Raw genomic sequence first — 57671 nt, forward strand, 5'->3', positions numbered from 1 at the left:
GTCATGAACATTCCCGACGCCGGCGCCAGCAAGAAGAAGCCGGGCGCGGAGAACGCGCCGAAGCAGGCTGTCATCACACCGGCGCTGATCGTGTTGACCGCGCTGTTCATGCTGCTCAGCCTGTCGGTCGCCGGTATCAACAATTTCGGCGTTGTCGCGCTGATGAGCGGCTATGGCACGTCCTACTCGGCCGCCAACGTCATGCTGACGGCATTCCTTGGTGCCAGCGCCGCCGGCGTGCTGGCCGGCGGTTTCCTCGCCGATCACACCGAACGCCATGGCTATGTCGCAGCGGCCTGCTTTGCCGTGAACGCGGCGATCGTGCTGCTGATCGCGCTCGTGACGCTGCCCGGCTGGGCTCTGACCGCGGCGATGACGCTCGCGGGCTTCCTCTCCGGCGTGATCGCCCCCTCGCGCGACATGCTGGTGCGCAATGCGGCTCCTCCCGGCGCGGCGGGGCGCGCCTTCGGCATCGTCTCGACCGGCTTCAATCTCGGCGGCATCATCAGCCCGCTGTTGTTCGGCTGGATCATGGATCAGAGCGCGCCGCACTGGGTGTTCGGCGCGTCGGTGGTGTTCATGGTGGCGACGGTGGTGCTATCGCCGTTCACGGAGCGGAAGCGGGAAGCGAAGGCGTAGCTACAAATTCGGTCGTCGTCCCCGCGAAGGCGGGGACCCATAACCACAGGGAGGAGACGTGGCGCGAGACTGGTCACTCCGAATCTTCGCCAAATGCCCCCCTGTGGTTATGGGTCCCGGATCTGCGCGCGCTTAGGGCGCGCTTGTCCGGGACGACGGCAGAACGAGATACGCACAACAACAAGAAACAAACCGGGAAGAAATACCATGAGCACCCCTGATCTCGTAATCCGCGGCGGTACCGTCGCGGACGGTCGCGGCGGCGAACTGTTTGAGGCCGATGTCGCCATCACCGGCGGCAGGATCAGCGAGGTCGGCAAGGTCGCTGGCAAAGGCGCCCAGGAAATCGACGCACGCGGAAAGCTGGTGACGCCGGGTTTCGTCGATGTGCACACCCATTACGACGGCCAGGTCACCTGGAGCCAGGACATCACGCCGTCGTCGCAGAACGGCGTCACCACCGCGATCATGGGCAATTGCGGCGTCGGCCTTGCGCCGTGCAAGCCTGTCGATCACACCCGCCTGATCCAGCTGATGGAAGGCGTCGAGGATATTCCCGAGCCTGTCCTGAGCGCCGGCATTCCGTGGGCGTGGGAGAGCTTTCCGGACTACATGAACTGGCTCTCCAAGCGCGATTTCGACATCGATGTCGGCGCGCAACTGCCGCATGCGGCGCTGCGGGTCTACGTCATGGGCGAGCGCGGCGCACGCCGCGATCCCTCGACCGCCGAAGACAATGCCGCGATGGCCAAGCTCGCGGGCGAAGCGGTGCGCTCCGGCGCGCTCGGCTTCTCGACCTCGCGCACGCTCAACCACCGCACCTCCACCGGCGACTTCACGCCGACGCTGAAGGCCGGAGAGGACGAGCTCACCGCGATTGCAGGTGCGATGCACAGCCAGGGCCGCAGCGTGCTGCAATTCGTACTCGATCTCTCCACCATCCACGAAGATCTGCCGATGATGTTGCGGGTTGCGGACACGACGAAGTGTCCGATCTCGTTCTCGATCACACAGAACGACAGATCGCCAAACCGCTGGCGCCAGACGCTGGACGAGATCAATGCGGCGGCACGGCGCGGTCTCTCCATCACCGCGCAGATCGCGGCGCGCCCGGTCGGCCTGCTGCTCGGGCTCGAGCTGTCACGCAATCCGTTCCAGACTCATCCGAGCTACAAGGCGATCGCGCATCTTCCCTTGAAGGAGCGGCTGGCGCGGCTGCACCAGGCCGACGTGCGCAAGGCAATCCTGAGCGAGACGGCGACCGCCACCGACGATCCGCTGTTCTTCCGGCCCAACTACGACAAGATGTTTCTGCTCGGCGATCCCCCCGATTACGAGCAGCCGCCGGAGAACGCGCTGGGGCCCCAGGCGCGCGAGCAGGGCCGTCAGCCGGAGGAGCTCGCCTATGACGCGATGCTGTCGGACCAGGGCCGCGGCATGCTCTACGTGCCGTTCCTCAACTATGCCGACGGCAATCTCGACGCGACGCGCGAGATGCTGATCGATCCGCAATCGGTGCCGGGCCTGTCCGACGGCGGCGCGCATTGCGGCATCATCTGCGATGCCAGCTTCCCCACCTATCTGCTGACGCACTGGACGCGTGACCGCAAGCGCGGCGAGAAGCTGTCGATCCCGTTCGTGGTCGCGGCACAGTCGCGCAAGACCGCACTCTCGGTCGGCCTCACCGATCGCGGCCTGATTGCGCCCGGCTACAAGGCCGACGTCAACGTGATCGACTATGACCGGCTGCACCTGCATCCGCCGAAGGTGCATTACGATCTGCCGGTCGGCGGGCGGCGGCTGTTGCAGGACGTCGACGGCTATGACGCGACGATCGTCTCAGGCGTGGTGACGCGGCGGCATGGCGAGGCCACGGGCAGGCGGCCGGGGAAGCTGATTCGCGGGGCGCAGGGGCTCGCGAGCTAGCGGCGTCTGAGGCGCGAAAGCCGCGTTTCATCCTCGCTGTCGTCCCCGCCAAAGCGGGGACCCATAACCACAGGGAGGCGTGTGGCGCGAAGTTGCTCACTCCGAGCCGTCGCCAAACCACGTCCTGTGGTTATGGGTCCCGGATCTTCGCTTCGCTTGTCCGGGACGACACTGTCGGGTGGGACGAACAGCCCCCTTACGTCGGCGACACCGCGCCCTTTAGCGCAGCGGCCTGCGGGGCCGCACCGCGCGTCAGCCTGGCCTTTTCCGAGTTCGGCCACAGCAGCAGCAGGCCGAGCAGGCCGGAGCCGACCATGATCACGGCGTTGATGGTGAAGCCGGCCATGTAGCCATCGACCGTGCTGCCGGCACGCTGGATCATCGCCCCCATCACGGCGGGCGCGATGATGCCGGCCAGCGTGTAGAGCGCACCGTAGATCGCGAGGATCGCGCCGCGCTGCGACGTCGGCGTGAACTCGCCGAGCATCGGCGGGCAGACCACATAGATCGCCCCGCACAAGCCCGAGCCGACCACGAGCAGCGCGATCTGCAAGCCCGCGCCCTGAGCATGCGGCATCATCGCCAGAATCAGCCCGCCGATCACCAGCGGCACCGAGCCGAGCACGCCGCGAGCCACGCGGGTGTTGTAGCCGCGCGCCATCATCACCTGCGAGATCCACCCGGTGAGAATGACGATAGTGGCACCGAACACCCAGGGCAGGATCGAGATGAAGCCGGCCTGGCTCTGCGAGAAGCCGAGCCCCTTGACGATGAACGGCGTGAACCAGGTCAGGCCGAGCGAGAGTGCCCAATAGGCGCCGAAGGTCGCCGCGACGCAACCGATGAAGGTGCGAGAGGTGAGAAGCTGCAAGTAAGGGATCTTCTGCTCGGTCGCGGCCAGGACCTGCGTGTCCTCCAGCGGGCCTTCCTTGCCGAGCGCGAGCCAGGCGCAAACCCAGATCAGGCCGACGACGCCGAGCGCGCCGAAGGCATAGTGCCAGGAATGATTGACGATGACCCAGTTCAGCGCCGGCACCGCCAGGATCACGCCGAAGGCCGAGCCCTGCGACAGGATCGCGGTCGGCAGCGTGCGCTTCTCGTCGGGGAACCATTTGTAGATCGCGTGCGCGGCGACGGAGAAGGCCGGGCCTTCGCCGGCACCCAGCACGATGCGGCAGATCAACAGCGTGGTGAAGGAGACGGTGCCGACCATCGGAAACTGCGCCAGCGCCCAGATCACTGCGAGCACGAGCAGCACCCAGCGCGTCGGCACCTTGTTGACGATGAAGCCGACCACGATGGCGGCGATCGAGAACAGGAAGAAGAACGAGGAGCCGAGCAGGCCGAACTGCTCCGGGGTGAGCTTCAGATCGGTCATGATCGGCACGCCGGCGAGACCGACGACGATCTTGTCGGCGAAGTTCACGACCATGAAGAGGAAGAGGAGAAACGTGACGGTCCAGGCGCCCTTTGGCGTTCCCGTGGTCCCGATCGTCTTGCCGGCTACCTCCGTCGTTCCCTCAACGCTCATGATTCTCCCCCGTCGATGTCTTTTGGCACTTTTTTGATTTGGCTGTCTTGGGAGCTAACAACGGCTTCGAGACCAACGCAACCCGGCATTTCCGCAGCAAGTGTGCTACGCAGCAATTCCGTTAATTCCGCCCGGCGCCATTCATCGTGTTGAGCATCAAGAATCTCTCCAAGACCTTCTCCTCGGCCGGCGAGCCGGTCCATGTGCTGCGTGGCGTCGATCTCGACCTCAGGGCCGGCGAACGCGTCGCGCTGACGGGTGAGTCCGGCAGCGGCAAGAGCACATTGTTGCACCTGATCGCGGGACTCGATGCCGCCGATGGCGGCGCGATCCGGCTAGAGGACGTAGAGGTCACCGCGCTGTCCGACGCAGGGCGTGCCAGCTTGCGGCGCGACCGGATCGGCCTGGTTTTTCAGCAATTCAACCTGATCCCGAGCCTGTCGGTCGCGGACAATCTGGTTTTCCAGGCGCGGATCGCCGACCGTCACGATGCGGCCTGGACCAAAGAGCTGGTCGAACGGCTTGGTCTCGGCGCTCTCCTGAAGCGCTATCCCGAGCAATTGTCCGGCGGGCAGCAGCAACGGGTCGCGATCGGCCGGGCGCTGGCGACAAAGCCATCGCTGCTGCTGGCGGACGAGCCGACCGGCAATCTCGATGAGACCACCGCCGAGAACGTGCTGGCGCTGACGCGCGACCTCGTCGCGCGCACCGGCTGCGGCTTCCTGATGGTGACCCATAGCCTGCATCTGGCCGGCACGCTTGACCGCCATCTCACCCTGCATGCGGGGCGGATCGCATGAGACGCGCGCTCTGGGTGCTCGCTGTGCTGCTCAGCCATTGGCGCCGTCACAAGATGCAGTTCGCGACGCTGCTGGTCGGGCTGATCGCGGCGACCGCCTTGTGGAGCGGCGTGCAGGCCATCAACCAGCAGGCCCGCAATGCCTATGACCGCGCTGCGGCGACGTTCGGCGGCGTCCGCACCGCCATGCTGGTCGCGCCTGCTGGCGCGACATTTCCCCAGGAGCTGTTCATCAAACTCCGCCGCGCCGGCTGGCCGGTGTCGCCGGCGCTGGAGGGCCGGGTTCAGATCAACGGACGCTCGGTGCGGTTGCTCGGGATCGAGCCGGTGACGCTGCCGGTCGAAATCGGCAACGCACCGCGCCTCGGTGCTGCGGATTTGGGCAGTTTTGTTGCACCGCCGGGCCAGACATTGGTGGCACGGGAGACGCTAAGCGACCTGCAGGAAGCAGAAGGGGCGGCGCCACCGATCAGCAACGGCGCGAAATTGCCGCCGCTGCGCGTGTTGCCGCAGCTCGCGCCCGGCGTGCTGGTGGTCGATATCGGCGTGGCGCAGCGTCTGCTGAACAAGCCGGATCAGCTGTCGCGGCTTCTGATCGGCAAGCCCAAGAGCAAGCCTGCGCCGCTGGCAAGCGTGGTCGGCGACCAGTTGCAGCTGGTCGAGCCGACTGCGGAGACCGAGCTGGAACGCCTCACCGACAGCTTTCACCTCAACCTCACGGCGTTCGGCCTGTTGTCGTTCTTCGTCGGCCTGTTCATCGTCAACTCTGCCGTCGGCCTCGCCTTCGAGCAGCGGCTGCCGATGCTGCGAACGCTGCGCGCCTGCGGCGCCTCCGCGCGGCTGGTCAACACCGTGCTGGTGGTCGAGCTCGTAGCACTGGCGCTGATCGCCGGCCTGATCGGACTCGTCTGCGGCTATTTCATCGCGGCCGTGCTGCTGCCCGACGTCGCGGCGTCACTGCGCGGGCTCTATGGCGCTCAGATCCCGGGGCAGCTGACCTTACAGCCTGAATGGTGGCTCGCCGGCATCGGCATCAGCATTGCGGGGGCGCTTGTTGCGGCGGCGACCAGCCTGATCAAGGCGATCAGGATGCCGGTGCTGGCGACGGCGCAGCCGCACGCCTGGCAGCAGCGGCAGCGCCGCTGGTTGATCTTGCAAAGTCTCGCCGCCTGCGCCGTGTTCGCAGTCGCGCTGTTGCTGCTTCAGTACGGGCAATCACTGATCGCGGGCTTTGGCGTGCTGGCGGCGCTGATGTTCGGTGCGGCCTTGATCCTGCCGGCGCTGCTCGAGATCATCCTGCTCGCGGGTCAGCGCGCCGCGAGGAAGCCGCTTGCGCTGTGGTTCTGGGCGGACAGCCGGCAGCAGCTTTCCGGATTGTCGCTGGCGCTGATGGCGCTGCTGCTCGCGCTCGCCGTCAATGTCGGCGTTTCCACCATGGTGGAAACCTTCAGCCGCACCTTCCTCGGCTGGCTCAACGGTCGGCTCGCCGCCGACGTCTACATCAGCGCCTCGGACAATGCGCAAGGCGTCGCCATCCGCAACTGGCTGCGCGAGCGCAGCGACGTGCAGGCGATCCTGTCGGGCGGCCGCGCCGAGGCGCAGGTTCAGGGCCAGCCGGTGGAGCTGCTCGGCCTGCCCGATCACGCGCTCTACCGCGAGCGCTGGCCGCTGCTGGAAGCCGCGCCGCGCGCCTGGAGCCGGCTCATGCCGGGCAATGCCGCCTTCATCAGCGAGCAGCTCAGCCGCCGCCTCAACGTCCGCATCGGCGACGTCGTCGAGGTGCCGGCACCTAGCGGCACCTGGGAGCTCGACATCGTCGGCATCTATGCCGATTACGGCAATCCCAAGGGGCAGCTGACCGTCAACGTCGCGGCGCTGATCCGGCAGTTTCCGCAGACGCCGCAAACGCGGATCGGCCTGATCGTCGCGAAGGAGAACATTCCCGGCCTGATCGCGGCCTTGCAGAAGCAATTTGCGCTCGACGACCGCAGTGTGGCCGACCAGGCGACGGTGAAGGCGGAATCGATCCGCATCTTCAACCGCACCTTCGCGGTGACCTCGGCGCTGAACGCGTTCACACTCGGTGTCGCCGGGATCGCGCTGTTCACGAGCCTGCTGACGCTGGCGAACTCCCGCCTGCCGCACCTCGCGCCGCTATGGGCGATCGGCATCACGCGGCCGCGCCTTGCCGCGATCGAACTGACCAAGACGCTATCGGTGGCGCTGTTCACGGCGCTGCTCGCCGTGCCGCTTGGGCTCGTGGTGGCGTGGTGCCTGGTCGCGATCGTGAACGTGAAGGCGTTCGGCTGGCGGCTGCCGTTCCACGTGTTTCCGCTGCAACTGGTCGAGCTGGTCGCGGTGGCGCTGTTGGCGTCGCTGCTTGCGGCGCTGTTGCCGGTGGCACGGCTGGCGCGGATGCAGCCAGCAAATCTCGTCAAGGTGTTTGCGAATGAGCGCTGATCGCATGTCGCGCCGCGCCTTCGCCGGCGGCATCGCCGCGCTGGTTCTCGCACACCGCGCCAGCGCGCAAGGCTATGCGGGGCTCGGTGAGAAAGCGGACGGCTTTGGGAAGGTGACGCCGGGAAAGCTGTTTGCTTTTCCTGGCGATCACGGGCCGCATCCGGAGTTTCGCATCGAGTGGTGGTATCTCACGGCAAACCTCGTCGATTCCAACGGTGCGGCTTGCGGCTTGCAATGGACACTTTTCCGCCAAGCAACGCAGCCGGGTTCGCAAGGCGAAGGCTGGGCCAATCAGCAAATCTGGATGGCGCATGCCGCAGTGACGCGCGCCGACACCCACCGCTTCAACGAGGTCTTTTCACGCGGCGGGGTCGGGCAGGCTGGCGTCACGGCCAAGCCGTTCGATGCCTGGATCGACGATTGGGAGATGAAGGCTCTCGAGCGAACCGATGACCGCACTTTGGCGCCGCTGGCGCTGAAGGCGTCCAGCACGGAGTTCAGCTACGCGCTGACGCTGGAGGCCGATCGCGCTGTGGTGCTGCAAGGCGATCGCGGCTTCAGCCGCAAGTCGGAGCGTGGCCAGGCATCCTATTATTACAGCCAGCCGTTCTACCGCGCCCGCGGCACGCTCACCATCGACGACAAACCGGTGGACGTGACGGGCCAGGCCTGGATGGACCGCGAATGGAGCAGCCAGCCGCTCGACGCCGACCAGACAGGCTGGGACTGGCTGTCGCTGCATCTGTCGTCCGGCGACAAGCTGATGCTGTACCGGCTGCGGCAGAAGGACGGCAAAGACTATCCGTTCGGCAACTGGATCAGCGCCGCCGGCGAAACGCAGATGATCGCGGGCAGCGACATCCAGATGATGCCGAAAGCGACGGCGGAGGTTGCGGGACGCAAGCTGCCGGTGGAATGGCAGATCGCGATCCCGTCGCGATCGTTCTCGATCCACTGCAAGCCGCTCAATCCCAGGGCCTGGATGGGGACCGGCTTCTCCTATTGGGAGGGGCCGATCGGCTTTGCCGGGACGCATGACGGCGTTGGCTATCTCGAGCTGACCGGGTATTGAAGCGGCGACCTCTTCAAAGGGATTCCGCGATGTATCACCTCACCGCCCTCGTCACGCTGCTGGCGATCGCATTTTATTTCTTCACCGCCATCAACGTGTCGCGCTCGCGCACCAAGACCGGCGTCAAGGTGCCGGCGATGTCGGGCCATCCGGATTTCGAACGCGCCTTCCGCATCCAGATGAACACGCTGGAATGGATGCCGATTGTCCTGCCAGCGCTCTGGCTGTTCGCGGTCTATATCGGCGACGGCATCGCCGCAGGGATCGGCGCGGTCTGGATCATCGGCCGCGTCGTCTATTTCATCGGTTATTCGAAAGCGGCAGCCAAGCGCGGCCCGGGCTTCATGATCCAGGGCATCGCCGCCATCGCACTGTGGGCCGGCGCGCTGGGAGCGGTGGTGTTGCGGCTAGTGTAGTGAATCACATCACGCGTGCACGTGTCCCGGGCGCGGTGCAGCGTGTAACGCTGCGCCGCTGAACCGGGACTCAGTCAGCCCTCCACGCCCGGAGAAGCGTGGGTCCCGGCTCTGCGCAGCAGCGTTTCACGCTGCAGCGCGTCCGGGACACGAGAGCCTCACTTCGTCAGCGGGCAGCCGCTGTCCTTGGCGGTGAAGAAGGCCTTGTCGCCGGGGACGGTGGCGAGCAGCTTGTAATAGTCCCAGGGCTTCTTCGATTCCGAGGGCTTCTTGACCTCGAACAGATACATGTCGTGGATCATGCGGCCGTTCTCGAGCACCTTGCCGCCTTGCGCGAAATCGTCGTCGACCGGCAGCTCCTTCAGCTTCTTGGCAACCGCATCCGGATCCTTGGTGCCGGCGGCCTTGACCGCCTTCAGGTAGCTCAGCGTCGCCGAATAGGTGCCGGCCTGGATCATGTTCGGCATCCGGCCGGTGCGCTTGAGGAAGCGTTCGCCGAGATTGCGGGACTTGTCGTTGACGTCCCAGTAATAACCTTCGGTCAGCACCAGGCCCTGTGCGGCCTGGAGGCCGAGGCCGTTCACTTCGGCAAGCGTCATCAATAGGCCCGCGAGCTTCTGGCCGCTGGCGACGATGCCGAACTCGGACGCCTGCTTGATCGAGTTGGTGGTGTCGAGGCCGGCATTGGCAAGGCCGACGATCTTCGCCTTCGAGCTCTGCGCCTGCAGCAGGAACGAGGAGAAGTCCGAGGAGTTGAGCGGCACGCGCACCGAGCCGACCACCTTGCCGCCATTGGCGGTGACGATCTCGCTGGTGTCCTTCTCCAGCGCGTAGCCGAAGGCGTAGTCCGCGGTGAGGAAGAACCAGGTGTCGCCGCCGGCCTTGGTCAGCGCACCACCGGTGCCGACACCGAGCGCGCGGGTGTCGTAGGCCCAGTGGAAGCCGTAGGGTTGGCAGGCATCGCCGGTCAGCCGCGAGGTGGCGGCGCCGACGACGATGTCGATCTTCTTCTTTTCCTTGGACAGCTCGTGGATCGCAAGCGCGACCGAGGAGGTCGTCAGCTCCGTGATCATGTCGACGTTCTCGACATCGTACCAGCGCCGCGCGATCGAGGTCGCGAGGTCAGGCTTGTTCTGGTGATCGGCGGTGACGAGCTCGACCTTCTGACCCAGCACCTCGCCGCCAAAATCCTCGATCGCCATCTTGGCCGCCTCGACCGACCATTTGCCGCCGTAATCGGCATAGACGCCCGACTGGTCATTGAGGATGCCGATCTTGACGCCTTGCGCGGAGGCCGGCGCCGCCAGCACCAGAGCAGAGGTTGCGACGGCGGCCAAAAGTGCTGATTTCATCTGTTAGCTCCCAGCAGTTTTCTGTTTTGAAATCGCGCGGATACTAGTGAAGAACCCCGCGCCTGCCCATCCATTTCAAGTTGGTCGTTAGTATGGGCGTGTGCCAATTGGCATCGCGGGTGGCACGACAACAATGAGCTGTCGTCCCGGACGAGCGAAGCGAAGATCCGGGATCCATAACCACCGGGAGGAGTTTGGGCCGAAGCTGGTAACTCCTAGTCTTCGCCAAACTCCTCCCTGTGGCTATGGGTCCCCGCTTTCGCGGGGACGACACCGTGAATGAGGGGACGCAAGTGGCCATCACCGACAACTAGGGGCCCGCCACCTGCGGCTTCTTCCCCTCATTCCGCCCCTCGGCCAGGTTCCGCACCACCACGTAGAAGATCGGCGTGAACAACAGGCCGAACAGGGTGACGCCGATCATGCCGAAGAACACGGCGACGCCGACGGCCTGCCGCATCTCCGAGCCGGAGCCGCTCGATATCACCAATGGCAAGACACCGAGGATGAAGGCGAACGACGTCATCAGGATCGGCCGCAGGCGCAAGCGGCAGGCGTCGATCACCGCCTCCAGCCGCGGCTTGCCCTCGTTCTCGATGTCGCGCGCGAACTCGACGATCAGGATCGCGTTCTTGGCCGCCAGCCCCACCAGCACGACGAAGCCGATCTGGGTGAGGATGTTGACGTCTTGGCCCATGATGCGCACGCCGATCGTGGCCGCGAGCAGGCACATCGGCACGATCAGGATCACGGCGAACGGCAAGGTCCAGCTGCCATATTGCGCAGCGAGCACGAGGTAGACGAACAGCACGCAGATCGGGAACACGTAGAGGCCGGCATTGCCGCCGGTGACCTGCTGATAGGACAGATCGGTCCATTCGAAGGTGAAGCCGCTCGGCAAGGTGTCGTCCGCGAGCTTCTTGATGGTGTCGAGCGCCGTGGTCGAGCTGGTGCCCGGCGCCGGTTCGCCCTGGAGCTCGGAGGCCGCGTAGAGATTGTAGCGCGCGACGCGATCAGGTCCGGAGACGTCCTTGAACTCGACCACGCTGCCGAGCATCACCATGTCACCGGACGCGTTGCGCGTACGCAAGCGCGCGAGATCGCTGGGCTCTTTCCGGAACGGGAAGTCGGCCTGCGCGGTGACGTGATAGGTGCGGCCGAACAGGTTGAAGTCGTTGACATAGGTCGATCCGAAATAGCTCTGGATCGTGTCGTTGATATTGGAGATGGGAACGCCGAGCTTCTGCGCCTTGGTGCGGTCGATGTCGACGAAGAGCTGCGGCGTGTTGGCCGAGAACGGCGAGAATACCGTGGGGCCGAGCAGCGAGGGCGATTTGCGCGCCGCGGCGACAAGCTCGTCGGTGGCCGCGGCGAGCAACTCAGGCCCGCGGCCTTGACGGTCCTGAATGCGGATGGTGAAGCCGCCGCCGGTGCCGATGCCAGGCACGGCCGGCGGCGGGATCACGATGATGAAGGCGCCCTGGATCGCGGACAGGCGCTTGCGCAGCTCGACCGTGATGGCGTTCGCAGACAATCCCTTCTTCATCCGCGCCTCGGGCTCGTCGAACACCGGGAACAGCGCCGCCGCGTTACCCGCCTGTGTGCGCGTGGCGCCGGAAAAGCCGGCAAAGGCCGCGACGCGGACGATGCCCGGCGTATCCAGCGCGATCCGCTCGATCTCGCGCACGACCTCGGTGGTGCGCGCCAGCGAAGCCGCGCCCGGCAATTGCACGGAGACGATGACGTAGCCGCGGTCCTGCGCCGGGATGAAGCCTTGCGGCGTGGTCGCGATCAGCCAGCCGGCGCTTCCGATCAGCGCGACGTAGATCAGGATCATCACCACCGCATGACGGATGACGAAATTGGCGAGGCCGGCATAGCCATGCGCCAGCCGGTCGAACACACGGTTGAAGACCCCGGTGAAGGCACCCCACGCCCGCGCGATGACATTCCAGCTTGCCGGCGGCCGCTTCTCCTCGTGCGGCACCAGGATCTGCGAGGACAGCGCCGGCGACAGCGTCAGCGAGCAGAAGCAGGAGATCGCGGTCGCGACCGCAATGGTGACGGCGAATTGCTGGAAGAACTGCCCGGAAATACCGCCCAGGAAGGCAGTCGGAACGAACACCGCGCAGAGCACCAGCGCGATCGAGACCAGCGCGCCGCCGACCTCCTCCATGGTCTTGAGAGCAGCATCGCGCCGGCTCATGCCGTGCTCGAGATGGCGCTCGACATTCTCGACCACCACGATGGCATCGTCGACCACGATGCCGACCGCGAGGACGAGGCCGAACAGTGTGAGGTTGTTGATGGAGAAGCCCAGCGCCGCCATCACCGCGAAGGTGCCGACCAGCGACACCGGGATCGCGATGATCGGAATGATCGCCGGACGCCAGCCCTGCAGGAACACCAGCACGACGATGACCACGAGCAGCATGGCCTCATAGATGGTCTTGATCAGCTCGTGGACGGACTGCGCGATGAATTCGGTGGGATTGTAGCCGATATTGTAGTCGAGGCCTTTCGGGAAGCTCTCCTTGAGCCTCGTCATCGTGTCGGTAATGTTCTTCGCGGTAGCGAGAGCGTTGGACCCGGGCCGCTGCGTCACCAGCATGGCGACCGCGGATTTGCGCAGCAGGAAGCTGTTGGTGCTGTAGGCGAGCGCCCCGAGCTCGATGCGGGCGACGTCGCGCAGCCGAACGACGCGGCCATCGGAGCCGGCCTTAATCAGGATGTCCTCGAACTGCTTCTGGTCCTTCAGGCGCCCGGTAAAGGTGAGATTCGGCTGGAAGGCGCGATCGGCGATCGGCGGCTCGGCGATCTGGCCGCCGGCGATCTGCACATTCTGGGCGCGGATCGCGGCCAGCACCTCCGCCGAGGTCAGGCCGAGATTGGCGATCCGGTCAGGATCGAGCCACAGCCGCATCGAGTAGTCGCGCGCGCCGAAGATCTGGATGTCGCCGACGCCGTCGAGACGCAGCAGCTGGTCGCGAACCTGGAGCAGCGCGTAGTTGGAGATGTAGAGCTGGTCGAACGTGTCGTCGGGCGACAGCATGAACACGACCATCAGGATGTCGGGCGAGTTCTTGCGGGTGGTGACGCCGTTGCGCTGCACCTCCTCGGGCAGCCGCGGCTGCGCGATCGCGACGCGGTTCTGCACCAGCACCTGGGCCTTGTCGAGATCGGTGCCGAGCTTGAAGGTGACGGTGATGGTGAGCTGGCCGTTCGAGGTCGCCTGGCTGTAGAGATACAGCATGTCCTCGACGCCGTTGATCTCCTGCTCGATGGGAGCTGCGACCGTGTCGGAGACGGTCTGCGCGGAGGCGCCGGGATATTGCGTGGTGACGACGACGGTGGGCGGCACCACTTGCGGATATTCGGACACCGGCAGCGTGGTGTAGGCGAGCGCACCGATGATCAGGAGCACGATCGACAGCACCATCGCCAGGATGGGCTGGTTGATGGAGAGACGACCGAGATTCATGACTTGCCACCGGCTGGGGCTTGCGCGGTCTGCGGGGCAACCTTGGCGCCGACACGGGCACGCTGGATGCCGTTGACGATGACGCGGTCCTCGGCCTTCAATCCTTCGCGGATCACGCGCAGGCCGTCATCCAGCGGCCCGAGCACCACGGGACGCGCCTCGACGGTGTCGTCGGGCTTCACCACGAACACGATCTTGCGGGACTGGTCGGTCGCAACCGCGACATCCGGGATCAGCAATGCTTCATAAGGTGCGCTGCCGATCAGCCGTACGCGCCCGAACTGGCCGGGCAGGATCGACAGATCGGTATTCTTGACCACCGCGCGGCTGCGCAGCGTGCCGGTCGAAACGTCGAGCCGGTTGTCGAGGAAATTGATGGTGCCTTCATGGGACGGCTTGGTTTCGCCGGCCAGCGTCACCTGCACCGGATTGGCCGTGTCGCGCGAGCTCGGGCGCCGCCCTTCGAACCACAGCTTGCTGTATTTGATGAAGGTCGCCTCATCCATGTCGAAATAGACGTAGATCGGATCGAGCGCGACGATCGAGGTGAGCAGCGTCGAGGTGCCGGTGTCGCTGCCCTGCACGAGATTGCCGGGGCTGACGAGATGGCGGCTGACGCGGCCGGTCAACGGTGCCGTCACGTGCGTGAACTCGATGTTCAGTCTGGCGGCCTTGAGCGCACCTTCAGCCTGCACCTCCGCGGCATGCGCAGCTTGCAGGGCCTGACGGCGCTGATCGACGACCTGCTCGGAGACCGCGCTGGTCTGCACCAGGCTGAGGCCGCGGTCGAGCTCGCGCTTGGCAAGTTCCACCTTGGCCCGGGCGTCCGACAGCTGCCCCTCCGCCTGCGTGGCCACCGCCTCGAACGGACGCGGGTCGATCACGTAAAGCAAATCGCCCTGACGCACGATGGCGCCGTCCTGGAATTCGACCGAGTTGACGAAGCCGCCGACGCGCGGGCGCACCTGCACCTCCTCCACCGCCTCGAAGCGGCCGGTGAACTCGTCCCAATCGGTAACGGTGCGCTTGACCGGCTGGGCGACCGTCACGGGCGCCGGCGGCGGCGCAGACGCTTGCGAGGTGGGCTGCCCGCAACCGGTGAGCGCGAACGAAGCGACGAGGAGACCCGCGAGTGCGTAATGCCGCGGCTGGACGAATTCGTGCTTTTTGACAAGTCGCTCGCTTCCATCCGGTCCAGCCATCCCAGGTCCTCGCATCGTCCTCATGCCAAAAGCCGCGGAAAAGGCAGGGTAGGCATTTACCCGCGGGCGTCCCAAGATGGGTGGAGTTGATGACCACTTCAAGACCAAAGCGCGTGCAGGGCTCCAAGCGCGCCCTGACCGGATGGCGGGTTGACGGGGGTGGCAACCCACCCCGCACGCGCTGAATAGCCGGCAGGTTTGCGATTGGACTTTATTCGCCGGGCTCATGAATGGAAACGTCCTTCCCCTTTCCCCGCACGCGGGGAAAGGGGAAGAGCAGCCAGCGCCTTCGCACATGACGAACGCCATCCGCTCGGCTAGATTGCCCTCACAAAAACAAGACGAATTGTCCGGGAGGACAGGCGTGCACCAGGGACGTGTCGTTTTCGGCGCGATCGAGGAGGTCGTGTTCGGCCATCCTGCAACTGAGGCCATCGTCGCGCAGATGGACCGGCTGGGAACGCGCCGCGCCTTCCTGATGGTTTCGGGCACGCTGAACCGGCAGACCGACGAAATCAGCAAGATCAAGGAAGCTCTGGGCCCCCGCTGCGCCGGCCTGTTCGATGCCATGCCGGCGCACACGCCGCGCGAGGCGGTGATCGCGGCAACCAACGCGGCGCGCGAGGCCGGCGCCGACCTGATCGTCACCGTGGGCGGCGGCTCGATCACCGACGGCGCCAAGGCGGTGCAGCTTTGCCTCGCCAACGGCATCGACGATGTCGACGGCATCGAGCGGATCCGCGTGCACAAGGGCGTCGCACCGGAGATGACGGCGCCGACCGTGCGCCAGGTTAGCGTGCCCACCACGATCGCGGGCGGTGAGTTCTCATCCATCGCGGGCGTCACCGACCGAGCTGCGCATGTGAAGCAGATGCTGCGGCATCCGCTCGCCGTGCCGCGCGCGACCATCCTCGATCCCGCGATCACCGTACACACGCCGGAATGGCTGTTCCTGTCGACCGGCATCCGCGCCATCGACCATTGCGTCGAGGCGATCTGCTCGCGCGAGACGCATCCCTATGCCGACGCGCAAGCGGTGAAGGGCCTCGCCATGCTCGCGGACGCGCTGCCGCGGGTGAAAGCCGACCCCGCCGATCTCGACGCGCGGATGGACGCGCAGATCGGCACCTGGCTGTCGATGGGCGCGCTCGCGGCCGGCGTTCCGATGGGCGCGAGCCACGGCATCGGCTACGTGCTGGGCGCGGCCTTCGACGTGCCGCACGGCTACACCTCCTGCATCATGCTGCCGGCGGTGATGCGCTGGAATGCGAGCGCCAATGCCGAGCGGCAGATGATCGTCGCGGCCGCCATGGGCTTTCCCGGCCACAACGCCGCCGATGTGCTCGATGCCTTCATCCGCTCGCTCGGCATGCCGCGCAGCCTCGCAGAGGTGCGTGTATCGCCCGAGCATTTCGAGACAATCGCCGAGCAGGCGATGCGCACCAACTGGATCCCGCGCAACCCGCGCAAGATCGAAGGCCCGGCGCAGGTGCGCGAAATCCTGCTTCTCGCCGCATAATCCAAAGCCGGAGGATAGATGTACCCAGGTCAGCATGCCCGCCTACGCCCGCTGCAGCCCGCCTTCATCATGGCGGCCACAGGCGAGGCCGTCACCTATCGCGCGCTCGATGCGCGCAGCAACCGGCTGGCCCATCTGTTCCGCAAGCACGGCTTGAAGCGGCTCGACCACTATTCGATCTTCATGGAGAACAATTCGCGCTATCTGGAGGCCTGCGGCGCCGGCGAACGCTCCGGGCTGTATTACACCTGCATCAACTCGTTCCTGACGCCGGGCGAACTCGCCTATCTGCTGGTCAACAGCCGGTCGAAAATCCTGATCACCTCGGTGGCGAAGCTCGACATCGCCCGCGAGGCGATCAAGGCCTGCCCCGACATCAAGCTCTGCATCGTCGCCGACGGCCCCGGCGAGAGCGAGCGCATCGTCGGACTTGCGGACGTCACCGCGGATATGCCGGCAACACCGATCGCGGATGAGTGGCTCGGCACGGCCATGCTCTATTCGTCCGGCACGACGGGACGACCGAAAGGCATTCTGCGGCCGCTGCCGGAGGAGCCGCCGAAGCATAATCTGCCGCTGTTCGATTTTCTGACCAAGCTCTGGCACTACCGGGAGGGCATGGTCTACCTCTCGCCGGCCCCGCTCTATCACTCGGCGCCGCAGGCGGCCGTGAACCTCACGATCCGCATGGGCGGCACCGTGATCATCATGGAGAGTTTCGATCCCGAGCGTTACCTCGAGCTGGTCGAGCGGTGGGGTATCACCCACACCCAGCTGGTGCCGACGATGTTCTCGCGCATGCTGAAGTTGCCGGAGGAGGTGCGCGGCCGTTACGACCTGTCGTCGCTGGAGATCGCCATCCACGCCGCTGCGCCCTGCCCGGCTCTGGTCAAGGACGACATCATCAAATGGTGGGGCCCGATCATCCACGAATATTACGGCGCGACGGAGGGCCTCGGCTTTACCGCCTGCAACAGCGAGGAATGGCTTAGCCACCGCGGCACCGTCGGCAAGGTGCTGCTCGGCGACCTCCACATCCTCGACGAGAACATGCGGGAATGCCCGACCGGCACGCCCGGCCAGGTGTGGTTCAAGACCGCCTCGCCGTTCGAATATTTCAACGATCCGGAGAAGACCAAGGAGGCGCGCTCGGCCGACGGCAGCATGAGCACGGTCGGCGACGTCGGCTATGTCGATGCCGACCGGTTTCTCTACCTCACCGATCGCGCCACCTTCATGATCATCTCCGGTGGCGTGAACATCTACCCGCAGGAATGCGAGAATCTGCTGATCACCCATCCCAAGGTCGCCGATGCCGCTGTGTTCGGCGTGCCCAATCCCGATCTCGGCGAAGAGGTGAAGGCGGTGGTACAGCCGATGCCTGATGTCGTGCCGGGCGCGGCGTTCGCCGAAGAGCTGATCGCATTCTGCGCAAAATCGCTGTCGCGGCAGAAGGTGCCGCGCTCGGTCGATTTCGAGAAGGAATTGCCGCGGCTGCCGACGGGGAAGTTGTACAAGCGCCTGCTGCGGGACCGGTATTGGGGGAACAAGGCGTCGAGGATCGTGTGAGGGCGTATCTACGAATTCCGCTGTCGTCCTGACAAGCGAAGCGCTGATCCGGGACCCATAGCCACAGGAAGGTGTTTGGCGAAGACTCGGAGTTGCGAGCGCGCGCCGCAGCGTCTCCCTGTGGTTATGGGTCCCGGGTTCGCGACTTCGTCGCGCCCCGGGACGACAGCGGAGTTTGTTGGTGCGATTACGCGCAACATCCGCAACACCAGCACCGGAACCATCTCTTCGCACCTGCACTCTCATCGTGAGAGCATGAAGACCTGCGGCCTTCGGTCATCCGAATTGTCGAGGCGGCATGCGGCCTTACCGGTTGCCTCCCTCAACTCGCGTGCTATCGTCGCGACAAACAGGCCGCAAAGGCCAAAAAGACTGATGTCCAGGGAGGATGAGCATGCGGAGCGTGTGGGCGCTCGCCGCAATGGCGGCGCTATCTGTGCTGACGGCCTCAACCACCACGCTCGCCGGCGAGCCCAAGCAGGGCGGCGTCCTGCGAATGTATCACCGCGACAGCCCGGCCAACGCATCGATCCTCGAAGGCGCGACCTATTCGGTCAACGTGCCGTTCATGGGCGTTTTCAATAATCTCGTCATTTACGACCAGCACATCGCGCAGAATAGTCCTGAGACCCTGAGGCCCGAACTGGCCGAAAGCTGGTCCTGGGGCAACGACAACAAGAAGCTGACGTTCAAGCTGCGCCAGGGCGTCAAATGGCATGACGGCAAGCCGTTCACATCGGCCGACGTCAAATGCACCTTCGATCTCCTGATGGGCAAATCGCAGCAGAAGCTTCGGCAGAATCCGCGCAAGGCCTGGTACAACGAAGTCAACGAGATCACGACGAGTGGCGATTTCGAGGTCTCGTTTGACCTGAAGCGGCCACAGCCGTCACTGCTGGCGATGCTCGCCTCCGGCTATACGCCGATCTATCCCTGCCACGTCTCGCCCGCGGACATGCGCACCCATCCGATCGGAACCGGGCCTTTCAAGTTCGTCGAGTTCAAGGCCAATGAATCGATCAAGCTGACGCGAAATCCGGACTATTGGAAGAAGGGCCTGCCCTATCTCGACGGCATCGAGTACACGATCATCACGAACCGCTCGACCGCGATCCTGGCGTTTGTCGCCGGCAAGTTCGACATGACCTTCCCAACTCACATCACGATCCCCCTCCTGAAGGACATCAAGTCGCAAGCGCCGAACGCGACTTGCGTCGTCGAGCCGACCAACGTTTCGACCAACATCATCGTCAATTCGACCTCGGCGCCGTTCGACAACATCGATATTCGTCGGGCGGTGGCGCTTGCACTCGACCGCAAGGCGTTCGTCGATATCCTGTTCGAAGGCCAGGCCGATATCGGCGGCACCATGCTGCCACAGCCCCAAGGCGTCTGGGGCATGCCCAAGGACAAGCTCGAGACCATTCCGGGCTATGGAAGGGACGTGAACGCGAACCGCGAGGACGCGAAGAAGCTGATGCAGAAGGCGGGCTACGGCCCCGACAAGCACCTCGCGGTGAAGGTCTCGACGCGCAATCTCGCGGAATATCGCGACCCCGCCGTGATCCTGATCGACCAGCTCAAGAGCATCTATATCGACGGCGAGCTCGACGTCGTCGAAACCGCGAACTGGTTCCCGAAAGTCGCGCGCAAGGACTACATGCTCGGCCTCAATCTGACCGGCAATTCCGTCGACGATCCCGACCAGTCCTTCTACGAAAACTATTCCTGCGGCTCGGAGCGGAACTACACCAATTACTGCAACAAGGAGATCGAGAAGCTGTTCGACGTGCAATCGCAGGAGACCGACACCAGCAAGCGCAAGCCGCTGGTCTGGGATATCGACAAGAAGCTGCAGGAGGATGTCGCCCGTCCGATCATCTTCCATGCACGGGCCGGCACGTGCTGGCAGCCCTACGTCAAGGGCATCACGATCATGTCGAACAGCTCCTATAACGGCTTTCGCTACGAGGACGCGTGGCTCGACAAGTAGCGCGGCAGGCTGAAGACTAGCGGCTCGCGGAGGGCGAAGGATGTTTGCCTATCTGGTGCGACGCCTGTTCCTGATGCTCGTGACCCTGTTCGGGATCTCGATCGTCATCTTCCTCCTGCTGCGCATCGTGCCCGGCAACATCGTCGACATCCTGTTCGCCGCGGCCGGCTATGTCGATCCCGCCGACAAGGCCAACCTGGAGAAGGAGCTCGGCATCGACCAGCCGCTGATCGTGCAATATTGGCACTGGATCAGCGGTTTTCTGCGCGGCGATTTTGGTTACTCCTACGTCTCCGAGAAGCCGGCGCTGCAGGAGATCCTGCCGCGGATCCCTATCACGGCGCGGCTCGCCGGCCTCGCGCTGTTGTTCTCGGTCTCGATTGGCATTCCGCTCGGCGTCATCAGCGCCGTGAAGCAGGGCACACGGCTGGATTACGCCTTGCGTGTCGTCAGCCTCAGCGGCTTGTCGCTGCCGTCGTTCTGGCTCGGCCTGCTCATCCTCACGGCGTCGGTGGCGATGTTCGGCCAGATGCCGATCTTCAACCCGAATCCGCAGACCTGGCTCGAGGCGTTCGCAACCTACGCCGTGCCGGCCGCCGCGGTCGGCTTCCGCAGCGCGGCGCTGACCATGCGCATCACGCGATCCTCGATGCTGGAGGTGCTGCGTCAGGACTACATCCGCACCGCGCGCGCCAAGGGCGCCTCCGATGCCGCCGTGAACTATCAGCACGCGCTGAAGAACGCGATCCTGCCCGTCATCACCGTGATCGGCATCGAGGCGGCGTTCCTGATCGGCGGCCTGATCGTCACCGAGACGGTGTTCAACATCCCCGGCGTCGCCCGCTTCCTGGTTGAGGCGATCCGCTGGCGCGACTATCCGATCGTGCAGAACCTCGTGATGCTGATCGCCGTCGTGGTGGTGAGCGCGAATTTCATCGTCGACATGCTCTACGCCGTGTTCGATCCGCGCATCAGGTACACGGATTAGGAGATCAATTTGGCCGCGATCGACTTCGACGTTGAACTGAGGCGGGCCGGCGCGCATGCGACCGGAGGCTGGCGCCGCGTGCTGTTTCTGGCACAGCGGCATGTGCTGGGCGCCGCCGGCCTCGTCATCATGACCGTGTTCGTGTTCACGGCCATCTTCGCCGATTTCATCGCGCGCTATGATCCCTTGTCGATCGATTCGGCCCGCGCTCTGGCCCGCCCGAGCCTGGCGCACTGGATGGGAACAGACTCCTTCGGCCGCGACGTGTTCAGCCGCATCATCCACGGCGCGCGGATCTCGCTTGCGGTCGGGATCGGCTCGACCGCGCTCGGTGGCACGATCGGCGTCATCGTCGGCCTCACCTCCGGCTATCTCTCGGGCTGGGTCGATCTCGTATTCCAGCGCGTCTCCGACGTCCTCCAGGCGCTGCCGTTGCTGGTGCTGGCGCTGGTGATGACGGCGGCACTCGGCCCGTCGCTGCCGAACGTGATCATTGCGATTGCCATTCCGCTGATCCCGACGGTCGCGCGTGTCATCCGCGCCAACACGCTGGCGCTGCGCGAACTCCCCTTCATCGAAGCCGCCAAGTCGATCGGCATGAGCGAAGTGCGCATTGCGCTCCGCCACGTGCTGCCGAACACGCTGGCGCCGCTGATCGTGCTCGCGACCGCGCAGCTCGGCTCGACCATCCTGACGGAAGCTTCCCTCTCCTTCCTCGGCCTCGGCATTCCCGAGCCGTATCCGTCTTGGGGCCGCATGCTCTCCGAGTCCGCCGCCGAATATGTCCGAACCGCGCCGTGGCTGGTTATCTTCCCGGGCATTGCGATCAGCCTCGCCGTGTTCGGCGCCAATCTGTTCGGCGACGCCCTGCGCGACATCCTGGATCCGAGGCAGCGCGGCTGATGACGGACAAATCCCACCTTGTGCTCGAAGTGAAGAACCTGAAAACGGTGTTCTTCACCAATTCCGGTTTGTTCAAGGCGGTCGACGACCTCTCCTTTACCGTCAAGCGCGGCGAGACACTGGCGATCGTCGGCGAATCCGGCTGCGGCAAGAGCGTCACCGCGCTGTCGCTGATGCGGCTGGTGCCCGATCCGCCCGGCCGCATCGTCGGCGGCTCCATCTCGCTCGAGGGCACCGATCTGCTGGCACTGGATGAAGCGGAGATGCGTGCCGTCAGGGGCAACCGCATCTCAATGATCTTCCAGGAGCCGATGACCTCGCTCAATCCGGTGATGCGGATCGGCGACCAGATCGTCGAGGCGGTGCGGCTGCACCGGAACATCCCGGCCAAAGAGGCCCGGAATATCGCCGTCGAGATGCTGCGCCTGGTCCGCATTCCCGAGCCGGCGCGGCGCGCGAAGGAATATCCGCATCAACTCTCCGGCGGCATGCGTCAGCGCGCGATGATCGCGATGGCGCTGGCCTGCCGGCCGGCGCTGCTGATCGCGGACGAGCCGACCACCGCGCTCGACGTCACCATCCAGGCGCAGATTTTGGCGCTGATCCTCGACCTGCAGAAGGAGCTCGGCACCGGGCTCGTGCTGATCACGCACGATCTCGGCGTGGTCGCGCAGACGGCGCAGCGCGTGATCGTGATGTATGCGGGCCGCAAGGTCGAGGAAGCCAGCGTCGAAGCGCTGTTCGCCGCCCCAAAGCATCCCTATACGCGCGGGCTGATGGCCTCGATCCCGGCGGTGCCGGCATCCGGCGTCCCGGCGCAGGCGCGGCTCAACGAAATTCCCGGCACCGTGCCGTCGCTTGTGCGGCTGCCGAAGGGCTGCGCCTTCGCACCGCGCTGCAAGCTCGCAATCAAGCGCTGCGAGGCCGAATATCCGCCGCTTGCGGATTGGGGCGGCGGACATCTTGCAGCCTGCTGGCGTGCGGCTGAAGTCGCGGAGGTGGCATGAGCGAAGTTCTGCTCGAAGTCACCAACCTCAAGAAGCACTACCCGGTGCGGGCCGGCGTATTGCGCAGGCAAGTTGGCACCGTGCACTCGGTCGACGGCGTCTCGTTCTCGGTTCATGCCGGCGAGACGCTCGGGCTCGTCGGCGAATCCGGTTGCGGCAAGTCGACGGTGGCGCGCAGCGTGTTGCGGCTGGTCGAGCCGACCTCGGGCCAGATTCGGCTCGACGGCGAGGACATCACCCATCTGTCCAAGGCGGACCTGCGGCCGCACCGGCGCTCGATGCAGATCGTGTTCCAGGACCCGTTTGCCTCGCTCAATCCGCGCATGACGGCCGGCGACATCGTCGGCGAGCCGCTTGCGGTGCACGGGCTGGCCAGCGGCAAGGAACTGGAGGCGCGGGTCGCGACGCTGTTCGAGCAGGTGGGCTTGCGAGCCGACCAGATGCACAACTTCCCGCATCAATTCTCCGGCGGCCAGCGCCAGCGCATCTGCATCGCGCGCGCGCTCGCACTCGAGCCGCGCCTGATCGTCTGCGACGAGCCGGTCTCCGCGCTCGACGTCTCGATCCAGGCGCAGGTGATCAACCTGCTGATCGACCTGCAGCGCCGGCACGGCTTCTCCTATCTCTTCATCGCGCACGACCTCGCCGTGGTCGCTCATATCAGCCATCGCGTCGCCGTGATGTATCTCGGCCGCATTGTCGAGATCGCAGGCAAGGACGAGCTGTTTCGCAATCCCAGGCACCCCTACACGCAGGCGCTGCTCGCCTCGGTGCCCGTGGCGAATCCGCTCGCGAAGAAGCTCGCGCCGCTGGTCGACGGCGATGTGCCGAGCCCGGTCAATCCGCCCTCAGGCTGCGCATTTCACACCCGCTGCCGGTTTGCGATGGAGCGTTGCAAGACAGAGCGGCCGGCGCTGCTGGACGCGGGCGATGGGCATCAGGTGGCGTGTCTGCTCAATGAGGGCACGGGGCGGAGCCAGTTGGCGCCAACGACCTGATCACCGGCCACGCCGCCAGCGCTGCGGCCAGGTGCTTGAGCGTGTGGCCCGAGACGATGTGTCCTGTCGCTTCGAAAATGAGCGCGTCACCGAGTTCGAAAAGCTTCGCCAGCACATAAAAGAAGATCACGCCGCCCAGCGGCACGCCGAGCGCACCAGGCCGCGGCCGCGTCAACGCCAGTGCCACGGCAAGCGCCATGCCGCCGAACTGCACGATCACCCATGGCGTGAGATTCTCGCGCGCCACCCAGGCAGCTAACAGGCCGGCCATCATCATCAGGACCAGCACCGCCTCGCCGGCGCGCACGCTGATGCGCTCACTGGCTGCAATGCCGAGAAATCCCGCGAACGCCACCGCCATGCCAAGACGATCGGCCACGAGCCGCTCCGGCATGTCGGGGTCCAGGTGATAGAAGCCAGATCCCAGGCAAGTGAGGATCAGGCCGACGAAAAGCCAACTTGCACCCACGGGCGCATCATGGCGGGCGCGCAGCCGCTCCGAACCCCAGACGCCCATCGCGAGAAAGGCGAGATTGCTCAGCACATCGCCGGCGTTGGGCACACCGAGCCAAGTGCGACTGTCGACGAAGTGCGGGACGTGCCAAGCGGCGGCGGGCAGTGCGGGAGCGAGGAGTGCCGACAGCGTCAGAACGCAGAGGGCCCCAATCAGGTATCTCTCGTGGAGTTGCGGGGCGGCCAACGAGAAGCGGCGGGCTACCGACGGGAGCGTCGGATTGGTCGCTTGGGCGGGATCATTGACGCGCAACATGCCGGCTCCAAATTGAACAATGTTCAATATTTGTAACTTGAAAATGAACGACGTTCAAGTTGAATTTCACCCCTCGCGCCGATATGCAATTAAACAACTGAGTTAACAGGGATTTTTGACCACCTACCAGGGTGCCGTAGGGTGGGCAAAGCGGAGCGTGCCCACGACTTTTCTGCGATTAGCGCGAGATGGTGGGCACGGCGCTTTGCGCCTTTGCCCACCCTACGAGACTGCCTTCGCCGCGCTAACCTGCCCCGATCTCGGCGACGATCCTGCCCGTCGTCACCTGCTCGCCTTCGGCGACGTCGATAGCCGCCACCACGCCGTCGACGCCGGCCTTGTGGACGTGCTCCATCTTCATCGCTTCCAGCGTCAGCACCGGTTGGCCGGCTTTGACACGGTCGCCCGGCTTGACCAGCACGGCGACGACGCGCCCGTTCATGGCGGCGCGCACCTTGCCGTCACCGCCATTGCTTGTGGCGGCCTTCGGCGCGGCGAGCGTGAGATCGGTGACCGCGAGCGGGATGCCGCGATGCTGGAGGTAGAGCCGGTCGCCGTCGCGCAGGAACTTTGCGCTGTCCATCACGCCATTGTGGCTGAAGCGGACGGCGTCGGAATCGAGTTGGTCGATCTCGAACTTGTCTTGCCGGCCGTGGGCGGCGACGGTGTAACTACCATCGCGCTCGCGCGTGACTTCGAGTTCGTATGTCTGACCGGCGATCTCGATCTTCGCTGGCAACGGAAAGGTGGCGGCGAGGCTCCGCCCGCCCTGCCATAACGGCGCGCGCGGGTTGGTGACATAGAGCAGCAGCCCCGCCAAAGCCGTATCGAAGGCCGCGTCCGCACGCGGCGCCAATAGCTCATCGCGATGCGCGCCGATGAAGGCCGTCGTCGCCTCGCCCTTGGCGAAGCCGGAGTGGCGCAGGCACGACATCAGGAACGCCTGGTTGGTGGTCACGCCAAAGGCCGTGAGCTGCTCCAGGCCGACGATCAGCTGCGCTCGCGCCTCCTCGCGGCTCGCGCCGTGACTGATGACCTTGGCGGTCATGGAATCGTAGAACGGCGGAATCTCCGAGCCCGATTGCATCGCGTGCTCGACGCGGACGCCATCTGGCACCTGCCAGCGCGCCATGCGGCCGGACTGCGGCATGAAGTCGTGCGCGGCATCTTCCGAGCAAAGCCGCACCTCGATGGCATGGCCGGCGAACTTGATATCCTGCTGCTTTATCGGCAGCGGCTCACCGCGCGCGACTCGCAGTTGCAGCTCGACGAGATCGAGCCCGGTGATGGCCTCGGTCACGGGATGCTCGACCTGGAGACGCGTATTCATCTCCATGAAGTAGAATTCGCCGTTTTCGTCGAGCAGGAATTCCAGCGTGCCGGCGCCCTCGTAACGCAGCGCCTTCACCGCGGCGACCGCGACGTCACCCATTTTCGCGCGCAGCTCCGGCGTCACGGCGGGCGACGGCGCCTCCTCGATCAGCTTCTGATGCCGCCGCTGCACCGAGCAGTCGCGCTCGCCGAGATGGATGGCGTTGCCGTGGCCGTCGCCGAACACCTGGATCTCGATGTGGCGGGGATTCTGGATGGCGCGTTCGAGGATCACCGTGGGATCGCCGAACGCGGCCTTGGCTTCGGAACGCGCGCTGCGCAGCGAATCGGGGAACGAAGCGGCGTCCGTCACGAGCCGCATGCCACGTCCACCGCCGCCGGCGACGGCCTTGATCATCACGGGGAAGCCGATCTCTTTGGCCTCCGCGAGCATGACCTCGTCACCCTGATCGGCGCCCTGATAGCCGGGCACGCAGGGGACGCCGGCCTTCTTCATGATCTCCTTGGCGCCGGCCTTGTTGCCCATCGCCTCGATCGCCTGTGGCGACGGGCCGATGAAGATCAGGCCGGCATCCTTGCAGGCTTGCGCAAAATCCTCGTTCTCGGCGAGGAAGCCGTAGCCGGGATGAACCGCATCCGCGCCGCTCGCTTTCGCCGCGGCGATGATCGCGGGGATGTTGAGATAGGATTGAGCCGGCAAGGCTTCGCCGATGCGCACGGCCTGGTCGGCCTGTTGCACGTGGAGTGCGTCACGGTCAGCATCCGAATAGACCGCGACGACGCCAAGGCCCAGCTGCCGCGCGCTGCGCATCACGCGAAGCGCGATCTCGCCACGATTGGCGACCAGGACCTTGACGAACGGCCGGTGCTGCACTGATCCGTTCCTCATGGGCGGGCCACCGAGAACTGCATGCGCTGCGGCGTCCGTGCGTCGCCTTCGCGGCAGATCGCGAGCACTTCGGACAGCACCGCGCGGGTGTCGCGCGGGTCGATCACGCCGTCGTCGAGCACGCGGGCACTGGTCGAGAACACGTCCATTTGGCCGTCGAACACGCCGATGATTTGCGCCTTCATCGCGTCGAGTTTTTCCTTTTCGACCGGCTTTCCGCGCCTCGCGGCAGCGGCTTCCGTCACGATAGCCATGGTTTCAGCCGCCTGCTCGCCGCCCATCACGGCGGTCTTGGCGTTGGGCCAGGAGAAGCAGAAGCGCGGATGGAAGCCGCGGCCGCACATGCCGTAATTGCCGGCGCCGAACGAGGCGCCGCAATAGATGGTGATCTGCGGCACCGTCGCCGAGGTCACCGCCTGGATCATCTTCGAGCCGTGCTTGATCATGCCGGCTTCTTCATAGGCTTTGCCGACCATGTAGCCGGTGGTGTTGTTGAGATAGAGGATCGGCGTGCGCGTCTGGCAGCACGCCTGAATGAAATGCGTCGCCTTGTTGGCGCCGGCGGGATCGAGCGGCCCGTTGTTGGTGATGATGCCGATCGCCTGTCCTTCGATGCGGGCGTGGCCGCAGACGGTGGCGGGGCCGTAATTCGGCGCCATCTCGGTGAAATCGGAATCGTCGACGATGCGTGCGATCACCTGCTTCATGTCGACGGAGCGTTTGTGGTCCATCGGCATGATGCCTAGCAGCTCGTCCTGGTCGTAGCGTGGCGGCTTGAATTCCGACGCCGTCCTGCCCGGCCGTTCCCATTCCAGCGCCGCCATGATCTCGCGCCCGATGCGCAGCGCATCGCGGTCGTCCTCGGCAAGATAATCGCCGAGACCAGAGACCTGGGTGTGCATCTCGGCGCCGCCGAGCTCCTCCTCGGTCGCGATCTCGCCGGTCGCGGCCTTCAGCAGCGGCGGCCCGGCGAGGAAGGCGCGGGTACGACCGCGGACCATGACGATATAGTCGGAGAGACCCGTCTGATAGGCGCCGCCGGCAGTCGAGGAGCCGTGCGTGACGGTGACGACGGGCAGGCCTGCCGCAGAGAGCCGCGCCAGATTGCGAAAGATGTTGCCGCCGCGGACAAAATCCTCGACGCGGTAGCGCAGCAGGTTGGCGCCGGCGCTTTCGACCAGTTGCACGTAAGGCAACTTGTTCTCCAGCGCGAGCTCCTGCACGCGCAGCGTCTTGTCGAGGCCGTAAGGCTGCAGCGCGCCGGCATCGATGCCGGAATCGCTGGCGCTGACCATGCAGCGGATGCCCGAGACGAAGCCGATGCCGGCGATGACGCCGCCGCCCGGCACGCTCTTGGCGGGATCCGATACGTCGAACATGTAGCCGGCGAGCGTGGACAGCTCGATGAAGGGCGCACCGGGATCAAGCACCAGCGCGACGCGCTCGCGCGGCAGCAGCTGCCCGCGCTTGTGGAAGCGATCCTTCGCTGCCGCCGACGCCGCGCGCGTGCGCTCTTCCAGCGCACGCATGCGGTCGATCAGGCCGAGCATACCGTCGCGGTTGGCGTGGTAGGCGGTGCTGCCGGGGGAGATAGTGTTTTCGAGAATGGACACAGTTTACTCCGTCATTCCGGGGCGATGCGCAGCATCGAACCCGGAATCTCGAGGTTCCGGGTTCGCGCTTCGCGCGCCCCGGAACGACCATGTTTGGCTAGCGATTCGTCCCAAAGATCTTCCGCGCCTCGGCCGGGCTTGCGATCTCGCGGCCAGCACGGCGGGCGCAGGCGGCGACGGCCTCGATCAGCTGGCCGTTCGACGTCACCTTCTTGCCGTCGGCGAGATAGAAAGTGTCCTCGAGACCGGTGCGCAGGTGGCCGCCGAGCTCGGCGCAACGCTGGTGCAGCGGCCAGATTTCCTCGCGGCCGATCGCGGTGACCTGAAAATGCGCCTCGGGACGTTTCAGCCTGATCAGGATCGGCAGCAGCTCCGGGTCCGAGGGCATTCCCGAAGCGACGCCCATCACAAAATTATATTCGAGCGGTCCCTTGTACATGCCGACCTGGGTGTACATGCCGACACAGCGGACGATGCCGACGTCGAAACATTCGAACTCGGGGATGGTGCCGACCGCGTTCATGACGTCGAGATAGTCCTTCACCTTCTCGACCGCGTTGTCGAACATCATCGGTGGCCAGGCCCAATTATTGTCGGCCTTCACCTTCAGATAATTCAGCGAGCCGGCGTTGCAGGCGGCGATCTCCGGCTTGGTCTCACGGATGCAGTCGAGCGCGCCGGAGTAGTTCGGTCCTGACACGCCCGAGGTGTGATTGATGATCACGCCGGGACAGGCTTCGCGGATCGCCTGCTGGATCTCCTTGCTGACGGCGACCTCCCAGGACGGCAGATGTCCCTTGCCCGGCGCCTGCTGACGCAGGTGGATGTGCATGACGGACGCACCGGCATCGAACGCAGCCTTGGCCTCGCGTGCCATCTGCTCGGGCGTAACCGGCACGTTGTGCTGCTTGGGGTCGGTGAGCACGCCGTTCAGCGCGCAGGTGATGACGGCCTTGTCGCTCATGCCTTGGATGTCTCGCACGTTGAGAATTCAACGCTTGCGATCATGGGATGGGCGGCATGCGGCTTCTTGCGCGGAGAAGCTGGAAAACACGACGAATTCGTAGGGTGGGCAAAGCGAAGCGTGCCCACCATCTTTGCCAGTTGCCGAGAAGTGGTGGGCACGGCGCAAGAGCGCCTTTGCCCACCCTACGAGAGCGAGCCTAACTCGCCTCTGCGAGCCGCACCGTCTCCGTGCTGCGATAGATCGCAAGGTCGCGCGAGCCGACGAAGATCGCGCGCGGCTTCAATCCGTAGAAGCGGCGGATCGAATGGCTGAAATGCGTGGAGTCGGGATAGCCGATGTCCTGCGCGAGATGGGCGAGGTTGAGGTCCTGGTTGGCGAAGTGCAGCAGATGCCGTGCGCGCTTCCAGGCGCGGAAGGAGCGGAACGAGATGCCGGTCTCTTCCTTGAACAGATGCAGGAAGCGCGAGGCCGAGAGCCCTGCTTCCGCCGCACAGGTGTCGGCCGTCACCGGCTCGCCGGTGAACCGCTCGATGCGGGCGACCGCCCGGGTCACGCGTGGATCGAGCGCGCGGCGGGCAAGCGCCTCGCCAAAGCACATCTCGTCGAACTCGGCGGTGGTGATGTCGCCATAGCGGCGCTGGCGCAGCAGCGCGTAGGCAGCGAGGATCTTGCGGGCATAGGTGGCCTTGTCCGGCCCCCGCAGCCGCTCGGCCAAGGCCTCGATCACGCCATCCGGCATGCTTTCCGGCTCGAGGGTCACGCTGATTGCAGTGCGGTAGTCGCTGGCGATGGAATGCCGCTGGTTCGGCAGGGTGACGATCAATTCGTCCGACGTGTGGACGTCGTCGATCGTCAGGTGCAGGCTGCCTTTCACCGCGACGTAGATATGGCAGCAGCCGGGGGTCCGCTTGCGAGGGCGGCCGAGCAGGCCGGCATAGAATACCCGCTCCGGCGTGATCAGCATCAGATGGTCGGATTCGCGACCTTTATCTTCCATTGGGATCCTCCTCGCGCGGCTCTCTGGCCGCTGCGGACGGAGGTCACCTTAGCGGAAATTTGGGCGCTGTCACGACGCGATAGCGCTGTCAAAAGACACAGCGAGCCGTTCCGGGGCGGTCCCATAGGACCGAACCTCAGGTGCGCAATTGCGCACCGGGGAACCTCGAGATTCTCAGGTGCGCAACGGCGCACCGGAGTTCGATGCTGCGCATCGCCCCGGAATGACGACCTAAAACTTATGCCCGCACTCTTGGTGCAACATTCTGCTCGGCGCCAGCCTTCTGTTCCGCAGCAACCGCACGCTTGAAACCGTCCCGCTGCTGCAGGCGCGCCCAATACGCTGCGACATTTGGCCCAAAATCCTTGGCGAGCCCGATATTGTCGGCCAGCCGAAGCGCATAACCGATGACAATGTCAGCGGCGGTGAAGCGGCCGGCGCACAATGCTTCGGCATTGGCCGTCGCTGCCTCGACGGCGCGCAACCGGCCCAGGAACCATTTTGCATAGTCGCCGGCGACCTGCGGATTGCGCCGCTCCTCCGGCTCGAGCTGGGTGTATCGGAGCACCAGCGTCTGCGGGAAGGTTAACGTGGCGTCGCTGAAATACATCCAGTTCAAGAACGCGCCATAGGCGGGATCTTCCGGCCCGACCATCAGCGGCGTCGGGCCATGCTTGATGCCGAGATAGTGGCAGATGCCGGAGGATTCGGTCATCTTCGTCTCGCCGTCCACCATGAAGGGAATCGTGCCGAGCGGATTGAGCGCCAGATATTCCTTGGCGAAGACCCGCGGCGGGAACGGCAGCATCTTCAGCTCATACGGCAGCCCCATCTCTTCCAGCATCCAGAGCGGGCGAAACGAGCGCGCAGCGTCGCAGTGATAGAGCGAGATCATCAAGAGCTTCCTTTGCTGCCGGGCAACGTGCCCATCATCTTGCACAAGACCATCAGCATGACCTCGTCGGCACCGCCGCCGATCGAGGTCAGGCGGCTGTCGCGATAGGCGCGGCTGACCGGCGTCTCGTTGGTAAAGCCCATTCCGCCCCAATATTGCAAGCAGGCGTCGGTGAGCTCGCGGCCGAGCCGGCCGGCGCTGAGCTTGGCCATGGTCGCAAGCTTGGTCACGTCCTCGCCGGCCACCAGCTGCTCGGCGGCACGATAGATCAGCGCGCGCAGCAGCTCGACCTCGGTCTGCATCTCCGCAAGCTTGAAGTGCACCACCTGGTTGTCGAGGATCGACTTCCCGAAGGCCTTGCGGTTGCGGGTATATTCGATGGTCTGATCGATGATGTATTCATGCGCCTTAAGACAAGCCGCCGCGCCCCAGAGCCGCTCCTCCTGGAACTGGATCATCTGGTAGGTAAAGCCCTTTCCCTCCTCGCCGATCCGGTTGCGCTTGGGGACACGGACATTGTCGAAGAAAATCTGCGCGGTGTCGGAGGAGCGCATTCCCATCTTGTCGAGCTTGCGGGCGATGGTGACGCCCTTGCTCTTCATGGGCACGCAGATCAGCGACTTGTTGCGGTGAACGGGCCCGTCGCCGGTGTTGGCGAGCAGGCAGATCCAGTCGGCCTGGGTGCCGTTGGTGATCCACATCTTGCCGCCGGTGATGACGTAGTCATCGCCGTCGGAACGTGCCTGGGTCTTGATCGAGGCGACGTCGGAGCCCGCGCCGGGCTCGGAGACGCCGATGCAGGCGACGAAATCGCCTGAGATCGAGGGCGTCAGAAATTCGCGCCGCACCTCGTCGGAGCCGAACCGCGCCAGCGCCGGCGTTGCCATGTCGGTTTGCACCCCGATCGCCATCGGCACGCCGCCGCAGGTGATGGCGCCAAGCTCCTCCGCCATCATCAGCGCATAGGAGTAGTCGAGGCCGGAGCCGCCGAACTCCACGGGCTTGTTCAGGCCGAGGAAGCCGAGGCTGCCCATCTTCCTGAACAGCTCGTGCGCCGGGAAGATGTCGGCCTTCTCCCATTCATCGACATGAGGGTTGATCTCATTCGCGATGAACTTTTGCAGGGAGCGGCGGATGTCGTCGTGGTCGGCGGTGAATAGCATTTTCTCTCTCAACCTCGTCATTCCGGGGCGACGCGAAGCGTCGAACTACGATGCGCAATTGCGCATCTGAGAATCTCGATATTGTTGGACTCATCTCCAGGTCCCGGGTTCGCGCTCCGCGCGCCCCGGGACGACTCTCATCACAACCCCATCTGCCGGCTGGCCAGATCCTTCATGATCTCCTCGGTGCCGCCGCCGATGGCGTTGACCTTGACCTCGCGGTAGATGCGCTCGGCCTTGATGCCGCGCATGAAGCCGGCGCCGCCGAAGATCTGTACGGCTTCCGAGGCGCAGAAGGCCATGGTCTGCGTCGCCTGGTTCTTCATCATGCAGATTTCGGCGACCGGGCTCTCGCCCTGCTCGAGCCGCCAGGCCAGCATCTCCAGCATCGCCTGACTTGCGGCGACCTTCTGCGCCATGTCGACGATCTTGTGCCTGATGACCTGGTGCTGGGCGAGCGGCTTTCCGAAAGTCTTGCGTTCTTTGGCGTAGCCGATCGCCTCGTCGAGGCAAACCCGGGCGAAGGCGGTGCAGCCGGCCGCCATGCCCATGCGCTCGCTGTTGAAATTCTGCATGATGATCTTGAAGCCCTGGCCTTCCTCGCCGATCAAATTTTCGGCCGGCACGCGGCATTGGTCGAAATGCAGCGTCGCGGTGTCGGAGGCCCACCAGCCCATCTTCTTCAGCTTGGTTCGCGACAGGCCGGGCGTATCGCCCTCGATCAGGAGCAGGCTGACGCCACCGGCACCTTCGCCGCCCGTGCGCACCGCAACGGTCAGATAATCGGCGCGCACGCCTGAGGTGATGAAGGTCTTCTCACCGCTCACGACGTAGTGATCGCCGTCGCGCCGCGCCCTTGTGGCGAGGTTCGCGACATCGGAGCCGCCGCCCGGCTCGGTGATCGCGAGCGCGGAGATCTTGTCGCCTGACAGCACCTGCGGCAGCACGCGCGCCCTCACCTCCGGCCGTGCCGCCCGCGCAATCGGAGGCGAGCCGATGGTGTGACTCATCAGGCTGGCGCTGACGCCGCCGGCGCCCGCCCGCGCCAATTCCTGGCTCGCCACGATCTTCATGAACTGGTCGGCGGCGATCCCGCCATATTCCTCAGAGAATCCCAGCCCCAACAGACCGATCCCGGCCGCCTTGCGATAGAGCGCGCGGGGGAATTCGCCGGCCTCGTCCCACTCATGGGCGAACGGGGAGATCTCCTTCTCGACGAAGCGGCGCATCATTTCGCGGAAGGCATCGTGCTCGGCGGTATAGAACGGGCTCTTCATCGCAGTCTCGCCTCGCGGACGGATTCGTCTCGTTCACCATGGCCGGAACATCGGCGGCTCACTTGCGCAGAGTGGCTGACCGAAGAACCACTGCGGCGCGGGCCATGGCCTAGCAACTCAACGCAAGACGATTTTGACCCCTCGCGCGCCAACTCCAAATCAAAAAAGACGTCGATGCACCAACTCCGGCTGGCCCCAGGGCCACGCCGGGCATGGTGCACGGCAATAAGGATGCAGGCGGCAAAGACCGCCGAGGGAGGAATTCTTGGCCGTTCGTTACTACGACTGGATCGTTCATCATGGTCGCCGCACGCCCGACAAGGTTGCGGTGATCGACCTCGCGAGCGAGCGCCGCGTCACCTATTCGCAGCTGGACGCCCGCGTCTCGCGCCTCGCCTCATTCCTGCGCCATACGCTGAACGTCTCACGCGGCGACCGCGTCGCGGTGCTGGCCCTGAACACGACCGATACGCTGGAGGTGCAGTTCGCCTGCGGCCGCCTCGGTGCCATCTTCGTGCCGCTGAACACCCGCCTCACCGTTCCCGAGCTTCAGTTCATCACCGGCGATTGCGCGCCGAAGGTGATGATCCACGACACCGACCTCGCCGAGACCGCGCTTGCCGTCGCAAAGCTGTGCGGCATCGCAACCAGCCTGCTGCTCGGCCCCGGCGGGTCCTATGAGGCCGGCATTGCCGGCGCAAAGCCGCTCGAGGCGATCGAGCAGGTCACGCTCGATGACGTCTCGACCATCATGTACACGTCGGGCACGACGGGACATCCGAAGGGCGCGACCATTACCCATGGCATGACCTTCTGGAATTGCGTCAATCTCGGTGGCCCCGCCTGCATAGGGCCGTCCTCGGTGCTACTCACCGTGCTGCCGCTGTTCCACACCGGCGGGCTGAACTGCTATACCAATCCGGTGCTGCATGCCGGCGGCACCGTGATGATCATGCGCGCCTTCGATCCCGGCATCGCGCTCGGCCTGATCAACGATTCCGCACAGGGCATCAACGTGTTCTTCGGCGTGCCCGCGATCTACCAGTTCATGGCGCAACACCCCGCCTTCGCGACGACCGATCTCGGCCGGCTGATCGTGGGCGGCGTCGGCGGCGCACCGATGCCGGTGCCGCTGCTGAAGGTCTGGGAGGCGCGCGGTGTCGCACTTCAGCAAGGCTATGGCATGACCGAGACCTCGCCGGCCGTGCTGGTGCTCGACCGCGAGGATGCGGCGCGCAAAGCCGGCTCCGCCGGCAAGCCCGTGCTGCACACCGAAGTGCGCATCGTGCGGCCCGACGGCAGCAACGCCGATGTCGGCGAGCTCGGTGAGCTCTGGGTCAAGGGGCCGAACATCACGCCGGGCTACTGGAACAGGCCGGAGGCGAACAAGACCTCCTTCACCGACGGCTGGCTGCACACCGGTGACGCGACGCGCGTCGACGAAGAGGGCTTCTACTACATCGTCGACCGCTGGAAGGACATGTACATTTCCGGCGGCGAGAACGTCTATCCGGCCGAGGTCGAGAACGTGCTACACCAGCTCGCGGCCGTTGCCGAAGCTGCCGTGATCGGCATTTCCGATCCGCAATGGGGCGAAGTGGGCCTTGCCATCGTCGCGGTCAAGGCGGGCCAAAAGCTGACCGAGGCCGATGTCTTCGCGCATTGCGCGGCCAATCTGGCGCGCTTCAAATGCCCACGCCAGATCCGCTTCGTTGACGCGCTGCCCCGCAACGCCACGGGCAAGATCCACAAGCCGACCTTGCGCAAGGAGTTCTCGGTGGCCTCCGAAGTCGACAAGAAAGCCGCCAGGGCCTGACCCAAGCGCCCCTCGCGGGCGCTTTTCTTTTTTTTAAGTGCCTGCTCCGCCCAACAAGAAACCCCAAGGAATTTCCATGAAGAACAAGAAACTCGTCCTGCTCGCCGCGGCAACTGCCCTGACATTGCTCTCCACCCAGGGCGCCTTCGCGCAGAAGAAATACGACACCGGCGCCAGCGACACCGAGATCAAGATCGGCAATGTCGAGGCCTATTCCGGTCCCGCTTCCGCCTACGGCATCATCGGCAAGACCGAGGAAGCCTATTTCAAGATGGTCAACGATCAGGGCGGCATCAACGGCCGCAAGATCAACTGGATCTCTTACGATGACGGCTATTCGCCGCCCAAGACCGTGGAGCAGGTCCGCAAGCTGATCGAGAGCGACGAAGTGTTCCTGATCTTCAACGCGCTGGGCACCCCGACCCAGACCGCCGTGCAGAAATATCACAACGCCAAGAAGGTGCCGCAGCTGTTCCTCGCCACCGGCGCCAGCAAGTGGAACGACCCGAAGAATTTTCCCTGGACCATGGGCTTCCAGCCCAGCTATCGGGTCGAGGCCCGGATCTTCGCCAAATACATCCTGAAAGAGAAGCCTGACGCGAAGGTCGCGATCTTCTATGCCAACGACGATTTCGGCAAGGACTACCTCGCCGGCATCAAGGACGTGTTCGGTGAAAAGGCATCCAAGCTGATCGTGGCCGAAGAAAGCTACGAGACGTCGGAGCCGTCGATCGACGCCCATATCGTCAAGCTCAAGGGCACCGGCGCCGATGTTTTCGTGAACATCGCCACACCGAAATTCGCGGCCCAAGCCATCAAGAAGATCGCCGAGCTGGAGTGGAAGCCGATGCACCTGATGACGGACGTTTCGGTGTCGATCGGCGCGGTGATGAAACCGGCCGGTCTCGAGGCATCCGAGGGCGTGCTGTCGGCACACTACCTGAAGGATGCGTCGGATCCGCAATGGAAGGACGACGAGGGCATGAAGAAGTTCATGGCCTTCATCGACAAGTACATGCCCGGCGCGAATATTTCGGACGCGAATCTCGTTTACGGCTATGCGGCGGCCCAGACGATGGTTCAGGTGCTGAAGCAGTCGGGCGACAACCTGACCCGTGAGAACGTGATGAAGCAGGCCGCCAGTCTCAAGGACTTCGTCCCCGACACGCTGATCCCGGGAATCAAGATCAACACCTCCGCCACGGACTTTGCGCCGATCGAGCAGCTCAAAATGTGGCGCTTCAAGAAGGGCCAGTGGGAGCTGTTCGGCGACATCATCAGCGCGGAGACCGGAGGCTAAAGCGCGATGCGATTGCCGAAACACCGAATAGCGGCCGAAGGGCCGCTATTCTTGTTCAGCGAGCAGCGCTGCCCTGCCGGCGATTTCGGCCTCGCCGCCCACGTCGATCGCCACGATGGACAGGCCGAGAGGACGCGAATCGCCGACGCCCCTGAGCACCGGGCATGACCACGCAAGGGTGGCGATACCTGATGGCGGCAGATCGAGGCTAAGCGTATAGCTGTCGCAGCCGATCACGATCGCGGCGGGATCGACAGGCGCACCGTCGAGATAGAAATGCACGCCGATCGCGTCGAGCGGCGCGCGAAGTGCCGGGCTTCGAATGCGGACGATGTTGCGGCCGGGCGGCCCCTCGATCCGCAGGGCAGCCTGCGGCTCGCTCCACCGGAAAGTGTGACCGGCGGAAGACTCTTCGGCATGGAAGCCGATCTGCGCAAGAACGTGCTTGCCCATGAGCCCGGCAGCGGGTCTGCCCTGCCGGTACAGGTGGGAAATGCAATCGAGTCTCTGAAGCCTTATCAGTGCGGCGATGTAGCGCTTCATCCATCGGCCGATCGCCTCGCTCGACCCGATGCGCTCCAACGCCGTCAAGACCGTGCGTGCACGTATGACCCCCAGACGGGCTGCCGCACGCGTGCCGAGCCCACCGAACAGAGCCGGGGCGACCCAGCGCAGAAAGGCACGAAGCATCTCATCGGGCCGCTTCCAGCCCCGCCCCGCGAGGCTGTCGCGCACGAGTGCTTTCAATGCATGGCGGGCGAGCGAGGCATCGAACTCGCCCCTGCTTGCTCCAGTCGAGCGGAATTTCCAGCAGCTCGCTGCCGGGATCGTCGCGCGCCTCACTGAGATAGCGTATCTGGCCCTGCACAAAATCGAGCGTAAAGGTCTCGAGCTCGTCGAGCCTGCCGACGTAGTAGTGATGGACGCAGGCTCCATCCAGATAACCGATGACGTGACCGCGCGCGTAATAGCTGGCGGCGAGCACCCATTCGGAAAAGTGACCCAGATCCGTGCGCAGGCCGCCGCACTCCTCGTAGACGTCGCGTCGTGTCACGAAACACTGATCGAGCACCTTGAGCCAAGGATGCACCTTCATGCCGAATTCAATGTCGGATTGGTACATCGCAGCTTCTGCCTCCGACAAAGCATTGTGGCAAACCGGGATCGAACGGCAGGAGAATCCCGACCAATCGGCATGATCTTCAATGGCGCGCAAGCAGAGTTCGAGTACGTCGGGCTCGGGACGGCAGTGTGATTCCGTGAAGAAAAGGTAGGAGCCGCGGGCCTTCGCCGCGCCCAGCGCACTCAACTCGATGTCGTGATTGGATTCGCTGTATTCGAGATGCGCATCGTCGCCGACGAGCGCTTCGATATCCGCGCGGAGTTGAGCATCCGGCGGTACGGCGAGGATGATCTCATACAGAGATCTGTCTACACTCTGTGATGTCCAGCCGAGCCAGGATTGCCGCCACTGCCCGCGATGGTCGTCGAGCGGGATGATGATGGAGAACAGCGGAGATTCGCCGATGCATGGGGCGCGCGCGTTCTGCATACCCCCTTATAGACGCAGGCAACGCCATTCCGGATTCTTTCTTGCGGACTATACCGACAGAAACAGTGCGAAGGATTCTTCCACCGTGCGGCGCAGATGCTTTCCGTACAACGCATGGTTGGCGTCGCCGGGCCCGACCCTCCCCAGCGACGGCTTCGGGACGTTCCGGAGCGGTACGTAGGCGATCGGCGCTGCGATCGGCGTGAGCTGTGAACCAGGCCCGGCGCGGAGCGTCGAGATGATGCCGTACATCTCGCCGGCGACCGTCGGCCGCGACACCGTGATCACGCGATGCTGGCCGTGCTTGATGATGACGAGGTAGATGAAGCCTGACTGATGCGGGACGGCGACCTCGCCGGTATGCTCGTAGGCGGTATCGGTGCGATCGCCCTCCCGAAAGACCAGCGAAGACACCTTCGGCTCCCAGACGATCTCGGTACGGTACGCGAAGATCGCGTCCTTGTCGCCGAACGACGGCCGCAGCGTGATGTAGACGTCCTCGAGCCAGGTCACGGCGCGATGCGCATAGGAGCCAAGACTGTCGGGAGCGACATCGTTGGCGGCCTGAGGCGCCGCCACGACGGGGCTCTTGCGCAAGGAGACGCCCAGCGCCTGCTCCAGCCGGACCGTGGTCGCCAGCGTAAACGGCCGCCGGCCGCCGAGCACCTTCTCCAGCGTCGACAGGCTGAGCTTGGCCTGCTCGGCCAGCGTCTGCCGGGAGATCCGGCGCCTGGCGAGCTCCTCGCGAATGGTCTCGGCGATCTCGCGGCTCTGCTCGTCCGAAAGCTGCTTGTCGGTGAGTTTATCCTGCATCTGCATCGCTAACCCTGCTCCAGCACGGCCATTCTAGCAGGGCGGACAAACCAGCACAAAACCGCACATGGGCGCCCCACGGCGGCCTGCCCGGGCCGGCCGCGGCGGAACATGACCGATCATTCTGCTCGCGAAATCGGCCCCCTCCAGCGAATGCTCAGAGCCAGCAAACGTCCTTTCGGGAGCAGGCCAATGGACACCTACGACACAGCCGACAACGACGAGCACCCCATGTTGAAGGGGCTGATCAAGCTCGGATTGTTTCTTCTCGCGCAGGGCATCGCGGTGATGCTGATGGCCTTCGTGGCCCTGCTCGTCAGCTTCGGGACCAGTTGGTCGGCAACCACCGAGCAGGCCAGCCTGCTCCAGTCCGGCGACGCCAAGTCCGGCTCCCTCCTCCTGAAGGAGGATGGCGCCACCACCGAAGCGATCCGCCTTGGCACCGACGTCGACATCACGGTCTCGGGTCCGACGCTGCGCGCGCGCGTCACCCAAATCTTCCGCAATCCGACCAAGGACTGGGTCGAAGCAACCTATGTCTATCCGCTCGCGACCGGCGGCGCCGTCGATACGCTGAAGATGGTGGTCGGCGACCGCGTCATCGTCGGCGATATCAAGGAGCGCCAGCAGGCCCGGGTGATCTACGAAGAGGCGCGCCGCACCGGTCAGAGGGCGGCGCTCACGGAGCAGGAGCGGCCGAACATCTTCACCAACTCGGTCGCCAATATCGGCCCCGGCGAGACCGTGCTGGTGCAGATCGAATATCAGGAACCCGTGCATCAATCCGGCAACGAATATTCACTGCGTCTGCCGCTGGTGGTCGGACCGCGCTACAATCCGGCGCCGATCGTGCAGAGCGTCGACTTCCGCAAGGACGGATCGGGCTGGGGCACGGCGACCTCGGACCCGGTACCGGACCGCGACCGCATCTCGCCGCCTGTGCTGGATCCCGCCAGGAATGCACCGGTCAATCCGACCAGCATCACGGTGCGCCTGAAGGCCGGCTTCGCGCTCGGTGAGGTCAAGAGCCATCACCATAAGGTCAAGATCGAAAGTCCGGACAACACGGATCGCGTCATTACGCTCGCCGACAGTGCCGTCCCCGCCGACCGCGACTTCGAGCTGACCTGGAAGCCCGCCGCCGAGAAGGCGCCGTCGGTCGGCCTGTTCCGCGAACATGTCGGCGACGCCGACTACCTGCTCGCCTTCGTCACTCCGCCCAGCGCCGAGCAGACCACGCAAAAGCCGCTGCCGCGTGAGGTCGTGTTCGTGATCGACAATTCGGGGTCGATGGGCGGCACGTCGATTGTCCAGGCCAAGGCGAGCCTCGCCTACGCTCTGTCTCGCCTCCAGCCGACCGACCGTTTCAACGTCATCCGCTTCGACGATACCATGGACGTGCTGTTTCCTGCCTCCGTGCCGGCAGACGCGGCCCATGTCGGTGATGCCACCTCGTTCGTGAGCGCGTTGCAGGCACGCGGCGGCACCGAGATGGTGCCGGCAATGCGCGCCGCGCTGGCCGACACGCTCGGTGACACCGGCATGGTTCGCCAGGTCGTCTTCCTCACCGACGGCGCAATCGGCAACGAGCAGCAATTGTTCGAAACGATCACGGCGATGCGCGGCCGCTCGCGCGTCTTCATGGTCGGCATCGGGTCGGCGCCAAACACCTATCTGATGACCCGCGCCGCCGAGCTCGGCCGCGGTGCCTTCACCCATATCGGTTCCGTCGAGCAGGTGGAGGAGCGCATGCGCGGCTTGTTCGCCAAGCTGGAAAACCCTGCCGTGACCGGCCTTACCGCGAAATTCTCCGAGGCCAACGCCGACGTGACCCCGGCGATCATCCCCGACGTCTATCGCGACGAGCCGCTGGTGCTGGCGGCAAAGCTCGACAAGCTCGCAGGCTCGATCGAGATCAAAGGGCGCATCGGCGACCGTCCATGGTCGGTGACGCTGCCGCTGCAAAATGCCGCCGAAGGCAACGGCCTGTCGAAACTCTGGGCCAGGCGCAAGATCGGTGACGCCGAAGTGGCGCGCGCCATGCGGGAGCTCGCGCCCGAGGAGGCCGACAAGGCGATCCTGGCGCTGGCGCTCGACCATCAGATCGTCACGCGCCTGACCAGCCTTGTCGCCATCGACAAGACGCCGAGCCGGCCCGAAGGCGCGCCGCTCAAGCTCAGCGAATTGCCGATCAACCTGCCCGCCGGCTGGGAGTTCGAGAAGGTGTTCGGCGAACGGCCGCAGATCCCGGCGCAGTTGCGTGAACGCCACGCCGATGCGCGCACCTCACCCGCCGCGCGGCGTCCGACACCCGCAGCGCCTGACGCGATCCGTCTGCCCAAGACAGCAACTTCAGCCGAGCTGAAGATGATCGCAGGCCTGGTCCTGATCGTGCTCGCCCTGATCCTGTTCGTGTTCAACCGGCGTCGGTTCTTGCTCACCGACGCCGCTTGAGAGAGGAGCCTCCCCGAACTCCTCTGTTAGCGCGCGCGGCTGCCCGTCCCACACCAACGGCCGCGCGCGCCTTTTTTCCTGTTCATTGCGAGAGCGAAGCGGCGAAGCAATGACGAGAGTAGATGTCATGCCCCGCCTCTTATCTCCCCTGGTTCTGGCCCTGATCGGCCTCATCCTGTTCGGCGACGGCGCCTACATCCATGCCAAGGCGTGGCTGGCGCAGGTGCTGCTGGAGCGCGCGTTCGACAAGAGCCTTGCGACGGGCGAGGTGATCAAGCCGTGGGCATGGGCCGACACCTGGCCGGTTGCGCGGATCGAGGTGAAGCGGATAGGCGCCAGCGCGATCGTGCTGGAAGGTACGAGCGGCCAGGCGCTTGCCTTCGGGCCGGGCCATATCAGCCGAACGGCTGATGCGGGCGAGCGCGGTGTTGCCGTATATGCAGCGCATCGTGACACACATTTCCGCTTCTTGCGAAATGTTGCCGTCGGAGACGTTGTTGAAATCACCCGCCGCGACGGCAAGCATTTTCGCTATCGGGCGGATTCTTCAGCCGTTGTCCGTTTCGACGCGTCGGGCATCGATCCCTCAGCGCAGGGCGCGGAACTCGTGCTCACGACCTGCTGGCCGTTCGACGCCGTCACGTCCGGCCCGGAGCGCTATGTCCTGCATGCCACCTTGATCGAAACGCGTGAATAGCGGTTCGCAATCGGCCCGTCCGGGAACGATCGAGCCCTCTCAAACCGCGCCGACACGCCGGTCCATCGCGTTTGACGCGGCCGTGAACTGGCGCCGTCGACCAGAGACCTGTAAGAAGGTCCCATTGATTTTTGGACGTTGTAGTTTGCGAAAGCTCGATAGATGGACGACGAGTTCAGGCAGCGCCTCGAACAGCGAATGGAGCAGCTCGAAAATCGCGTCGCGCTGCTGGAAAGGAATCAGGATCTCATCGCCGCCGGGCAAAGGCGCTCCTCGCTCCGGAGCCTCTGGCGGCGTCCGCCGATGTGGACCTTCGAGCAATATCCTCCGCGCCTGCTCAACCTGACGGCCTTCCCGCCAGCACCCTCGATCCACGAGAATGCACCGCGGATCGCGATGGTCACACCGAGCTACAACCAGACGCAATATCTCGGCGCCACGATCGACAGCATCGTGAGCCAGAACTATCCGAACCTGTATTACCACGTGCAGGACGGCGCCTCGATCGACGGCACCGCTGACCTCCTGAAAAGCCGCGGCGAGAGCATCAGCTGGAAGAGCGAACCTGACAGCGGACAATCGAACGCCATCAATCTCGGCTTCGCCGGCGTCGACAGCGAGATCATGGCCTATCTCAACAGCGACGACATGCTGCTGCCGGGGACACTGGCCTATGTCGCCAACTACTTCACGTCGCATCCCCATGTCGACATCGTCTATGGCCATCGCGTCTTCGTCGATCGCGAGGGACTTGAGGTCGGCCGTGCCGTGCTGCCGCCCCATGACGGGCGCGCGCTGCAATATGCCGACTATATCCCGCAGGAGACGATGTTCTGGCGCAGGCGCGTGTGGGACAGAATCGGTCCGATCGACGAAAGCTTCCACTACGCGATGGATTGGGACTTCATCCTGCGGGCGCAGGCCGCGGGATTCAAATTCGTGCGCCTGCCGCGATTTCTCGCCTGCTTCCGAATCCATGATGCCCAGAAGACGGCATCGACCTACGCGATCGGCGTCCGGGAGATGGGCATCCTGCGGCGCCGCGCTCTCGGCTTCGATCCGACACAGATTCAGATTCGCCGCGCCATCGCCCCCTATCTCGCGAGGCAGGTCGTCTTTCACTACGCCCACAAGCTGAGCCTGCTAGGGTACTGAGCGGGCGGCGATCACCCACCTCGTGCCGCGTGAACGTCGTGATCGAGCCAGATCCGCTCGAGCCCGATGCCGAGGGGCCGCGCGTCGGAGCTCAGTCCGAGATCCGCGGGCGAGCGTGGATCGGATAGCGACAGCCTGATGGTCAACGTCCCGTCGGCGGCAATCGCGGCGGGATCGAGCAACAACCTTCGCAAACCCGCGAACGCCTCTCTCGAGAATGTCAGTTGCTGCGGCGCTCCGTTGCCGACGCGGCAGGCCGCCCGCAATTGCGGATTTCTGTCGGAGATGAAGGCCCGGCACGCCAGCACAAGCTCGACCGGCCGTGACGGAATGGGATGGACCTCGAACCGGAGTACACAATTCCTGGCAATGGACCAGGTGCCCCATTGCTCCGGCTCGCTCCATCCCTCGATCAACGCGGCGACGCCCGCTCCGCCATGCGCGAATTCGAGCTCCTTTGCGCCGAGGACCGGCGCGGACACGGGAGCCTTCAGAGCGGTCGGATCGAACGGCCCCTGATCCGGAACGAACTGCGCGACCACGCGCACTGCATCCGCAATCGAATTGAGCCCAAGCGCAGAACCATCCAGCTCGTAAACCACACGGTTCGGTCCGGTCACGCGAACTCCCCCGCGGGGTGGCGGCCGATCCGCAAGGCGGGCAGGAATGATGATGTCGGCAACGTCGAATCCATGCGTGCGGGCGAGTTCGCCGATGGTCTGCACGGTCCGATCATACAGGGGCGGCCGATGGTTGATGTCGGTCGCGAGCGCCTGGGCCAGCGCCTTGAAGTCGAGCCGCACATCGCCGTGATCCGCCAGCAGCAGACGCTTGAGGACAAGCATGTCCTTGGCGATGAAGAGCTGAAGGGCGTTGAGATCGGGGAGTTGGGGATCCTCGTCAATGGGTCCGAAATCGCGCGCCCCTCGCGGCGTCTCGAGCAGATCAGCGGTCTCGAAGAACAGCGCGTGACCGGTGCTGTGCTGCGAGAACCCGGCCATGCTCAGAGGCCGCGACAGTCGGATGAAACTGTCGGTCAGCGCAGCGTTGGCGATACCGGACGCCACGTCGGGCGATAGACCGATGAAGTAGCGCCCACCGATCGCACGCATCCGATCGATGATGCTGCGGCGGACGAACGAATTGTAGATCATCGGCAGATGCGCATAGTTCGTCTGGAAACCGAAGATGCGCCTCAGTTCGTTGCGCGACGAAACTCGCTGTGCGGACGAGGTCAGGTCGATCTCGGCGAGCAGCCGGTTGCGGAAGGCCGGATGGTAGTAGCTCGGCCAGTGATAGGTGTAGGCGCTCCAGCTCAGGAGATCGATGTTTCGGCCGGAGAGCATCTCCAATGCCGTGGCACATGCATAGGGCATCAGCCCGTCGTCGTCGCCGATGAAGGCGACGTACTCGCCCGAGGCGTGGCCGAGCGCCGCCTCCCAATTGTCGGTCATGGTCAGAACGGTCTCGCTGGCAAAATGCCTGAAGCGATCGTCCTGGAGGTCTGCGACGATCTTCTCAATCTCGGGATTGCCGCCATTGTTCTGAACGATGAACTCGCAATCTGCATGCGCAGGCTGGCACGCCATGGTCGCGAGCGCATGGCGAAGCGTGTCGGGACGATCGAGGGTCGGCACCACGATGGACAGCAGCGGCATGATCACCATTTGAGAGAATGAGGGTCACGGTTTCCTAGCATCTTGCCGGACCGTTCGCACTTTCGCCAAAAGTCTCGTGATGCTAGCCTCATCGCCAAATCCTGCCCATTCCGTCTCGCGGCATGGAGCGGCCACGATCAGCCCCAAAAGCCGGCGCGCGGGGCGCGCGTTTGCAACAAGAACAAGAAGTGAGGAAGCGCATGGAAGCTCAAGTGCCCGCCGCATCGGTTTCTCCGCGCCCATGGTCTCCATCGCCCGACGCCGGAGAGATCGTCAAGGGCATCCATGCCATGCTGCACCCGCACAACATCGTGCTGGTGGGCGCGACCGACAAGCCTGGCAATTATGCCGAACGAATCTGGAATAATCTGATCAAGTACGGTTACGAGGGCGGCCTCTATCCGGTCAACGCCAAGCGGGAAACCATCTGGGGCGTCCCCTGCTACAAGGACTTTGCGAGCCTCCCGGAAAAGCCGGATCACGTTCTGGTGCTGGTGCCGGCGCGCTTTGCCGTACAGGTGATCCGCGATGCCGCGGCCGCCGGCGCACGGTCGGCCACCATCGTCACCTCGGGCTTCAGCGAGTTGCAGGACGAGGAAAGCCAGAAGCTCGCGGCCGAATTGCAAGCGGCGATACGTGAGACGGGACTTGCCGTCACCGGCCCGAATTGCCTCGGCAACTTGAGCGCCGGCGAAAAGCTCTTCACCAACATCGACGATCGTGTCGTCACCATGGAACAGGGCGCGGTGGCGATCGCCGGGCAGTCCGGCGCCATCGTCATGGCGATCCGCCAGGCCCTGGAGGATCGAGGTGTCGGCGTCGGCTACATGGTGACCTCAGGCAATGAGGCCGGACTCGAGACGCCGGACCTGATGCGCTATTTCGCCGAGGATCCAAGCATCAAGGTGATCGTCGTCTACCTCGAAGGCGTGCGCAACACCAAGGCCTTTCGCGAGGCCTGCAAGGCAGCGCGCGCTGCCAGCAAGCCCGTGATCGCACTCAAGCTCGGTTCGTCCGAGGGTGGCCGCGCCGCGGCGATGGCACATACGGGTGCGCTTGCAGGCTCGATCGAGACGTTCGACGCCATTGCAACGCGCGAAGGCGTCATCCGCGTCGGCGGGCTCGACGAACTGATCGAGACCACCGAATGCTTCGTTCATTGCGGCGTGCCCAAGGGCGACCGGCTCGCGGCCGTCACGCTGTCGGGCGGCAAGCGCGGCATGCTGCTTGACGCCTTCTATGCCGAGGGCCTGAACTTTGCGCCGCTCAGCCCGCACGTCGGCTCCGAGCTGGCAAAGATGCTCGGGCCGGGGTCGATCGTCGGCAACCCGCTCGACGCCGGCTTTGCCGCGGTGGTCGATCCCTCCGTCTACATGAAGTCGATCAAGCTGATGATCGACGACCCCGATATCGACATCGTCATCGTCGATGCCGAGCTGCCGAAAGCCCCGCACGAGCTTCGCGAGCGCAATTTGCGCATCGTCGACGACATGGCGCGCCAGGGCGGCAAGCCCGTGATCTATATCAGCGCGATGTCGATCGGCTTCACCGAGTTCACCAAGACCTTGCGCAAATCGCTACCGCATCTCGCGGTCATGCAGGGCATGGACCGGGCGGTGACCGCGATCAAGTCGCTGCTGGACTACGCCAGGCTGCGCAAGGAGGTGCCCGATATCGTCCCGAGTTCGAAACCTGCCGCGCGCGCCGTGCTGGAGAAGGCGCTGAGATCGGCGAGCGGCGCCGCACTTGACGAGGTCGCCTCGAAGAAGCTCCTGAAGGCCTATGGCATTCCGATCTCGAAGGAAGCCATCGCGCAGACGGCAGCCGAGGCGGTGAAGATCGCCAAGGAGATCGGCTTTCCGGTCGTGGCAAAACTCGTCAGCGCCGAGATCCTGCACAAATCCGACATCGGCGGCGTGGTGCTGAACCTCAACAGTGCCGCCGAGGTGAAGAAGGCGTTCGCCGATATCACGGCCCGGGTGAGCAAGTTGCAAGGCAAGCCCAAGCTGGACGGCATCCTAATCGCGCAGCAGGTCAAGGCCGAGCTCGAGCTCGTCGTCGGCGCCTCGCTCGATGCCGAGATGGGACCTGTCGTGCTGTTCGGCACCGGCGGCATCGACATCGAGCTGATGAAAGACGTCGCGCTCGCCGGCGCGCCGCTGGACGAGGCCGAGGCGCGGCTCCTGATCGGCCGCACCAAGGCCGGCATCAAGCTGCGCGGCTATCGCGGCAAGCCGGCCTTGCACGAGGCCTCCGCGGTGAAGGCGCTGGTCGGCCTGTCCAATTTGATCGCGGATGCCGGCGACCGGATCGCCTCGATCGACATCAACCCGTTCCTGATCAACACCAGGACAGGCGTAGCGGTCGATGCCCTGATCGTGCTGAACAATGCTGCTGCAAGGCGGGTTGCCGGGCATTGAGGCCGTAGGGCGGATTAGCGCCAGCGTAATCCGCCAATTTACACGACTGCTGAGGCGAAAACGGCGGGTTACGCTTCGCTAACCCGCCCTACCTACCATTGGGGGCTCCTTCCAACTTCCCCGCTTTGGCCGTAGAATCGCCTGATGGCACGCGCGAGTAATCTGGTGATCGGAACGGCAACGCTGACGGTGATTGCCGTGGCGTTCGGCGGCCTGCTCGGCGTGCAGAAATGGCGCACCATCCAGAGCCGCAGCCAGTTGCGCGTAGTGTTCGAGGGCGGCTCCGCCAGCGGACTGCGCCGCGGCGGGCCGGTCAATTTCGACGGCGTGCCTGCGGGCCAGATCCTGTCGATCAAGCTGGATAATCCACGCAAGATCGTGGCGCTGGTGATGCTCGACAACACCGCGCCGATCCGCAAGGACACCGTGGCGGGCATCGAGTTCCAGGGCCTCACCGGCGTTGCCGCGATCTCGCTGATCGGGGGCGCGCCCTCCGCGCCACCGGTGCCGCTGGACTCGGACGGCGTCCCCGTGCTGACCGCCGATCTCAGCGACGCCGAATCCATCGTCGACACCCTGCACAGTGTCGACCGCACCATCGTCAGCAACGCCCCCGCGATCAAGGAGGGCCTGCGCACGTTCGAGGACTACACCGCCGACCTCCGGAGCAAGGGTGGCGAAATCGACTCCGTCATGGCCAAGGTCGACACCGCCTTCGCGGGCTTTGACAAGGCAGTCACGAAGATCGAGGGCGTGGTGCCCGGCTTCGTCGACGGCAAGGCCGACGAGCTGTTCGAGAAGATACAGGGGCTGCACGAGCTCGCCGACACCATGAGAAAGAAATCGGCCGGCTACCTCGAGGACATCCGTCGCTCGCTGCTCGACGTCAGCGAGGCCGCCAACAAGATGAGCGGGACGCCGGCCCCCGCTGCCGCCCCGCGCCCGCCGCGCAAGCCGCCGCAGAAGAAGCAGTGACGCCTCCCCTATCCTCCCTCTCAAGGGAGGCGACCATGCCTCACCACGCGTAGCGCACGACGCCCTTGCCGGCGTAGGAGCGGGTGAGGTTCGAGAACTCTCCCTCGAACGTCGCCGATGCAGACCAGCCGTTCATCCAGTTCATCTGCGCTGATGCCGTGGTCAGCGCCGAATCGCGCGCCTGGGCGGCACCGTTCACGACGAACGCCGATCCCGGCAGGGTCTGGAACACCGCGCCCACAGTGCGGTCCGGATTGTAGTCATGCGCCCAGGCGAGGCGGCCGCGCAGGGTCATGAGGCCACCGGTCGCGGCAAACGATCTGTCCGCGCGCAGGCCGAGCTCGGTGCGGGTGCTGGTCACGTCCTTGGCGGCATAGTTGAGTGCGAAGACGTTGCTGCCGACCACGGCAGCCTCTGCATAGGTCGGAAGGCTGAACAAGGTGGCCTGGAGCGCGGCATAGGGCGTGACGCCGGCCCACTGCATGGCATAGCGATAGCCGCCCTCGATGCGGCCCGAGATCGCGTTGGCGTTGAACTGCGCCCGCAACTGGTCGTAACCGGCAGCCGTCACGACGCGGTTGGTCGTGACGTCCTGCCAGCCATAGGCGAGCGCCGCCGTGATGTAGGCAGGTCCCGCCGTATGACGCACGAAGGCACCGGCCTGGAATAGATCGGAGCGGCCCCAGCCGAGCCCGTTGACGTTGAAAGCGGTCCCACCACCTGCGAGTGCAAAGCCCGCAATCGTCGACGGCGAGAAGCGGTAATCGAGGCCCATGGCAGTGCCGTATATACTGCTCCTCGTGTTGTTCGAGCCGAGGCCGGCATTGCCGTCCGTGGTCTGCGAGCCGCCATAGCCGGCCGTCCACACATCCCAGCGCTGCTCGAAGGTTGCCGCCGGTGCCTTGCGGTAAATCGAGGCGAAGGCGTCGCGCGCGCTCTTGTCGCGCGCATTCGCGTCCGCAGCAAATGGCGACGCACCAGGCGTGCCGCTGCGTCCTGAGCTGAAGACGTCGGTCAACAGGCTCATGAACAGGTTCATCGCATTGAACGTCGTCTGCTGCGATCCCGTTGCGGATTCACCCGAGGCCTGCGTCAGGCCTCCGGGACCAAGACCCGCGAGTTCGGCCTGCAGGAAGCCGTTGGTGTTGAAGAAGTTCTGAAGGGTCGTCGCGACGTTCTGCTGGTTGACGTTGAGCGCGTATTTCGCGCCGTAGTTCAGCGTGAAATCGAGGAAGACCTCGTTCGACCCGACGGTCGTCGTGCCGATGAGGCCACCCGGCGCGGCAACGCCCGAAAAATTCCCGACGGAGGTGCCGAAGAAGTTCATGATCGAATAGTGCTTCATCACCGCGGCGCCCGGATACAGCGCGACGCCGACGGTGCCGTCCAGCGCGACATTGCCGGTGACGAGCGCGTGGCTCGTGCTGGATCCGCTACCGACCTGCACCACATAGACCGAGCCAGACTGAAGGGTAAGATCGCCCTGAACCTGCATGCTCGAGCCCGGGCCGCGGTCGCCGGGCGCATAGATGCCGCCGTTGGCGATGAGGGTATTGCCAACGATTCCGGCGCCGAACAACGCACCACCTGCATTCACGGTGGTCAGGCTCGACTGCGAGATGTCACCATCGACCCGCAGGATGCCGCCGTTCACCGTGGTCGTGCCGGTGTAGGTATTCGCGCCCGAGAGGATCAACGTGCCGCTGCCGACCTTTTCCAGCGAGCCGGGGCCGGCGGGACCGCAACCGCAGGTATCACCGATGACGCCGCTGACCTCGGTCGAGAGGTTGTTACCGCCGACGACGAGGGTATTGCCGCCGCCGATGTAGTAGAAGCCGCTGCCTTCGATCGATCCTGCGGTGATGCGACCATCGCCGGCCGGACCGGTGCCTCCACCGAAATCGACGACGCCGGTCCCGGTGGTGATGAAGCGTGCGTTGCCGCCGGTGGAGTTGTCGAAGAATTCGGTCCTGCCGCCGTCCTTGGTGATGATCGTGGCATTGCCGGCCGTGGTGAACGCGCCGAAATCGGTGAGACCATCCGCTTCATTGATGATGGTTGCATTGCCGGCGGTCGCCGTGTCGGAGCCGGCGAACGTCCCGAACACGGTCCCGCCAAAATCCTTGTTCACGATCGTCGCCGAGCCCGCCGAAGATTGCTCGATGAATATCGTGCCGCCGCCATTCTGGTTGGTGATGTTGGCCGTGCCTCCATTGGTCCGTCCGAAGAAGCCGACCAGGCCGCTGTCATTGATGATGGTGGCCCGACCGGCCGTCGCGGTGTCGGCTCCACCCCCGAGCGGATCGCCGAAATACACCTGGCCGTTGTTGGTGATCACGATCGAGCTGGCGGAGCTCGCGTTGAGGAACATCGTCGTGCCGGAGAAGGCGTTCAGGATGGACGTGATTCCCGACGTGTCGGCATTGACGATGCTGAAGAGGCCCTCGTTGGTGACGGCGCCGACCATGCTCGCGGTGTGGGTCGCGTCGCCGAGCTGCAGGGATCCGCAATTGCAGATGAAGGTGCCGCCGGTATAGGAGTTCGCGCCGAGCAGCGCCAGGGTACCTGGTCCCTGAACATTGATGCCGTCGCTGCCGACGATGCGCGAAACGATCGCGGCCGAGGGATCGCTGGTGCCGGTCAGATCGTTGGTGACGAATGTGGTGCCGCCCGCAGCCAGCCTGAGGTCGCCGCCCTGGATGGTATAGATCGAGCCGTCGGCGGTGAGGTCGAAGCCCACGAGGCTGGTGAGCTGCACGCCGCCAGGCGTAACCGTCACCGTGCCGCCCGTCGCCGGCGTCGAGGGAGCGCTGCTTCCGAACAGCGTGCCGGCTGACGCGGGATCATAGGCCGTGCTGGTCGCTCCAAAGAAGTCGGTCCAGTTGGTCGTAGTGTTGTCCCAGACGCCGCCCCCGCCGTTGACGACGCCGTTCGGCGTTGTCTGTGATCCGTTGAAGACCTGCTGGGCCCCGACGGGGCTCGCCATAGCGATTGCGAACGAGACGAAGCCGGCCCCGAATGCCATGCGCATTGCCGCGGCACTCCGGCGCGGGCAACTCCCCCCGCTCGATTGCAACCAAGCCCCCACGCTCGTTCCTCACCCCGCGGCGCTCCCCAACGGCGCCGCGGGGAACTTAGGCGAAGAGGATGGGCGGTAGAACTACGGGGCATCGAGAATCTGCCAACGGGCCCCCCAATTCGGGCAGATTCAACAGTCCATGTTGTAACCGCGCCACGGTTTTGCCGGGCGCCATTCCCATTCCGCGCACATACGGACGCATGAGAACGTCCACATTTGTGGACGGCCATTCACATCAGTGGTTGACCGTCCAACTCATGGTGCCGGCAAGGGCTCAGTAATTGCTCGGAGACGACCCATTCGGGATGCCGTCAATCGGACATTCGTCCGTGCCGGGGGTGGAGCGGGTCATCGCCTCGACCATGTCCCTCGTGCCTTCGGGATCGGCGATCCAGTTCTTGTAGAAATCATACGGGCACGCCGCGACGCCGCGCGGGCTTTCCCCGGAGTTGATCATGCCGGTGTAGCCGCGGTGGACCAGCTTGTAGAGATGGTTCTGCGACTGGCCGTTGCGGCGCGCATCGCGGATCAGATGTTTCGACAGCTGGGCGTACTGGATGCCGTAATCTTCCTCGCCGCATTCGCCGAGCGTACGGCCGTCGAAGCCGATGATCGCGGAGTGGCCGAAATAGGAATAGACGCCGTCGAAACCGGCGGCATTGGCGACGGCGACATAGACGTTGTTGGCCCACGCCATGGCCTTCGAGATCAGAACCTGCTGCTCCTTGGCCGGATACATGTAGCCCTGGCAGCGCACGATCAGCTCGGCACCCTTCATGGCGCAGTCGCGCCAGATCTCCGGAAAGTTGCCGTCGTCGCAGATGATCAGGCTGACCTTCATCCCCTTCGGGCCGTCGGAGACATAGGTGCAATTGCCGGGATACCAGCCCTCGATCGGCACCCATGGCATGATCTTGCGGTACTTCTGCACGATCTCGCCCTTGTCGTTCATCAGGATCAAGGTGTTGTAGGGCGCCTTGTGCGGATGCTCCTCATGGCGCTCGCCGGTCAGCGAGAACACGCCCCACACCTTGGCCTTGCGGCAGGCCTCGGCGAAGATCGCGGTCTCTTCACCCGGCACCGCGCATGCCGTCTCGTACATCTCCTTGGAGTCGTACATGATGCCTTGCGTGGAATATTCGGGGAAGATCACGAGGTCCATGCCGGGCAGGCCGACCTTCATGCCCACCACCATGTCGGCGATCTTGCGGGCATTGTCGAGCACCTCGGCCTTGGTGTGCAGGCGGGGCATCTTGTAGTTCACCACAGCGACGCCGACGGTGTCGTTGCTGCTGGAAATGTCGCCGTGAAGCATTTGAGCGCTCCTGTCGTTTATTGGTTTAAGGTCATCGCGGGCGTTAGTGGCTGATCATCCAGGGCCGCGCCGTGGGAAAACCCTTGGCGCCGCCTTTGGTCTTGGTCACCAGCCGCGCCGGCTTCTTGCTGTCTGGCGCGCTCTTGTCCTTCACGGTCTTGCCAGACGAGCAGCAGCCGCAGCCGGGACCGTGCGAGGCCTTGTATTGCGCCAGCGTCTGCGGCGCGTGGGCGCTGCGCTCGTTGACGGCATGCGCCTTGCGCTTCTCGGCCGTCATGCAGAAGAAATTCGGCGCGGTCAGGATCACGCGCGGCGCCGACGTCTCGCAGCGCGGGCAGCTTTGCGGATCGTCGCACTCGGCCATCGGACGCAGATCCGTAAAAGGTCCGCAGTCGTCACAGAGATATTCGTAGACCGGCATCGCATCACCTAAGCTCTTGCCTGTTCATACAACTCGCTGCCACCATTCGTGTGGAGACAGCCCCTCACCCCAACCCTCTCCCCGTAAGAACGGGAAGAGGGAGCGCACCGGCTACTTGTCCGGCGAGATCGGCATCTGGATATCGCCGGTGATGTGCTTGATGGGACCTGCCGCCGACGGCATCACGTCGAAGTCGAAGATCTCGGTCGGCAGCCACAGCGTGGCGCAGGCATTGGGTACGTCGACCACACCGGAGATGTGGCCCTGACACGGCGCGGTGCCGAGGATCGAATAGGCCTGGGCGCCGGAATAGCCGAACTTCTTCAGGTACTCGATCGCATTGAGGCAGGCCTGGCGATAAGCGATGTGGACGTCGAGATAGTGCTGCTTGCCAGCCTCGTCCACCGAGATGCCTTCGAAGATCAGATAGTCCTTGTAGTTCGGCGTGATCGGCGACGGCTTGAAGATCGGGTTCTTGATGCCGTATTTCGACATGCCGTCCTTGATCACTTCGACCTTCAGATGCAGCCAGCCGGCCATCTCGATGGCGCCGCAGAAGGTGATCTCGCCGTCACCCTGGCTGAAGTGCAGATCGCCCATCGAAAGACCCGCACCCGGCACATAGACCGGGAAGTAGATCTTCGAGCCGCGGGAGAGATCCTTGATGTCGCAATTGCCGCCATGCTCGCGCGGCGGCACCGTGCGCGCCCCCTCCGCGCCGATCTTGGCCTTGACGTCGCCCTTGGCGCGGCCGCCATGGGCGGTCGCCGCGAACGGCGGATTGGCAAGGCCGGGCACGCGGGTCGGATTGGTCGAGATCAACTCGGCCTCGCGCTTGTTCCAGGTCTCCAGCATCTTCGGATCGGGCAGACAGCCGATCAGGCCGGGATGGATCAGACCAGCGAAGTTGACGCCAGGCACATGGCGCGACGAAGTGTACAGGCCCTTGATGTCCCAGATCGACTTCTGCGCCAGCGGGAAATGGTCGGTGAGGAAGCCGCCGCCATTCTGCTTGGAGAAGAAGCCGTTGAAGCCCCACAGGCTCTCCTTCATCGGACCGACGTCGAGCAGGTCGACGACGAGGAGGTCGCCGGGCTCGGCGCCCTTGACGCCGATCGGGCCGGACAGGAAGTGCACGATCGACAGGTCGATGTCGCGCACGTCGTCGGCGGAATCGTTGTTCTTGATGAAGCCGCCGGTCCAGTCATAGGTCTCGATGATGAAATCGTCGCCGGGATTGACCCAGGCCACGATCGGGATGTCGGGGTGCCAGCGGTTGTGCACCATGTCATTTTCGTAAGCCGACTTGGTGAGATCGACCTTGATCAGTGTCTCTGGCATCGAGATGCTCCCCTTTTACACGGTTGGTTAGACGGACAGATATTTCGAGACCTGTGCGGCATCGACGGCATCGCGCGGATCGTCGCGCACGATCTCGCCGTTCTCGATCACCAGCACGCGGTCGGCGATATCGAGCGCGAAGCTCAGGACCTGCTCGGACACGACGATCGAGAGCCCCTTCTCGTCGCGGATCCGCTTTAGCGTTCGCGCCATCTCCTTGATGATGGAGGGCTGGATGCCTTCGGTCGGCTCATCCAGCAGCAACACCTTCGGTTTGGTTGCGAGCGCACGCGCAATGGCGAGCTGCTGTTGCTGGCCGCCGGAGAGATTGCCGCCGCGGCGGCCCTTCATCTCGAGAAGGACCGGGAACGATTCATAGATGTCACCGGGCACCTCGGATTCGCCCGCGACAACGAGGCCGGTCTCGATGTTCTCCTTCACCGTCATGGTGGAGAAGATCATGCGGCCCTGCGGCACATAGGCGAGACCCTTGGCGACGCGCTCGTAGCTCTTGAGGTTACCGAGCTCGGCGCCGTCCATGGTCACCGAGCCGCTCCTGGCCGGCAGGATGCCCATCAGCGACTTCATCAGCGTGGTCTTGCCCATGCCGTTGCGGCCCATGATCGCCACGATCTCGTTGGGCGCGACCTTGACGTTGAGCCCGTGCAGCACCTCGCTCTGGCCGTAGGCGACGTGAAGATCGGAAATTGCCAGCATCAGCGTGCTCCTAGACTCGGTATGCCTTCCTTCTCCCCTTGTGGGAGAAGGTGGCGCGGACGAAGTCCGCGACGGATGAGGGGTTTGCATCCGCGGATGCGACAGGCAGTTCGACGCGCGGAGAGAGACCCCTCACCCGGATCGCATCTGACGATGCGATCCGACCTCTCCCACAAGGGGAGAGGTGCACCGTCAATGCCGCTGCGGACTCGCTGGCTCTCACCACGTCAGTGCCCCAGATAGACTTCGATGACCTTGGGATCGTTCTTGACCTTCTCCATGGTCCCTTCGGAGAGGATCTGGCCTTGGTGCAGCACGGTGACCTTGTGGGCGATGTCCTCGACGAACTTCATGTCGTGCTCGATCACCAGCACCGAACGGTTCTTGATGATGCGGTTGAGCAGCTCGGCGGTCTTGGCGCGCTCGGACACGCTCATTCCGGCGACGGGCTCGTCCAGCATGAGCAGGTCAGGGTCCTGGATCAGCAGCATGCCGATCTCGAGCCATTGCTTCTGGCCGTGGCTGAGCTCGTCGGCATAGGTGTTGAGCTTGTCCTTGAGGAAGATCATCTCCGCCACCTCCTCAACCCGATCCTTCACGAGCTGGTCGCGCTGAAAGGTCAATGAGCCGAACACGGTGCGGCCACGCGGGAACGAGATCTCGAGGTTCTCGAACACGGTGAGATCCTCGAACACCGATGGCGTCTGGAATTTGCGTCCGACGCCGGTCTGCACGATCTCGTTTTCCTTCATCTTCGTGAGCTCCTTGCCACGAAACTGGATCGAGCCCGAGGTCGCCTTGGTCTTGCCGCAGATCAGGTCGAGCACAGTGGTCTTGCCGGCGCCGTTGGGACCGATGATGACGCGGATCTCGTTCTCCTCGACGTAGAAGGAGAGATCATTGACCGCCTTGAACCCGTCGAACGAGACGGTCAATCCCGAGACAGCGAGCAGGAATTCCTTGGGCTGATGACCGACGAGCATGATCTACCTCCTCACTGCCAGCGCGGCATCGGCATCGTGATGACCGACGAGCATGATGGTCTCCTCACTCTGCCGGTGCGCCGTCGGCGACCGAATTGTCGTTCCAGCCCGGCTTCCGCTTGCGCGAGGCGAACAGCCGATCAATTCGCGGCTGCACGTAATCGGCCCAGAGCCCGGACAGACCGTTCGGGAAGGCGAGCACGACGGCGATGAACAGCGCGCCGAGGCCGAACAGCCAGAGTTGCGGGAAGGACTCCGACAGACTGGTCTTGGCGAAATTCACCAGGATAGCGCCCCATATCGCGCCGAAGATCGACATGCGCCCGCCGACCGCGGTGTAGATCACCATCTCGATCGACGGCACGATGCCGACAAAGGAGGGCGACATGAAACCGACATTGAGCGCGAACATGGCGCCGCCGATCGCGGCGAAGACCGCGGCCATGCAAAAGGCAAAGATCTTGAAGTTGGCGACGCTGTAGCCGGAGAAGCGGACGCGGTCTTCCTGTTCCCGCATCGCCACCAGGATGCGGCCGAGCTTGGTCAGGCGGATGAACTGCGCGATGCCGATGCAGGCGAACAGCAGCACCACCTCGACGAAGTACAGGATGACCTTGGCGTGGTCGGGCCGGATGTCCCAGCCCTTGAGGGTACGCAGATCGGTCATGCCGTTGATGCCGCCGGTATAGCCCTGCTGCCCGACGATCAGGATGGTCAGGATGGCGGCGACGGCCTGGGTGATGATCGCGAAATAGGTGCCGCCGACGCGGCGCTTGAACATCGCGGTGCCGATGATCAGGGCGAACAGGCCTGGGACCAGGATGATGGCGAGGATGGTGAAGGTGAGGCTGTGGAACGGCTGCCAGAACAACGGCAGCGACGTGATCTGATTCCAGTCCATGAAATCGGGGATGCCGGGCGTCGACTGGATCTTGGTGTTCTCGACGCTGGATGCCTCGAGCTTGAGAAACATCGCCATGCAATAGCCGCCGAGGCCGAAGAACACGCCCTGCCCCAGGCTCAAAATGCCGCCATAGCCCCAGCACAGCACGAGGCCGAGCGCGACAAAGGCGTAGGTCAGATATTTCGCGACCAGATTGAGACGGAACACATCGAGCGTGAGCGGCAGGATCACGAACAGTACGGCGGCCAGAGCAACGAAGCCGATGAGCTCGGACCGATTGAAGAAGCGTGAGTTGATCATGACTTGCCTGCTTC

44 protein-coding genes are annotated in these 57671 nt (G+C 64.5%); 20 read left to right on the forward strand and 24 right to left on the reverse strand.

The genetic code is table 11. The features are described 5' to 3' along the window. The coding region (locus CV770_RS08310; RefSeq protein WP_146101262.1) for an MFS transporter at positions 1–639 on the forward strand (639 nt) is incomplete at its 5' end. A gap of 207 nt (positions 640–846) precedes the next feature. Beyond that, positions 847–2565 (forward strand): N-acyl-D-amino-acid deacylase family protein, encoded by a 1719-nt coding sequence (locus tag CV770_RS08315; RefSeq protein WP_104461975.1) that lies wholly within the window; start codon positions 847–849, stop codon positions 2563–2565. Positions 2566–2761: 196 nt separating this feature from the next. On the opposite strand, the gene CV770_RS08320 is transcribed toward CV770_RS08315, so the two are convergent. Further along, positions 2762–4096 (reverse strand): MFS transporter, encoded by a 1335-nt coding sequence (locus tag CV770_RS08320; RefSeq protein ID WP_104461976.1) that lies wholly within the window; start codon positions 4094–4096, stop codon positions 2762–2764. A 146-nt stretch (positions 4097–4242) separates the two neighbouring features. Here CV770_RS08320 and CV770_RS08325 point away from each other — a divergent pair, with 146 nt between their 5' ends. The 4 genes from CV770_RS08325 to CV770_RS08340 are packed head-to-tail and all read left to right on the forward strand — an operon-like array spanning position 4243 to position 8843. Beyond that, positions 4243–4896 carry an ABC transporter ATP-binding protein gene (locus CV770_RS08325; RefSeq protein WP_091964316.1) on the forward strand — a complete coding sequence of 218 codons (654 nt, stop codon included), beginning with the start codon at positions 4243–4245 and terminating at the stop codon, positions 4894–4896. Next, positions 4893–7355: an FtsX-like permease family protein gene (locus CV770_RS08330; protein WP_104461977.1), complete on the forward strand. Its 2463-nt coding sequence runs from the start codon at positions 4893–4895 to the stop codon at positions 7353–7355. The genes CV770_RS08325 and CV770_RS08330 overlap by 4 nt, the downstream gene beginning before the upstream one ends. Continuing rightward, the gene (locus CV770_RS08335) at positions 7345–8427 is read left to right on the forward strand and encodes a lipocalin-like domain-containing protein (protein WP_104461978.1); all 1083 of its coding nucleotides are present in this window, start codon (positions 7345–7347) and stop codon (positions 8425–8427) included. Before CV770_RS08330 ends, CV770_RS08335 begins: the two co-directional genes overlap by 11 nt. Positions 8428–8456: 29 nt before the next feature. Next, positions 8457–8843 carry an MAPEG family protein gene (locus tag CV770_RS08340; protein ID WP_104461979.1) on the forward strand — a complete coding sequence of 129 codons (387 nt, stop codon included), beginning with the start codon at positions 8457–8459 and terminating at the stop codon, positions 8841–8843. 158 nt (positions 8844–9001) lie between these two features. Here the strand turns inward: CV770_RS08340 and CV770_RS08345 are convergent, their stop codons facing one another. The 3 genes from CV770_RS08345 to CV770_RS08355 form a co-directional block, all read right to left on the reverse strand. After that, positions 9002–10195 (reverse strand): ABC transporter substrate-binding protein, encoded by a 1194-nt coding sequence (locus CV770_RS08345; protein WP_104461980.1) that lies wholly within the window; start codon positions 10193–10195, stop codon positions 9002–9004. A gap of 310 nt (positions 10196–10505) precedes the next feature. Further along, positions 10506–13676 (reverse strand): efflux RND transporter permease subunit, encoded by a 3171-nt coding sequence (locus CV770_RS08350; protein ID WP_104461981.1) that lies wholly within the window; start codon positions 13674–13676, stop codon positions 10506–10508. Continuing rightward, the gene (locus tag CV770_RS08355) at positions 13673–14878 is read right to left on the reverse strand and encodes an efflux RND transporter periplasmic adaptor subunit (RefSeq protein ID WP_201759758.1); all 1206 of its coding nucleotides are present in this window, start codon (positions 14876–14878) and stop codon (positions 13673–13675) included. Before CV770_RS08355 ends, CV770_RS08350 begins: the two co-directional genes overlap by 4 nt. Before the next feature lie 364 nt (positions 14879–15242). Here CV770_RS08355 and CV770_RS08360 point away from each other — a divergent pair, with 364 nt between their 5' ends. The 7 genes from CV770_RS08360 to CV770_RS08390 all read left to right on the forward strand — a co-directional run bounded on the left by CV770_RS08360 (position 15243) and on the right by CV770_RS08390 (position 23855). Further along, positions 15243–16397, forward strand: coding sequence for an iron-containing alcohol dehydrogenase (locus CV770_RS08360; RefSeq protein WP_201759759.1), 1155 nt, complete (start codon positions 15243–15245; stop codon positions 16395–16397). 18 nt (positions 16398–16415) lie between these two features. After that, positions 16416–17966 carry an AMP-binding protein gene (locus CV770_RS08365; protein WP_104461984.1) on the forward strand — a complete coding sequence of 517 codons (1551 nt, stop codon included), beginning with the start codon at positions 16416–16418 and terminating at the stop codon, positions 17964–17966. Between the two features lie 394 nt (positions 17967–18360). Continuing rightward, complete coding sequence (locus CV770_RS08370; protein WP_104462038.1) at positions 18361–19959, forward strand: ABC transporter substrate-binding protein; 1599 nt, start codon at positions 18361–18363, stop codon at positions 19957–19959. A 40-nt stretch (positions 19960–19999) separates the two neighbouring features. Next, positions 20000–20947, forward strand: coding sequence for an ABC transporter permease (locus CV770_RS08375; RefSeq protein ID WP_028139688.1), 948 nt, complete (start codon positions 20000–20002; stop codon positions 20945–20947). Positions 20948–20956: 9 nt separating this feature from the next. Next, a complete protein-coding gene (locus tag CV770_RS08380; protein ID WP_091964335.1) occupies positions 20957–21850 on the forward strand; it encodes an ABC transporter permease in 894 nt (297 codons plus the stop codon). Then, entirely contained in the window at positions 21850–22857 is a 1008-nt protein-coding gene (locus tag CV770_RS08385) for an ABC transporter ATP-binding protein (protein ID WP_104461985.1), read from the forward strand. The genes CV770_RS08380 and CV770_RS08385 overlap by 1 nt, the downstream gene beginning before the upstream one ends. Further along, positions 22854–23855, forward strand: a complete 1002-nt coding sequence (locus CV770_RS08390; RefSeq protein WP_104461986.1) for an ABC transporter ATP-binding protein — start codon at positions 22854–22856, stop codon at positions 23853–23855. Before CV770_RS08385 ends, CV770_RS08390 begins: the two co-directional genes overlap by 4 nt. On the opposite strand, the gene CV770_RS08395 is transcribed toward CV770_RS08390, so the two are convergent. From CV770_RS08395 to CV770_RS08435, 8 genes are all read right to left on the reverse strand, one after another. Then, complete coding sequence (locus CV770_RS08395) at positions 23812–24624, reverse strand: hypothetical protein (protein WP_104461987.1); 813 nt, start codon at positions 24622–24624, stop codon at positions 23812–23814. The genes CV770_RS08390 and CV770_RS08395 overlap by 44 nt on opposite strands. Before the next feature lie 244 nt (positions 24625–24868). Then, a complete protein-coding gene (locus tag CV770_RS08400) occupies positions 24869–26845 on the reverse strand; it encodes an acetyl-CoA carboxylase biotin carboxylase subunit (protein WP_104461988.1) in 1977 nt (658 codons plus the stop codon). Next, positions 26842–28458 (reverse strand): acyl-CoA carboxylase subunit beta, encoded by a 1617-nt coding sequence (locus CV770_RS08405; RefSeq protein WP_104461989.1) that lies wholly within the window; start codon positions 28456–28458, stop codon positions 26842–26844. Before CV770_RS08405 ends, CV770_RS08400 begins: the two co-directional genes overlap by 4 nt. Before the next feature lie 97 nt (positions 28459–28555). Next, entirely contained in the window at positions 28556–29422 is an 867-nt protein-coding gene (locus tag CV770_RS08410) for a beta-keto acid cleavage family enzyme (protein ID WP_104461990.1), read from the reverse strand. Positions 29423–29621: 199 nt separating this feature from the next. Further along, positions 29622–30422 carry a helix-turn-helix domain-containing protein gene (locus tag CV770_RS08415; RefSeq protein WP_091964350.1) on the reverse strand — a complete coding sequence of 267 codons (801 nt, stop codon included), beginning with the start codon at positions 30420–30422 and terminating at the stop codon, positions 29622–29624. A 238-nt stretch (positions 30423–30660) separates the two neighbouring features. Then, the gene (locus tag CV770_RS08425; RefSeq protein WP_104461991.1) at positions 30661–31317 is read right to left on the reverse strand and encodes a glutathione S-transferase family protein; all 657 of its coding nucleotides are present in this window, start codon (positions 31315–31317) and stop codon (positions 30661–30663) included. Beyond that, positions 31317–32480 (reverse strand): acyl-CoA dehydrogenase family protein, encoded by a 1164-nt coding sequence (locus CV770_RS08430; RefSeq protein ID WP_104461992.1) that lies wholly within the window; start codon positions 32478–32480, stop codon positions 31317–31319. Before CV770_RS08430 ends, CV770_RS08425 begins: the two co-directional genes overlap by 1 nt. A gap of 140 nt (positions 32481–32620) precedes the next feature. Beyond that, positions 32621–33757 (reverse strand): acyl-CoA dehydrogenase family protein, encoded by a 1137-nt coding sequence (locus tag CV770_RS08435; protein WP_104461993.1) that lies wholly within the window; start codon positions 33755–33757, stop codon positions 32621–32623. Between the two features lie 265 nt (positions 33758–34022). On the opposite strand from CV770_RS08435, the gene CV770_RS08440 reads away from it, so the two are divergent. Beyond that, on the forward strand, positions 34023–35573 hold the full coding sequence (locus CV770_RS08440; RefSeq protein WP_104461994.1) for an acyl-CoA synthetase: 1551 nt from the start codon (positions 34023–34025) through the stop codon (positions 35571–35573). A 76-nt stretch (positions 35574–35649) separates the two neighbouring features. Continuing rightward, positions 35650–36873 (forward strand): ABC transporter substrate-binding protein, encoded by a 1224-nt coding sequence (locus tag CV770_RS08445; RefSeq protein WP_104461995.1) that lies wholly within the window; start codon positions 35650–35652, stop codon positions 36871–36873. 45 nt (positions 36874–36918) lie between these two features. Here CV770_RS08445 and CV770_RS43190 read toward each other — a convergent pair whose 3' ends face one another. Genes CV770_RS43190 through CV770_RS08455 form a run of 3 tightly spaced genes read right to left on the reverse strand, consistent with a single transcriptional unit; the run spans position 36919 to position 39244 of the window. After that, the gene (locus tag CV770_RS43190) at positions 36919–37608 is read right to left on the reverse strand and encodes a hypothetical protein (RefSeq protein WP_245453703.1); all 690 of its coding nucleotides are present in this window, start codon (positions 37606–37608) and stop codon (positions 36919–36921) included. Beyond that, positions 37565–38425, reverse strand: coding sequence for a glycosyltransferase family 2 protein (locus tag CV770_RS43195; RefSeq protein WP_245453704.1), 861 nt, complete (start codon positions 38423–38425; stop codon positions 37565–37567). Before CV770_RS43195 ends, CV770_RS43190 begins: the two co-directional genes overlap by 44 nt. A 48-nt stretch (positions 38426–38473) precedes the next feature. Continuing rightward, positions 38474–39244: a helix-turn-helix domain-containing protein gene (locus tag CV770_RS08455; RefSeq protein ID WP_091964371.1), complete on the reverse strand. Its 771-nt coding sequence runs from the start codon at positions 39242–39244 to the stop codon at positions 38474–38476. 186 nt (positions 39245–39430) lie between these two features. On the opposite strand from CV770_RS08455, the gene CV770_RS08460 reads away from it, so the two are divergent. Continuing rightward, positions 39431–41692, forward strand: a complete 2262-nt coding sequence (locus CV770_RS08460; protein WP_104461996.1) for a marine proteobacterial sortase target protein — start codon at positions 39431–39433, stop codon at positions 41690–41692. Between the two features lie 127 nt (positions 41693–41819). After that, on the forward strand, positions 41820–42389 hold the full coding sequence (locus CV770_RS08465) for a class GN sortase (protein ID WP_104461997.1): 570 nt from the start codon (positions 41820–41822) through the stop codon (positions 42387–42389). Between the two features lie 39 nt (positions 42390–42428). On the opposite strand, the gene CV770_RS42515 is transcribed toward CV770_RS08465, so the two are convergent. Beyond that, positions 42429–42653 carry a hypothetical protein gene (locus tag CV770_RS42515; RefSeq protein ID WP_201759765.1) on the reverse strand — a complete coding sequence of 75 codons (225 nt, stop codon included), beginning with the start codon at positions 42651–42653 and terminating at the stop codon, positions 42429–42431. On the opposite strand from CV770_RS42515, the gene CV770_RS08470 reads away from it, so the two are divergent. Further along, positions 42552–43544: a glycosyltransferase gene (locus CV770_RS08470; RefSeq protein ID WP_104461998.1), complete on the forward strand. Its 993-nt coding sequence runs from the start codon at positions 42552–42554 to the stop codon at positions 43542–43544. The two genes, CV770_RS42515 and CV770_RS08470, sit on opposite strands and share 102 nt — an antisense overlap. Positions 43545–43555: 11 nt before the next feature. On the opposite strand, the gene CV770_RS08475 is transcribed toward CV770_RS08470, so the two are convergent. After that, positions 43556–45202, reverse strand: a complete 1647-nt coding sequence (locus CV770_RS08475) for a glycosyltransferase family 2 protein (protein ID WP_245453705.1) — start codon at positions 45200–45202, stop codon at positions 43556–43558. 200 nt (positions 45203–45402) lie between these two features. On the opposite strand from CV770_RS08475, the gene CV770_RS08480 reads away from it, so the two are divergent. Continuing rightward, entirely contained in the window at positions 45403–47622 is a 2220-nt protein-coding gene (locus CV770_RS08480; protein WP_104462000.1) for an acetate--CoA ligase family protein, read from the forward strand. Between the two features lie 144 nt (positions 47623–47766). Beyond that, positions 47767–48597: an MlaD family protein gene (locus tag CV770_RS08485; RefSeq protein WP_091964388.1), complete on the forward strand. Its 831-nt coding sequence runs from the start codon at positions 47767–47769 to the stop codon at positions 48595–48597. 40 nt (positions 48598–48637) lie between these two features. Here the strand turns inward: CV770_RS08485 and CV770_RS08490 are convergent, their stop codons facing one another. From CV770_RS08490 to urtC, 7 genes are all read right to left on the reverse strand, one after another. Continuing rightward, positions 48638–51628 (reverse strand): autotransporter outer membrane beta-barrel domain-containing protein, encoded by a 2991-nt coding sequence (locus tag CV770_RS08490; RefSeq protein WP_245453706.1) that lies wholly within the window; start codon positions 51626–51628, stop codon positions 48638–48640. A 322-nt stretch (positions 51629–51950) separates the two neighbouring features. After that, positions 51951–52991, reverse strand: a complete 1041-nt coding sequence (locus CV770_RS08495) for an aliphatic amidase (protein WP_091964391.1) — start codon at positions 52989–52991, stop codon at positions 51951–51953. Between the two features lie 43 nt (positions 52992–53034). Continuing rightward, entirely contained in the window at positions 53035–53412 is a 378-nt protein-coding gene (locus tag CV770_RS08500; protein WP_104462002.1) for an FmdB family zinc ribbon protein, read from the reverse strand. Between the two features lie 111 nt (positions 53413–53523). Next, positions 53524–54753, reverse strand: coding sequence for a formamidase (fmdA, locus tag CV770_RS08505; RefSeq protein WP_018316778.1), 1230 nt, complete (start codon positions 54751–54753; stop codon positions 53524–53526). A gap of 27 nt (positions 54754–54780) precedes the next feature. Further along, complete coding sequence (urtE, locus tag CV770_RS08510; protein WP_104462003.1) at positions 54781–55470, reverse strand: urea ABC transporter ATP-binding subunit UrtE; 690 nt, start codon at positions 55468–55470, stop codon at positions 54781–54783. A gap of 227 nt (positions 55471–55697) precedes the next feature. Further along, positions 55698–56453, reverse strand: a complete 756-nt coding sequence (urtD, locus tag CV770_RS08515; RefSeq protein ID WP_091964397.1) for an urea ABC transporter ATP-binding protein UrtD — start codon at positions 56451–56453, stop codon at positions 55698–55700. Positions 56454–56517: 64 nt separating this feature from the next. Continuing rightward, positions 56518–57657 carry an urea ABC transporter permease subunit UrtC gene (urtC, locus tag CV770_RS08520; RefSeq protein ID WP_104462004.1) on the reverse strand — a complete coding sequence of 380 codons (1140 nt, stop codon included), beginning with the start codon at positions 57655–57657 and terminating at the stop codon, positions 56518–56520. Positions 57658–57671: the final 14 nt, after the last annotated feature.

It is taken from the genome of Bradyrhizobium sp. AC87j1, assembly GCF_002936975.1.
Taxonomy (GTDB): Bacteria; Pseudomonadota; Alphaproteobacteria; order Rhizobiales; family Xanthobacteraceae; genus Bradyrhizobium; species Bradyrhizobium shewense.

Coding starts and splice junctions, on each gene's coding strand:
- CV770_RS08315 (WP_104461975.1), top strand. CDS start 847: ATGAGCACCCCTGATCTCGTAATCCGCGGCGGTACCGTCGCGGACGGT.
- CV770_RS08320 (WP_104461976.1), bottom strand. CDS start 4,096: ATGAGCGTTGAGGGAACGACGGAGGTAGCCGGCAAGACGATCGGGACC.
- CV770_RS08330 (WP_104461977.1), top strand. CDS start 4,893: ATGAGACGCGCGCTCTGGGTGCTCGCTGTGCTGCTCAGCCATTGGCGC.
- CV770_RS08335 (WP_104461978.1), top strand. CDS start 7,345: ATGAGCGCTGATCGCATGTCGCGCCGCGCCTTCGCCGGCGGCATCGCC.
- CV770_RS08340 (WP_104461979.1), top strand. CDS start 8,457: ATGTATCACCTCACCGCCCTCGTCACGCTGCTGGCGATCGCATTTTAT.
- CV770_RS08345 (WP_104461980.1), bottom strand. CDS start 10,195: ATGAAATCAGCACTTTTGGCCGCCGTCGCAACCTCTGCTCTGGTGCTG.
- CV770_RS08350 (WP_104461981.1), bottom strand. CDS start 13,676: ATGAATCTCGGTCGTCTCTCCATCAACCAGCCCATCCTGGCGATGGTG.
- CV770_RS08355 (WP_201759758.1), bottom strand. CDS start 14,878: ATGGCTGGACCGGATGGAAGCGAGCGACTTGTCAAAAAGCACGAATTC.
- CV770_RS08365 (WP_104461984.1), top strand. CDS start 16,416: ATGTACCCAGGTCAGCATGCCCGCCTACGCCCGCTGCAGCCCGCCTTC.
- CV770_RS08370 (WP_104462038.1), top strand. CDS start 18,361: ATGCGGAGCGTGTGGGCGCTCGCCGCAATGGCGGCGCTATCTGTGCTG.
- CV770_RS08375 (WP_028139688.1), top strand. CDS start 20,000: ATGTTTGCCTATCTGGTGCGACGCCTGTTCCTGATGCTCGTGACCCTG.
- CV770_RS08385 (WP_104461985.1), top strand. CDS start 21,850: ATGACGGACAAATCCCACCTTGTGCTCGAAGTGAAGAACCTGAAAACG.
- CV770_RS08390 (WP_104461986.1), top strand. CDS start 22,854: ATGAGCGAAGTTCTGCTCGAAGTCACCAACCTCAAGAAGCACTACCCG.
- CV770_RS08395 (WP_104461987.1), bottom strand. CDS start 24,624: ATGTTGCGCGTCAATGATCCCGCCCAAGCGACCAATCCGACGCTCCCG.
- CV770_RS08400 (WP_104461988.1), bottom strand. CDS start 26,845: ATGAGGAACGGATCAGTGCAGCACCGGCCGTTCGTCAAGGTCCTGGTC.
- CV770_RS08410 (WP_104461990.1), bottom strand. CDS start 29,422: ATGAGCGACAAGGCCGTCATCACCTGCGCGCTGAACGGCGTGCTCACC.
- CV770_RS08415 (WP_091964350.1), bottom strand. CDS start 30,422: ATGGAAGATAAAGGTCGCGAATCCGACCATCTGATGCTGATCACGCCG.
- CV770_RS08425 (WP_104461991.1), bottom strand. CDS start 31,317: ATGATCTCGCTCTATCACTGCGACGCTGCGCGCTCGTTTCGCCCGCTC.
- CV770_RS08430 (WP_104461992.1), bottom strand. CDS start 32,480: ATGCTATTCACCGCCGACCACGACGACATCCGCCGCTCCCTGCAAAAG.
- CV770_RS08435 (WP_104461993.1), bottom strand. CDS start 33,757: ATGAAGAGCCCGTTCTATACCGCCGAGCACGATGCCTTCCGCGAAATG.
- CV770_RS08445 (WP_104461995.1), top strand. CDS start 35,650: ATGAAGAACAAGAAACTCGTCCTGCTCGCCGCGGCAACTGCCCTGACA.
- CV770_RS43195 (WP_245453704.1), bottom strand. CDS start 38,425: ATGCAGAACGCGCGCGCCCCATGCATCGGCGAATCTCCGCTGTTCTCC.
- CV770_RS08455 (WP_091964371.1), bottom strand. CDS start 39,244: ATGCAGATGCAGGATAAACTCACCGACAAGCAGCTTTCGGACGAGCAG.
- CV770_RS08460 (WP_104461996.1), top strand. CDS start 39,431: ATGGACACCTACGACACAGCCGACAACGACGAGCACCCCATGTTGAAG.
- CV770_RS08465 (WP_104461997.1), top strand. CDS start 41,820: ATGCCCCGCCTCTTATCTCCCCTGGTTCTGGCCCTGATCGGCCTCATC.
- CV770_RS08470 (WP_104461998.1), top strand. CDS start 42,552: ATGGACGACGAGTTCAGGCAGCGCCTCGAACAGCGAATGGAGCAGCTC.
- CV770_RS08475 (WP_245453705.1), bottom strand. CDS start 45,202: ATGCCGCTGCTGTCCATCGTGGTGCCGACCCTCGATCGTCCCGACACG.
- CV770_RS08480 (WP_104462000.1), top strand. CDS start 45,403: ATGGAAGCTCAAGTGCCCGCCGCATCGGTTTCTCCGCGCCCATGGTCT.
- CV770_RS08485 (WP_091964388.1), top strand. CDS start 47,767: ATGGCACGCGCGAGTAATCTGGTGATCGGAACGGCAACGCTGACGGTG.
- CV770_RS08490 (WP_245453706.1), bottom strand. CDS start 51,628: ATGCGCATGGCATTCGGGGCCGGCTTCGTCTCGTTCGCAATCGCTATG.
- CV770_RS08495 (WP_091964391.1), bottom strand. CDS start 52,991: ATGCTTCACGGCGACATTTCCAGCAGCAACGACACCGTCGGCGTCGCT.
- CV770_RS08500 (WP_104462002.1), bottom strand. CDS start 53,412: ATGCCGGTCTACGAATATCTCTGTGACGACTGCGGACCTTTTACGGAT.
- fmdA (WP_018316778.1), bottom strand. CDS start 54,753: ATGCCAGAGACACTGATCAAGGTCGATCTCACCAAGTCGGCTTACGAA.
- urtE (WP_104462003.1), bottom strand. CDS start 55,470: ATGCTGGCAATTTCCGATCTTCACGTCGCCTACGGCCAGAGCGAGGTG.
- urtD (WP_091964397.1), bottom strand. CDS start 56,453: ATGCTCGTCGGTCATCAGCCCAAGGAATTCCTGCTCGCTGTCTCGGGA.
- urtC (WP_104462004.1), bottom strand. CDS start 57,657: ATGATCAACTCACGCTTCTTCAATCGGTCCGAGCTCATCGGCTTCGTT.